Source organism: Gilliamella sp. Nev6-6 (assembly GCF_001690605.1).
GTDB classification, from domain to species: domain Bacteria; phylum Pseudomonadota; class Gammaproteobacteria; order Enterobacterales; family Orbaceae; genus Gilliamella; species Gilliamella apicola_C.
This window is the reverse complement of the sequence record NZ_LZHP01000016.1, coordinates 57,672-115,342: the sequence shown is the minus strand read 5'-3', so window position 1 is coordinate 115,342 and position 57,671 is coordinate 57,672. Positions and strand designations below refer to the sequence as shown.

General features: G+C 35.4%; 57 protein-coding genes and 1 riboswitch (1 of these 58 only partly in view). Of the genes, 35 read left to right on the top strand and 22 right to left on the bottom strand.

The window, feature by feature from the left end; translation table 11 throughout:
* Window positions 1-566: the 3' portion of an EamA family transporter gene (locus A9G42_RS02400; protein ID WP_065652524.1), read on the top strand. Its footprint begins 307 nt before the window's first position; 566 of the gene's 873 nt are visible here — the last part of the coding sequence; its start codon lies off the left edge, out of view; its stop codon occupies window positions 564-566.
* 101 nt (window positions 567-667) lie between these two features.
* On the opposite strand, the gene ffh is transcribed toward A9G42_RS02400, so the two are convergent.
* On the bottom strand, window positions 668-2,038 hold the full coding sequence (ffh, locus tag A9G42_RS02395) for a signal recognition particle protein (protein ID WP_065652523.1): 1,371 nt from the start codon (window positions 2,036-2,038) through the stop codon (window positions 668-670).
* Between the two features lie 191 nt (window positions 2,039-2,229).
* On the opposite strand from ffh, the gene A9G42_RS02390 reads away from it, so the two are divergent.
* The 6 genes from A9G42_RS02390 to galU all read left to right on the top strand — a co-directional run bounded on the left by A9G42_RS02390 (window position 2,230) and on the right by galU (window position 6,277).
* Entirely contained in the window at window positions 2,230-2,613 is a 384-nt protein-coding gene (locus tag A9G42_RS02390) for a RidA family protein (protein ID WP_065638997.1), read from the top strand.
* Window positions 2,614-2,887: 274 nt separating this feature from the next.
* Window positions 2,888-4,081, top strand: a complete 1,194-nt coding sequence (locus tag A9G42_RS02385; RefSeq protein WP_065652522.1) for an amino acid aminotransferase — start codon at window positions 2,888-2,890, stop codon at window positions 4,079-4,081.
* Between the two features lie 44 nt (window positions 4,082-4,125).
* Complete coding sequence (locus A9G42_RS13120; RefSeq protein ID WP_202984995.1) at window positions 4,126-4,257, top strand: entericidin A/B family lipoprotein; 132 nt, start codon at window positions 4,126-4,128, stop codon at window positions 4,255-4,257.
* A gap of 56 nt (window positions 4,258-4,313) precedes the next feature.
* Window positions 4,314-4,829 carry a hypothetical protein gene (locus tag A9G42_RS02380; RefSeq protein ID WP_065652521.1) on the top strand — a complete coding sequence of 172 codons (516 nt, stop codon included), beginning with the start codon at window positions 4,314-4,316 and terminating at the stop codon, window positions 4,827-4,829.
* Complete coding sequence (locus A9G42_RS02375) at window positions 4,826-5,344, top strand: DUF2569 domain-containing protein (protein ID WP_065583025.1); 519 nt, start codon at window positions 4,826-4,828, stop codon at window positions 5,342-5,344. Before A9G42_RS02380 ends, A9G42_RS02375 begins: the two co-directional genes overlap by 4 nt.
* Before the next feature lie 18 nt (window positions 5,345-5,362).
* Window positions 5,363-6,277 carry a UTP--glucose-1-phosphate uridylyltransferase GalU gene (galU, locus tag A9G42_RS02370; RefSeq protein ID WP_065652520.1) on the top strand — a complete coding sequence of 305 codons (915 nt, stop codon included), beginning with the start codon at window positions 5,363-5,365 and terminating at the stop codon, window positions 6,275-6,277.
* Between the two features lie 73 nt (window positions 6,278-6,350).
* On the opposite strand, the gene A9G42_RS02365 is transcribed toward galU, so the two are convergent.
* From A9G42_RS02365 to orn, 5 genes are all read right to left on the bottom strand, one after another.
* Window positions 6,351-7,772 carry a cation:dicarboxylate symporter family transporter gene (locus tag A9G42_RS02365; RefSeq protein ID WP_065567361.1) on the bottom strand — a complete coding sequence of 474 codons (1,422 nt, stop codon included), beginning with the start codon at window positions 7,770-7,772 and terminating at the stop codon, window positions 6,351-6,353.
* A gap of 83 nt (window positions 7,773-7,855) precedes the next feature.
* Window positions 7,856-9,187, bottom strand: coding sequence for a CoA-disulfide reductase (locus A9G42_RS02360; protein WP_065652519.1), 1,332 nt, complete (start codon window positions 9,185-9,187; stop codon window positions 7,856-7,858).
* Window positions 9,188-9,387: 200 nt separating this feature from the next.
* Entirely contained in the window at window positions 9,388-10,368 is a 981-nt protein-coding gene (hemH, locus tag A9G42_RS02355; RefSeq protein ID WP_065567363.1) for a ferrochelatase, read from the bottom strand.
* Window positions 10,369-10,377: 9 nt separating this feature from the next.
* Entirely contained in the window at window positions 10,378-11,649 is a 1,272-nt protein-coding gene (gene waaA, locus A9G42_RS02350; RefSeq protein ID WP_065652545.1) for a lipid IV(A) 3-deoxy-D-manno-octulosonic acid transferase, read from the bottom strand.
* Window positions 11,650-11,658: 9 nt separating this feature from the next.
* Complete coding sequence (orn, locus tag A9G42_RS02345; RefSeq protein ID WP_065567364.1) at window positions 11,659-12,222, bottom strand: oligoribonuclease; 564 nt, start codon at window positions 12,220-12,222, stop codon at window positions 11,659-11,661.
* Between the two features lie 79 nt (window positions 12,223-12,301).
* Here orn and rsgA point away from each other — a divergent pair, with 79 nt between their 5' ends.
* Complete coding sequence (rsgA, locus tag A9G42_RS02340; RefSeq protein WP_065652518.1) at window positions 12,302-13,330, top strand: small ribosomal subunit biogenesis GTPase RsgA; 1,029 nt, start codon at window positions 12,302-12,304, stop codon at window positions 13,328-13,330.
* 478 nt (window positions 13,331-13,808) lie between these two features.
* Here the strand turns inward: rsgA and A9G42_RS02335 are convergent, their stop codons facing one another.
* On the bottom strand, window positions 13,809-14,363 hold the full coding sequence (locus tag A9G42_RS02335) for an HdeD family acid-resistance protein (RefSeq protein WP_065583032.1): 555 nt from the start codon (window positions 14,361-14,363) through the stop codon (window positions 13,809-13,811).
* Between the two features lie 188 nt (window positions 14,364-14,551).
* Window positions 14,552-16,225 carry a C4-dicarboxylic acid transporter DauA gene (gene dauA / locus A9G42_RS02330; protein WP_065583033.1) on the bottom strand — a complete coding sequence of 558 codons (1,674 nt, stop codon included), beginning with the start codon at window positions 16,223-16,225 and terminating at the stop codon, window positions 14,552-14,554.
* Between the two features lie 476 nt (window positions 16,226-16,701).
* Between dauA and plsB the strand changes: the two genes are divergently transcribed.
* The 16 genes from plsB to A9G42_RS02250 all read left to right on the top strand — a co-directional run bounded on the left by plsB (window position 16,702) and on the right by A9G42_RS02250 (window position 32,859).
* Window positions 16,702-19,128 (top strand): glycerol-3-phosphate 1-O-acyltransferase PlsB, encoded by a 2,427-nt coding sequence (plsB, locus tag A9G42_RS02325; RefSeq protein ID WP_065652517.1) that lies wholly within the window; start codon window positions 16,702-16,704, stop codon window positions 19,126-19,128.
* Between the two features lie 77 nt (window positions 19,129-19,205).
* Window positions 19,206-19,535, top strand: coding sequence for a hypothetical protein (locus A9G42_RS02320; RefSeq protein WP_065652516.1), 330 nt, complete (start codon window positions 19,206-19,208; stop codon window positions 19,533-19,535).
* A gap of 33 nt (window positions 19,536-19,568) precedes the next feature.
* Window positions 19,569-19,847, top strand: a complete 279-nt coding sequence (locus A9G42_RS02315; protein WP_065579937.1) for a hypothetical protein — start codon at window positions 19,569-19,571, stop codon at window positions 19,845-19,847.
* Window positions 19,848-19,970: 123 nt separating this feature from the next.
* Window positions 19,971-20,291: a DUF7716 domain-containing protein gene (locus tag A9G42_RS02310; RefSeq protein WP_065567371.1), complete on the top strand. Its 321-nt coding sequence runs from the start codon at window positions 19,971-19,973 to the stop codon at window positions 20,289-20,291.
* An 84-nt stretch (window positions 20,292-20,375) separates the two neighbouring features.
* Window positions 20,376-20,777, top strand: coding sequence for a hypothetical protein (locus A9G42_RS02305; protein WP_065652515.1), 402 nt, complete (start codon window positions 20,376-20,378; stop codon window positions 20,775-20,777).
* Between the two features lie 235 nt (window positions 20,778-21,012).
* Window positions 21,013-21,285: a hypothetical protein gene (locus A9G42_RS02300; protein WP_065652514.1), complete on the top strand. Its 273-nt coding sequence runs from the start codon at window positions 21,013-21,015 to the stop codon at window positions 21,283-21,285.
* Between the two features lie 146 nt (window positions 21,286-21,431).
* Entirely contained in the window at window positions 21,432-21,731 is a 300-nt protein-coding gene (locus A9G42_RS02295; RefSeq protein WP_065652513.1) for a hypothetical protein, read from the top strand.
* Window positions 21,732-21,916: 185 nt separating this feature from the next.
* Window positions 21,917-22,465: a hypothetical protein gene (locus A9G42_RS02290; RefSeq protein ID WP_065567374.1), complete on the top strand. Its 549-nt coding sequence runs from the start codon at window positions 21,917-21,919 to the stop codon at window positions 22,463-22,465.
* Between the two features lie 410 nt (window positions 22,466-22,875).
* A complete protein-coding gene (fdnG, locus tag A9G42_RS02285) occupies window positions 22,876-25,944 on the top strand; it encodes a formate dehydrogenase-N subunit alpha (RefSeq protein WP_082211766.1) in 3,069 nt (1,022 codons plus the stop codon).
* 17 nt (window positions 25,945-25,961) lie between these two features.
* Entirely contained in the window at window positions 25,962-26,936 is a 975-nt protein-coding gene (gene fdxH / locus A9G42_RS02280) for a formate dehydrogenase subunit beta (RefSeq protein WP_081295828.1), read from the top strand.
* On the top strand, window positions 26,929-27,621 hold the full coding sequence (locus tag A9G42_RS02275) for a formate dehydrogenase subunit gamma (protein WP_065567375.1): 693 nt from the start codon (window positions 26,929-26,931) through the stop codon (window positions 27,619-27,621). The genes fdxH and A9G42_RS02275 overlap by 8 nt, the downstream gene beginning before the upstream one ends.
* A 111-nt stretch (window positions 27,622-27,732) precedes the next feature.
* Window positions 27,733-28,650 (top strand): formate dehydrogenase accessory protein FdhE, encoded by a 918-nt coding sequence (gene fdhE, locus A9G42_RS02270; RefSeq protein ID WP_065652512.1) that lies wholly within the window; start codon window positions 27,733-27,735, stop codon window positions 28,648-28,650.
* A gap of 183 nt (window positions 28,651-28,833) precedes the next feature.
* On the top strand, window positions 28,834-29,790 hold the full coding sequence (locus tag A9G42_RS02265; protein WP_065652511.1) for an ABC transporter substrate-binding protein: 957 nt from the start codon (window positions 28,834-28,836) through the stop codon (window positions 29,788-29,790).
* 292 nt (window positions 29,791-30,082) lie between these two features.
* Window positions 30,083-31,060 carry an ABC transporter substrate-binding protein gene (locus A9G42_RS02260; protein ID WP_065652510.1) on the top strand — a complete coding sequence of 326 codons (978 nt, stop codon included), beginning with the start codon at window positions 30,083-30,085 and terminating at the stop codon, window positions 31,058-31,060.
* A gap of 57 nt (window positions 31,061-31,117) precedes the next feature.
* Window positions 31,118-32,062 (top strand): ABC transporter permease, encoded by a 945-nt coding sequence (locus A9G42_RS02255; RefSeq protein WP_065652509.1) that lies wholly within the window; start codon window positions 31,118-31,120, stop codon window positions 32,060-32,062.
* A gap of 2 nt (window positions 32,063-32,064) precedes the next feature.
* Complete coding sequence (locus tag A9G42_RS02250; protein ID WP_065567380.1) at window positions 32,065-32,859, top strand: ABC transporter ATP-binding protein; 795 nt, start codon at window positions 32,065-32,067, stop codon at window positions 32,857-32,859.
* A gap of 882 nt (window positions 32,860-33,741) precedes the next feature.
* On the opposite strand, the gene A9G42_RS02245 is transcribed toward A9G42_RS02250, so the two are convergent.
* From A9G42_RS02245 to A9G42_RS02230, 5 genes are all read right to left on the bottom strand, one after another.
* Window positions 33,742-34,071 carry a hypothetical protein gene (locus A9G42_RS02245; protein WP_065652508.1) on the bottom strand — a complete coding sequence of 110 codons (330 nt, stop codon included), beginning with the start codon at window positions 34,069-34,071 and terminating at the stop codon, window positions 33,742-33,744.
* Entirely contained in the window at window positions 34,019-34,159 is a 141-nt protein-coding gene (locus A9G42_RS13540; protein WP_141674477.1) for a helix-turn-helix domain-containing protein, read from the bottom strand. Before A9G42_RS13540 ends, A9G42_RS02245 begins: the two co-directional genes overlap by 53 nt.
* Window positions 34,160-34,305: 146 nt before the next feature.
* The gene (locus A9G42_RS02240; protein ID WP_065567382.1) at window positions 34,306-34,659 is read right to left on the bottom strand and encodes a hypothetical protein; all 354 of its coding nucleotides are present in this window, start codon (window positions 34,657-34,659) and stop codon (window positions 34,306-34,308) included.
* A gap of 270 nt (window positions 34,660-34,929) precedes the next feature.
* A complete protein-coding gene (locus tag A9G42_RS02235) occupies window positions 34,930-36,165 on the bottom strand; it encodes a hypothetical protein (RefSeq protein WP_065652507.1) in 1,236 nt (411 codons plus the stop codon).
* A gap of 130 nt (window positions 36,166-36,295) precedes the next feature.
* Window positions 36,296-36,691, bottom strand: a complete 396-nt coding sequence (locus A9G42_RS02230) for a DUF2750 domain-containing protein (RefSeq protein WP_218057322.1) — start codon at window positions 36,689-36,691, stop codon at window positions 36,296-36,298.
* An 840-nt stretch (window positions 36,692-37,531) separates the two neighbouring features.
* Between A9G42_RS02230 and A9G42_RS02225 the strand changes: the two genes are divergently transcribed.
* The 3 genes from A9G42_RS02225 (at window position 37,532) to A9G42_RS02215 (ending at window position 39,678) form a co-directional block, all read left to right on the top strand.
* A complete protein-coding gene (locus A9G42_RS02225; protein WP_065583044.1) occupies window positions 37,532-38,017 on the top strand; it encodes a CPCC family cysteine-rich protein in 486 nt (161 codons plus the stop codon).
* Between the two features lie 652 nt (window positions 38,018-38,669).
* Window positions 38,670-39,077 carry a hypothetical protein gene (locus tag A9G42_RS02220; protein ID WP_065583045.1) on the top strand — a complete coding sequence of 136 codons (408 nt, stop codon included), beginning with the start codon at window positions 38,670-38,672 and terminating at the stop codon, window positions 39,075-39,077.
* Window positions 39,078-39,237: 160 nt separating this feature from the next.
* Window positions 39,238-39,678 carry a hypothetical protein gene (locus A9G42_RS02215; protein ID WP_065642000.1) on the top strand — a complete coding sequence of 147 codons (441 nt, stop codon included), beginning with the start codon at window positions 39,238-39,240 and terminating at the stop codon, window positions 39,676-39,678.
* Window positions 39,679-39,975: 297 nt separating this feature from the next.
* On the opposite strand, the gene A9G42_RS02210 is transcribed toward A9G42_RS02215, so the two are convergent.
* A complete protein-coding gene (locus A9G42_RS02210) occupies window positions 39,976-41,517 on the bottom strand; it encodes an AMP-binding protein (protein WP_065652506.1) in 1,542 nt (513 codons plus the stop codon).
* Window positions 41,514-42,353 carry an SDR family NAD(P)-dependent oxidoreductase gene (locus tag A9G42_RS02205; RefSeq protein WP_065567388.1) on the bottom strand — a complete coding sequence of 280 codons (840 nt, stop codon included), beginning with the start codon at window positions 42,351-42,353 and terminating at the stop codon, window positions 41,514-41,516. The genes A9G42_RS02210 and A9G42_RS02205 overlap by 4 nt, the downstream gene beginning before the upstream one ends.
* 236 nt (window positions 42,354-42,589) lie before the next feature.
* On the opposite strand from A9G42_RS02205, the gene A9G42_RS02200 reads away from it, so the two are divergent.
* The 3 genes from A9G42_RS02200 to A9G42_RS02190 all read left to right on the top strand — a co-directional run bounded on the left by A9G42_RS02200 (window position 42,590) and on the right by A9G42_RS02190 (window position 44,685).
* The gene (locus A9G42_RS02200) at window positions 42,590-42,775 is read left to right on the top strand and encodes a hypothetical protein (RefSeq protein ID WP_065583047.1); all 186 of its coding nucleotides are present in this window, start codon (window positions 42,590-42,592) and stop codon (window positions 42,773-42,775) included.
* 771 nt (window positions 42,776-43,546) lie between these two features.
* On the top strand, window positions 43,547-43,999 hold the full coding sequence (locus A9G42_RS02195) for a hypothetical protein (RefSeq protein WP_065583048.1): 453 nt from the start codon (window positions 43,547-43,549) through the stop codon (window positions 43,997-43,999).
* Between the two features lie 317 nt (window positions 44,000-44,316).
* A complete protein-coding gene (locus A9G42_RS02190; RefSeq protein WP_065652505.1) occupies window positions 44,317-44,685 on the top strand; it encodes an Imm8 family immunity protein in 369 nt (122 codons plus the stop codon).
* 137 nt (window positions 44,686-44,822) lie between these two features.
* Here A9G42_RS02190 and A9G42_RS02185 read toward each other — a convergent pair whose 3' ends face one another.
* The 3 genes from A9G42_RS02185 to A9G42_RS02175 form a co-directional block, all read right to left on the bottom strand.
* Window positions 44,823-45,272, bottom strand: coding sequence for a hypothetical protein (locus A9G42_RS02185; RefSeq protein ID WP_065652504.1), 450 nt, complete (start codon window positions 45,270-45,272; stop codon window positions 44,823-44,825).
* A 153-nt stretch (window positions 45,273-45,425) separates the two neighbouring features.
* Complete coding sequence (aroD, locus tag A9G42_RS02180; protein WP_065642004.1) at window positions 45,426-46,190, bottom strand: type I 3-dehydroquinate dehydratase; 765 nt, start codon at window positions 46,188-46,190, stop codon at window positions 45,426-45,428.
* Window positions 46,191-46,304: 114 nt separating this feature from the next.
* Window positions 46,305-47,177, bottom strand: coding sequence for a shikimate dehydrogenase (locus A9G42_RS02175; protein WP_065652503.1), 873 nt, complete (start codon window positions 47,175-47,177; stop codon window positions 46,305-46,307).
* A gap of 199 nt (window positions 47,178-47,376) precedes the next feature.
* On the opposite strand from A9G42_RS02175, the gene A9G42_RS02170 reads away from it, so the two are divergent.
* From A9G42_RS02170 to radA, 4 genes are all read left to right on the top strand, one after another.
* Window positions 47,377-48,711, top strand: a complete 1,335-nt coding sequence (locus A9G42_RS02170) for a Na+/H+ antiporter family protein (RefSeq protein WP_065567458.1) — start codon at window positions 47,377-47,379, stop codon at window positions 48,709-48,711.
* Window positions 48,712-48,748: 37 nt separating this feature from the next.
* On the top strand, window positions 48,749-50,038 hold the full coding sequence (rsmB, locus tag A9G42_RS02165; protein ID WP_065652502.1) for a 16S rRNA (cytosine(967)-C(5))-methyltransferase RsmB: 1,290 nt from the start codon (window positions 48,749-48,751) through the stop codon (window positions 50,036-50,038).
* Between the two features lie 256 nt (window positions 50,039-50,294).
* Entirely contained in the window at window positions 50,295-51,269 is a 975-nt protein-coding gene (serB, locus tag A9G42_RS02160) for a phosphoserine phosphatase (RefSeq protein WP_065642006.1), read from the top strand.
* Window positions 51,270-51,278: 9 nt separating this feature from the next.
* Complete coding sequence (gene radA, locus A9G42_RS02155; protein WP_065567398.1) at window positions 51,279-52,658, top strand: DNA repair protein RadA; 1,380 nt, start codon at window positions 51,279-51,281, stop codon at window positions 52,656-52,658.
* Window positions 52,659-52,776: 118 nt separating this feature from the next.
* On the opposite strand, the gene ppnN is transcribed toward radA, so the two are convergent.
* Window positions 52,777-54,153 (bottom strand): nucleotide 5'-monophosphate nucleosidase PpnN, encoded by a 1,377-nt coding sequence (gene ppnN, locus A9G42_RS02150; protein ID WP_065652501.1) that lies wholly within the window; start codon window positions 54,151-54,153, stop codon window positions 52,777-52,779.
* 380 nt (window positions 54,154-54,533) lie between these two features.
* Window positions 54,534-54,654: riboswitch (molybdenum cofactor riboswitch) on the top strand.
* Here ppnN and moaA point away from each other — a divergent pair.
* Complete coding sequence (gene moaA, locus A9G42_RS02145) at window positions 54,651-55,625, top strand: GTP 3',8-cyclase MoaA (RefSeq protein WP_065652500.1); 975 nt, start codon at window positions 54,651-54,653, stop codon at window positions 55,623-55,625. (Overlaps the previous riboswitch by 4 nt.)
* Here moaA and gluQRS read toward each other — a convergent pair.
* The 3 genes from gluQRS to folK all read right to left on the bottom strand — a co-directional run bounded on the left by gluQRS (window position 55,605) and on the right by folK (window position 57,615).
* Window positions 55,605-56,498 carry a tRNA glutamyl-Q(34) synthetase GluQRS gene (gluQRS, locus tag A9G42_RS02140; RefSeq protein ID WP_065652499.1) on the bottom strand — a complete coding sequence of 298 codons (894 nt, stop codon included), beginning with the start codon at window positions 56,496-56,498 and terminating at the stop codon, window positions 55,605-55,607. The genes moaA and gluQRS overlap by 21 nt on opposite strands.
* A gap of 40 nt (window positions 56,499-56,538) precedes the next feature.
* Window positions 56,539-56,994, bottom strand: a complete 456-nt coding sequence (gene dksA, locus A9G42_RS02135) for an RNA polymerase-binding protein DksA (protein WP_065583057.1) — start codon at window positions 56,992-56,994, stop codon at window positions 56,539-56,541.
* A 135-nt stretch (window positions 56,995-57,129) separates the two neighbouring features.
* Window positions 57,130-57,615: a 2-amino-4-hydroxy-6-hydroxymethyldihydropteridine diphosphokinase gene (gene folK, locus A9G42_RS02130; RefSeq protein ID WP_065579913.1), complete on the bottom strand. Its 486-nt coding sequence runs from the start codon at window positions 57,613-57,615 to the stop codon at window positions 57,130-57,132.
* Window positions 57,616-57,671: the final 56 nt, after the last annotated feature.

Here is a 57,671-nt window from a genome sequence, read left to right as displayed (position 1 = left end):
TTGTAGTGGCAATGTGCTCTTCTCGAAAAGTGCTTGATTTTATTTGGTTAGGTGTTGCCGTTGTCGGCCTTGCTATGCTTTTGCCTATTCATCAAGCATCAAACCATTTAGATCCCATTGGGATTTTATATGCGCTATTAGCAGGAAGTGGTTGGGCATGTTATATCTTATTTGGGCGTAAAGCTAGCGCCCTTCATGGTTCATCAAGTGTCGCAATTGGGTCGGTTATTGCTTCGTGCTTTTTATTTCCTATCGGTATCTGGCAAACTGGTAGCGCCATGTTTTCATTAGAACTTATTCCGATGGTTTTTGTCGTTTCATTATTAGCATCGGCAATTCCTTATGGGTTAGATATGATGGCCTTGCCTAAATTACCGGCTAAAACATTTAGCACATTAATGAGTTTATCGCCCGTTTTTGCAGCACTTTCTGGACTGATTGTGTTACATGAACAATTAACCTACTATCAGTGGTTAGCAATTGTTTTTATCATTATATCGTCGATGGGGACAGTACTTGCAATCAGTCAACCGACAAAGCTTAAATCGACTAGATCAAGCAATTAACGGTAATACCGTGCTGTTGCGAGCACGGTAATCTTTGCAGAAAACTTTTAGTTAAAGATAGGACAAGCTATTTTTTAGCTAAAAACAGTGTATATGGTGATTTAACGAGGTGGGAATCCCATGCCTCCTCCGCCCATTAATCCTTTCATTTGGCGCATCATTTTCATCATGCCTCCACCTTTCATTTTCTTCATCATTTTTTGCATATCTTCGAACTGTTTTAATAGTTTATTGACATCTTGAACTTGAGTTCCTGAACCATTTGCAATGCGACGTTTGCGCGATCCTTTAATAATTTCAGGGTTAGCGCGTTCTTTTAATGTCATTGAACCAATAATTGCTTCCATTTTTATGGTAATTTTATCATCCATTTGAGCTTTGATGTGATCTGGAAGTTGACCAACACCCGGTAATTTAGCCAGCATTGCTCCGATTCCGCCCATATTACGCATCTGTTTGAGTTGATCTTGAAAATCGTTAAAATCAAATTTGTCGCCTTTTTTTAGCTTTCTAGCAATTTTTTCAGCTTTTTCGCGATCGACATTACTTTGTAGTTCTTCAATTAAAGAGATGACATCTCCCATCCCCAAAATTCGTGAAGCAATACGGTCTGGGTAAAATGGCTCTAACGCATCAGTTTTTTCTCCCATCCCTAAAAATTTAATTGGTTTACCTGTGATATGGCGAATAGATAATGCTGCCCCACCACGAGCATCACCATCAACTTTGGTTAAAATCACACCAGTGAGTGGTAAAGCATCGTTGAATGCTTTAGCTGTGTTTGCTGCATCTTGCCCTGTCATAGCATCAACCACAAACAATGTTTCAATTGGATTAATTGCTTGATGTAGTGCTTTGATTTCATCCATCATGTCATTATCAATGTGCAAACGACCAGCGGTATCGACAATGAGCACATCAAAAAATTGCAATTTTGCATGGGAAATTGCTTTATTAACAATATTAACAGGCTTTTCAGTAATATCAGATGGGAAGAATTCGACATCAATCGCTTTAGCCAGTGTTTCTAACTGTTTAATTGCAGCTGGTCGATAAACGTCCGCAGACACAACTAGCACTTTCTTTTTTTGTTTTTCTTTTAGGAATTTAGCTAGTTTAGCGACACTGGTTGTTTTACCTGCACCTTGTAATCCTGCCATTAACATGACAGCGGGAGGCTGGGTTGCCAAATTAAGTGAACTATTGACTTCCCCCATTGCGCTTGTCAGCTCGGCTTGAACTATTTTAATGAATTCTTGACCAGGTGTAAGACTTTTGCTGACATCTAAGCCAACAGCTTTTTCTTTAACTTGATTAATAAAGTCACGAACCACAGGCAGTGCAACATCAGCTTCAAGTAATGCCATACGCACATCGCGTAGTGCATCTTTGATATTGTCTTCAGATAATCGCCCACGGCCACTGATATTGCGGAATGTCTGTGATAAACGGTCGGTTAAATTCTCAAACATATTAACTCTCGTAATAAATAAAAAATTACGATTATCATATCAGAAAATTACCATAAGTCCCACGATCATAATTTTGCGTTGACTTGACACCAAATTGTGTTCCTGTTGAAATGAGGGAAGAGAAAAAGATCACATTGATTATTTTAATAATTAAAAAAGCAAATAATAGATTAAAAAGGAGAAAATCGAATATGGCAAAAGTAATTAGCACTGACAAAGCACCTGCGGCTATTGGCCCTTATGTTCAAGCTGTCGATTTAGGTAATATGTTATTTGCCTCAGGGCAAATCCCACTGGATGCCGCCACAGGTGAAATGCCAAGTTGTGTGAAAGAACAAACCAAACAAAGTTTAGCCAATGTAAAAGCAATTGTCACTGCGGCAGGTTATCAAGTCAATAATATCGTAAAAACAACTATTTTTTTAGCTGATATGAATGATTTTGCTGCGGTAAATGCGGTATACGAAGCATTTTTTACTGAAAATAATGCGTCTTTTCCAGCTCGCTCTTGCGTGCAAGTTGCTCGAATTCCTAAAGATGCTAAAGTCGAAATTGAAGTTATTGCTGCTAAATAAATTTGCTTACCTGATTAGCACCAAAAGGTGCTAATTTTTGTCAAAAAGTTTCAGGAAACCATACGTTTTAGTATAAAAAAGCGGGTTAAAACACGTTATATTTTTAGTTATCTCATCTATTACTTTTTACTATCAAAAATACAGTCATTTTCTAACCAAAAATCAAATTAATTATTTATTGTTAAACTGCTATTTAATGATTGATTGCCAATAAAGTTGGTGCAATAATCTACAAATATTTATTGTTGTTTTTTGTGCCAATTGGATTGTGAACATGTTTGAAAAAGTAGAATCGTATGCAGGGGATCCCATTTTATCGTTAGTCGCTGAGTTTATGAATGATAGCCGAGATAATAAAACGAATTTAAGTATTGGTTATTATTATGATGAAAACAGCGTCGTTCCCCAATTGCAATGTATAAAAACTGCTCGTGATGATATTTATCATCTCAATCAAGGTGCACAGCTGTATTTGCCGATGAGTGGTTTACCCGCTTATTGCCAAGCAATTCAATCATTATTATTTGGTGACGACCATGTGGCTTATCAAAACAAACGTATTGCAACGATACAAACATTAGGTGGATCTGGTGCACTTAAGGTGGGGGCAGATTTTTTATATCGTTATTTTCCAAATTCACAAGTATGGGTCAGCGATCCAACATGGGAAAATCATACCGCTATTTTTAGCGGTGCAGGGTTTAAGGTAAACAAATATCCCTATTTTGATGAGCAAACTTGTGGCGTAAAATTTGAAGCAATGCTTGAAACATTAAATCAACTACCAGCTAAAAGCATTGTGTTACTTCATCCTTGCTGCCATAACCCGACCGGTGCTGATTTAACACATACGCAGTGGGATAAAGTGATTGAGGTGTTAAAGGCCAGTGATCTTATTCCATTTATGGATATTGCTTATCAAGGTTTTGGCGAAAGTATTGATGATGATGCTTATGCGATTCGAAAAATGGCAGAGACAGGCTTGTGTGGATTTGTTAGTAACTCATTTTCGAAAACATTTTCACTCTATGGTGAACGTGTCGGCGGATTATCTGTTTTATGTGATAACAGTCAAGCCGCTGGTCGCGTATTAGGGCAGTTACAAGCTACTGTTCGCCAAAATTATTCAAGTCCATCAGCTTATGGTGCGCAGTTAGTTAGTTATGTATTAAATCATCCAGAGCTTAAAGCGCAATGGTTTAAAGAAGTCGAATCAATGAGAAATCGCATTGTAACCATGCGATCAACTCTGGTTGAATTATTAAAAAAAGCTGTACCTGATCGTAATTTTGATTATTTGGTTAAACAGCGAGGCATGTTCAGTTATACCGGTTTTAATAAAGAGCAAGTTACACAATTGAAAGATAATTTTGCTGTTTATTTGGTGGGCAGCGGAAGGATGTGTGTAGCGGGTTTAAATCACCATAATATCGATCGTGTGGCAGAAGCATTTGCTACATTAAAATAAACATGTTACTAAAAGGAGTATATTTTATGTTCCATAAAGTGTTAATGTTAATATTAGGTATAGTAATGGCAACTTTAGTTGTTGGATGTAACACCGTTAAAGGTGTTGGTCAAGATGTTGAATCGGGCGGAAAGGCTATTTCACATACCGCCGAAAAAGTAAGTGATAAAATGTAACTAAGGTTATATATGTCTAGCAATATTTTCGCTTTTTAACTATTTTTAGAGTAAAAATGTTACGTAATTTGTTTATAGTTACATTGTTTTTACTTATTGGGTGCGGTTCGTTAAACTATCGAACTGCACCTTTAACGCTGGAAAATTGCCAGTATTCAAACCTATCAGGTCTTGAATTTTTATTAAATAAACTCCCCTCAAATACACAAAATTATCAACGTGTTTATATTGCCCAAAGCCGAGAAAGCAAACATTTACCAAGTCATTATGCCGGAATAAAAGGTAAATTAACTGATCAAATTTTGGTACGAGATTATCCCAAAGAAACATTTTGGCGAACTCCAAATTTGTTCGAAAGGGCTTCTTTATATGATGATGGATACGATGACCTTTATATCAGTAAAGCTCAAAAAGAAGCGCGTGACCGTAAAGCCAAATTCGTAGTAAGACAAGCTGTATTGCAGAATTGCCAAATCGTTTATATCGCTATTGATTCTTTAGCCAAAGATAGGGATAATCCTTCACTCATTGAATCTAATGATTTATCAATCATTAAAAAGGCGCAAAAATGATCAAGGGAAAAGAACTTAAAGGATTAGGCGGTTGGCTAATTTTAGTTGGTATTGAATTATTTTTTTATTTTATTTTTATTGGATATGTTATTTTTTCTAGACTAAATGTGATTAATTTTATCGACGTGTGGACACAATTATTGGATCCCTACACGGAAATGCAAACAGTTCATTTGGGGCTGTTTATTTTAGGTGACATCGGTCTAAATTGTTTATTTTTGCTTTTAAACGCTTATATTATATTTTTATATTTTACTAAAAGTTATAAATTTCCTAACTTTTTTATTATATTTAGTAGCAGTTTTATTGTTTTTAAGCTAATTCAAAGATGTTGGTATTTTTTTATCGTGTTACCATTTGAATTTAAATTCGAGTTTTCTCTTATAAAAGATATTGTTATAGCAATCATTTATACCTGTATTTGGATTGCTTATATGTTAAAGTCAGTGCGAGTCAAAAATACATTTGTTAATGATCGCCGTAGTGACGATACCTATAGCTCCACTGTTAGTTAATTGTATTAAGGAAATAAAATGACATTAAATTTAGACAGTTCAACCAATAAAAAAGTCAAAAAAGCCGTTATCCCTGTTGCAGGTTTGGGTACACGCATGTTACCTGCAACAAAAGCAATTCCCAAAGAGATGCTTCCGGTTGTTGACAAACCACTGATTCAATATGTGGTTAAAGAGTGTATTGCAGCTGGCATAACTGAGATTATTTTTGTAACCCACTCATCAAAAAACTCAATTGAAAACCATTTCGATACCAGTTTTGAATTAGAAGCCATGTTAGAGGCTCGTGTTAAACGTCAGTTATTGCAAGAAGTACAAGGTATTTTACCTAAACATGTCACAATAACCAGTGTTCGCCAAGGTTTGGCTAAAGGGCTGGGTCATGCAGTGTTATGTGCTTATCCTTTGGTGGGCGATGAACCATTTGCTGTCGTTTTACCTGATGTGATTATTGATGAGTATGAAAGTGATTTAACCAGCGATAATTTAGCCGCAATGATTAATAATTATCATGAAACCAAACATAGCCAAATCATGGTTGAGCCAGTGCCCAAGGAATTAGTCTCTTCTTATGGTATTGTTGATTGCCGTGGTGAAGTATTATCTGCAGGCAATGTTGCACAAATGTATAGTGTTGTTGAAAAACCTTCTATTGAAGATGCACCATCAAACCAATCTGTGGTCGGGCGTTATGTTCTATCTGAAAAGATCTGGCCGTTACTTGCTAAAACACCATTAGGTGCTGGTGGTGAAATTCAATTGACCGATGCAATTGCCATGCTACTTGAAGAAGATAGTGTTGATGCTTATTGCATAAAAGGTCGTAGCCACGACTGTGGTAACAAACTCGGTTATGTGCAAACCTTTGTTCAATACGCAATGCGCCACAAAAGTTTAGGTAAAGATGTTAAAGCGTGGTTAAAAACCATTTAATTTTCTTAGGATAGACTCGAAACCGAAAAGGGTACTGTTTGCGCCCTTTCGGTTATATAGTTTACTTTTTGTATTAGCTTTCTGATGGCTCATTTTCAAAAGTGACATTAGGATCGTTATACACGGTCATATTCATAAGTCCTACTTCTCGATCAGTTACAACAGCCGCTGTCATTGCACCAGATACATTGGCTAAAGTTCGTGCCATATCGATAATTGGATCGATAGCTAACACCATACCAATTAAAGGGAAGTATTCAGCCATACCCATGCCAGATAAGACTACAGTTGCGGCAACCGTTGCTGTACCGGGAATGCCAGCGATGCCGATTGAACCAATAACCACCACAATGACAAGCATAATATAAAACTGGATATTAGTCTCAATACCAACCATGTGCGCTACCATCACGGCAAGTAAAGCAGGGAAGAAGCCTGCACACCCATTCATTCCCATGGTGCTACCAAGCGAGCCGACTAAATTGGCAGTGCCAGTATTTACCCCCATTCGAACGGTTAACGTTGAGATAGTCATAGGTAATGTGCCGACTGATGAGCGACTAGTAAAGGCTAATAGCCATGTTCCTAACGCTTTTTTAATAAACATCGTTGGCGAAATACCATGGATCAAGACAATAGTAATATGCATAATTAGCATAATCGCTGTTGCAATATAGACCGCAACAACAAAGTTTGAAACCTGAATAATTGCTGGTATTCCATTAGAAATAATGGTGCGAGCCAGTAAAGCAATGACCGCGTAAGGCATGTATTTAATAACAGTCATCGCAATTGACATGACGATTTTGTAAAGTGCTTCGATAAATGTTTTAAATAACGCAATGGGTTGTGGGTTTTTCTTTTCCATTCTATTAGCGGCAAGCCCCATTAAGGCAGAAAAAATGACTAAGCCCACAATGTTTTCGTTTACCATTGATGCAATAATATTGCTAGGTATTAGATTGATAAAGGTATCAATAATATTGGTGTATTGTTTTGCGTGAGCTTGATGTACAGAGTTTGAGCTCATTGTACCTAAGGCAAATAGATTCGCTAACAAAATACCGACTATACAGGCAATAGCTGTTGTAAACAGCAACCAAAAAATCCCTCTAAATGCGATTTGCGGTAGATTTTTTTTACCAGAAAAATCGATGATGACTTTAACAATAGAAACAAAAATGAGTGGTATCACTAACATTCGGATAAAGGCAATAAAAGCACGACCAAAAAGCCCATACCATGTTGCGGTTTCCTGCATCCAGATTGTTGATATATCTGGGAATCCTGCTACAGCTTGGATCCCTAAGCCAAGCACTGCACCAAGTATTAGACCAACTAACATGCGAATTGAAAAATTAACTTTTTTATCTTGTAGCGGTTTCATCACCGCAAAAAAACAAATAAGTAATAGTCCAATACTAATGAGCGTTTGATAATGGGTAATTACTAAGAACTTTTCAAAAAAAGCTCCCTGAAAAATGGCACCTGGCATAATTAGCCTCTCTTTTGATAATTCAATTATATGGTTAAAAATCGACCTTTAATAATATTGCTTATATAGATAAGCAAGTATTTTTATTTTGCTATAGATCCGGCAATATTTAAAATATCCCATGGTCTTGAAAATGGTGGCGCATACAAAAAATCCATCATGGCAAACTCATCAATTTTTAAATTTGCCCATATTGCAGTTGCTAACGTATTTACTCTTAATGCCGCACCACTTCCACCAACTATTTGCCCTCCTAAAATCTCGCGAGTATCGGCATGGTAAATCAGTTTTGCTGTTACACTTGTTTGCCCAGCAACATAGTTGCTATGGTTTTTATCTTTAACCATTACAGTTTTATAAGGAATTTTGGCTTTTTTTGCTTCGCTTTCGGTTAAACCAGCTCGCCCTGCCTCAATATCAAAAACCTTTAGGGCTGATGTGCCAATAGTACCGGGGTATTCATTATGTCCTCCGCCTAAATTTTCGCCTACGATTTTACCAAGCTTGTTTGCGCCTGTAGCAAGCGGAATATACACCATTGATTGGCTAATTCTATGGTGAAGTGCGGCACAATCTCCAGCGGCGTAGATGTCAGTAATATTGGTTTGCCCAAAGCGATTGGTTATGACTGCGCCGTTTTCAAGTGTGTTGATCCCCATGTTTTTATAGATAGCACTATTGGGTTTTACACCTGTTGCAATGATAACAACATCTGCTGGGTATTGCGATTTATCGGTAACCACATGAGTGACTGTATGAGCCCCTTCAAAGCCTAACACGCGTTCTTGTAAGTGTAGGTCACAATGTTGTTTGATGTTTTCTTCTATCAGTTCAGTAATTTGCTCATCAAAAGCATCAACAAGAATTCTATCATCTAGCTGAATAAGTTTAACTTTTTTTTGTAGGGCAACGAGTGATTCGGCTATTTCAAGCCCAATATACCCAGCACCAACAACAATAACATTTTGGGTATTTGGATTGGTTAACGCTTGTTTGATTGCTAGCCCATCATGTAGATCGCGTAAGGTGAAGATATTTTTTAGTTGATTATTTTTAAAAGGCGGAATAATGGGGCTAGCACCAACCGCGAGTAGTAGCTTATCGTAGTTATCATCAAAGCAATTGCCTGTATTGAGATCTTTAATGGTTAATTTTTTTTGATTAACATCAAGTGCAATAACTTCATGTTGTGTCTTGATTTCAATGCCATCTTTTTGGAATTGTGCTGGTGTTCTGGATATCATTTCATTGGCATCAGTAAAGTGGTTACCAATGAAATAAGGTAACCCACAAGCACCAAACGATACAATATCCGATTTTTCATAAATACGGATGGTGGCCTCAGGGTTTGTTCTTTTGGCTTTTGCCGCAGCACTTGCGCCTGCGGCTTGAGCGCCAATGATGATTATTTTCACTTAATTTTCTCCTTAGTGCTCAAAAACAGAATTATTCAATACTAGCTTATCATACGTTATCAATCATACGGGTGATAGATAACTGCTTGGTTTTAATATTTGTTAGTTTAAAATTTGAATTATTTGAAAGATATCTGCTTTTTTATTTTATTAATCGTATTATGTTGTAAAAACGTTTCAAGTTACTGTGTTTTTGAATATCAGTTTTTAAGTTTAACTGGTTGAATATAATTTATTAAATCTATAATTAAATTAATCTGTAAATGAGTGTCATTTAATGCAGGAATATAATAAAAGTTTTTGCCACCTGCATTTAAAAAAACTTCTCGATTTTCTTCGTCAATTTCGTAAATGGTCTCAATACAGTCTACCGAAAATCCTGGGCAGATGACTTGCACATTTTTAACGCCTCTTTGAGCTAAAATTTGTAGTGTGCTACTGGTGCTTGGTGTAACCCATTTACCTTTGCCAAATTTGGATTGATAAGCCATTTGAATGGGGATATTTATACCATTTTCTCGACATTTTTTGACTAATAACTGCGTGGTCATTTCGCAACGTTGTATATAATCATCATTGCGGTTATGGATATAACGCTCAGGAATGCCATGATAAGAAAGCACAAGCACGTCAGGTTCTCCTTGGTGGTGAAAAGCCTGTTTAATTTGTAGATAAAGTGCATTGATATAGCTTCGATGATCGGCATAATCTCGAATATAGTCAATATGATCAATGATATTGAGCGAAGTTATAATTTGCTTGATTTTATCAAGTACTGCGAGTGTAGTGGTTGTTGAATATTGTGGAAAGAGAGGTAATACTGTAATTTTTGTGCATGATCGCAGGTTATTTAACGCAGATTGCAAATTGGGATCGCCATAAGTCATGGCTAATTCACATTGAATATTAGGTAAATGGTGTTGTAATTTATCACATAATAATCGGCTATAATGCAATAAAGGCGAGGCGTTATTTATCCAGATTTTTTGGTAATGATTAATAATATAAGGCACTCGTTTAGGTATTACGCGGTACTTTAAAATTGGATACCAAAGCAGTTTTGGCAAATCAACTACATGCCGATCAAGCAAAAACTCGGTTAGATACTGCTTTATTGCATCTGGCGTTGCCGCATTTGGTGTGCCTAGATTAACTAGCAATAATCCTTGTTTTTTGTCCATAAGCGAGCCTTATTTGACACAAAGATAAGGGTTGATAACATCAAGAAGCCTACCTAGTGCGCCTTGATTTTGTTTTAATACTTGATAAGCATTTTCGCCAATCTGTTTACGATTGGTGTTATTTTCTAAAAGATCATTAATTGCTGAATAAAGGGAAGCTGGGGAGCTATCACAAATGATCATCCCTTTAGCTGTAATAAGCTGTTCACAAATAACTTTAAAATTGAAAAAATGTTCGCCACTAATGATAGGAATATGGTGGAGAGCTGGCTCTAATGGGTTATGCCCACCATGTTTCACTAAACTACCGCCAACGAAAGCGATATCGGCAAGACCGTAAAGCGTGGCTAACTCGCCCATTGTGTCGCCTAAAATGACTTGCGTTTGTTTAGTAGGAACTTGCTTACTACTACGGTTTATATAAGTTAACCCGTGATCATTAATTAATTTTTCAACTGCTTTAAAACGCTCTGGATGGCGAGGAACAATAATTAATAGTAAATCAGGATGTTTGGTTAACAAAAGTTCAAAGGCAGCTAGGATGATTTCATCTTCACCATGATGTGTGCTTGCAGCGATAAAGACAGGTTGGTTTAATTGCCATTGTTGCTTTAGCTTTGTGGTTGTTTGCCGCTGTTGATCCGTTAAATTAATGTCAAATTTGATACTACCTGTTATCGCTAAATGATCGTTTGGCAACCCCAATGCGACAAACCGTTCGCCATCTTGTTTATTTTGAGCTGCCACTATACTGATTTTTGACAATAATTTACCAATAGCCGATCCTAGTTTGTGATATCTGTTAGCAGAGCGTTGCGATAATCTAGCATTGGCAATAACCAATGGAATATTTCGTTTATGGCACTGGCAAATAAAATTAGGCCAAAGCTCCGTTTCCATAATGATAACTAACTTAGGCTGGGTCGTTTTTAAAAAACGATTTATCGCGCAAGGTAAATCATAAGGTAAATATACATGATTGACACTATCGCCGAGCAATGCTTTAACTCGCTCAGATCCTGTTGGCGTCATGGTAGTAACAGTAATAGGTAAATTAGGGTATTGCTGTTGTAGCGCTTTAATGAGTGGAATCGCAGCAATCGTTTCACCGACCGATACGGCATGCACTAAAATACTATTAGCTTTCACTTTATTTTTACAAAAACCATAGCGCTCACGCCACCGCTTTCGATAAGCCGGAGCTTTACGACTGCGCCAAAGTAACCTTAGCCACACTAAGGGCTGAATCAAATATAATAAAACGGTATATAAAATTTGCATATCAATCAATTATCTTGATAGATCAAAAAAGTGCTGACGATAATAAGCCAGCTCGGCAATTGAATCACGAATATCATCAAGCGCTTGGTGTGAGCTCTGTTTGCTAATTCCTTTTAATATTTCAGGCTTCCAACGTTTGGCTAATTCTTTGATGGTACTGACATCTAAATAGCGATAATGAAAATAGCTTTCTAAATTAGGCATGTAGTTGAATAAAAAACGGCGATCTTGACCAATGGTATTACCGCAAATAGGTGAGCAGTTTTCAGGTACCCACTGTTTTAAAAATTCGATAGTCTGCTGTTCGGCTTGCTGTTCAGTGATAGTGCTTTTTCGAACACGTTCAATTAATCCTGATTTACCGTGGGTGTTTTGGTTCCACTCATCCATCAATGCTAATTGCTCATCAGATTGATGAACCGCAATTACAGGTCCTTCAGCAAGAATAGTTAAGTTAGAATCAGTCACAATAGTTGCAATTTCAATAATACGATCGGTTATTGGATTAAGCCCCGTCATTTCAAGATCGATCCAAATAAGATGACTACTGTTAATTTGTGGTTGGTTGTTCATAATTTTTGATAGAAATTTTCTTTTTGATACGCAGTAGTGTAGCATAACTGACAATCTGTTTTAGCAAAAAATGAGTACTATGGCAAAAAATCGACTTTCCAATAATCAAAAAAGACGTGTGGCGGCAAAACATCAACAACGATTAGCCATAAGGCAAGATGAAAACCTAGCAAGTTTTTCATCACCTCGTGATGGTGTGGTGGTAAGCCGTTATGGTAAATCGGCTGATGTTGAAGATAGTGGTGGGCTTATTTATCGGTGTAGTATTCGACGTACGTTACCTTCGTTAGTGACTGGTGATAAAGTGGTGTGGCGTGAAAGTTTAGAGCCAAACACCAACGGTATTATTGAAGCCGTTCACCCTAGGCATTCTGAACTTGTTCGACCTGATTTTTATGATGGGGTAAAACCTGTTGCAGCTAATGTTGATCAAATCGTGATTATTTCCGCTGTTTTGCCAGAGTTATCACTTAATATTATCGATCGCTATTTAGTCGCTTGTGAAAGTACTGATATACAACCCATTATTGTTTTAAACAAAATTGATTTACTCAATGATCAGCAACGTGCTGAGGTTGAAAAAAAATTGGCGATTTATACTCATATTGGTTATCAAGTGTTGTATGTTTCATGCCAGCATCAACAAGGTATTGCAGTATTACAAGATATCTTGCAAGGTAAGGTTTCAATTTTAGTTGGTCAATCTGGTGTGGGTAAATCAAGCATTATAAATTTGCTATTACCTCATCAATCACAATTGGCGATGACTGGCGGTATTTCAGAAATATCTGGTCTTGGGCAACATACAACAACCTCGTCAAGGCTCTATCATTTACCCAATGGTGGCGATATTATTGATTCACCAGGAATACGTGAATTTGGCTTATGGCATCTAGAGCCTGAACAAGTGATAAGTGGCTTTAAAGAATTTGATAACTATCTTGGCGGTTGTCAGTTTCGTGATTGTAATCACTTTGATACGCCAGGTTGTTTGCTACAAAAAGCCGTGCAAGATGGTAATATTGCACCATCCAGGCTTGCCAACTATCATCGAATTTTACAAACAATGCAAGAAGTAAAAGCGAAAACCAACAAAAACTATAAATAATTAGCTATTTTTTACAATAGCAACGCTTTTGCTGGCATTAAGATATGCAAAAAAACTAAATATAATTTAAAAAATCAGTTGGTTATAAATGAGTGAGTTACTAGGTTGTAACAGTGTAGACTAGCTAGACTAAAAAACTCCAATAAAATCAATGGCTTTTCTGAATGATTTTTAAAAGTAGTATGCATACAATTTGTATATCCGTAATTTGTATACCTACTGAAAATGATTGTTGTAGCTATTTTGTATGGGAATGCGCCAATACCTAAAGTAAATTGCCGGCTTAAAATATGAAAAGGTTGTCATAAAAGACTGTTTTTGCATGTAATGCTCTAAATATTTAACTATTTTAAATAAAAATTAATGCCTTAACCTAAAATTAAAAAACTGAAAACCTAAACGACATTAAACATTGATCTGCTCACAATCAGTGGCCACCGCTAATGGCAAATAGCTTGATTGTGAGCAGTGAACGAACCTATTTACTATTGATGGCCTTTAAAGCAAAACCAATAGCGACATATGCCCAACCTTGAAAAATAAGATCAATACCTAAAAACATACCTAAAACGTAAAGACTGTCGTATGGCCAACCAGTGATAATCATAAATCCTAAAATGAGGGTGATAATACCGGATGTGAGTATCCACCCCCAACGAGGTAAATCACGGTTATTCATAGCAGCAAATATTTGCGTAAAACCACTCATAATTAACAAAAAGGAAACCACTAAGGTTAAAGCGGACGAAACGGTAACAGGTTGGAAAAATGACATTAAACCAATAAAAATATATAGTACCCCCATTACAGCCCATAGTGCAGATTGACCGAAACTTTTAACCTGAAATGAATGTAGTGCTTGGATAATACCCGCGATCAAAATTAATGAACCAATAACATAGACCGAAAAAACAGTTGCAATGAACTGATAACCTAATGCGAAGCCTCCTAATATAATTAAAATAACACCCACTAAAATAAACCAGTTTGATTTTTGTTTAAGACCGTATAAATTATTTTGGTTAGATATCATATTACTTTCCTATTTTATAAGTTAAATTTGGGTTTGAAATTAAAATCACTTTTAAGACAGGTGGTTTTGTCACAAGTGATTAATCAGTGAAAAGAAAGGCTGTGATACAATTCATTGCACAGTAATTGTTTTATCAAAACAATTACTGTGCATATAAATTAGACAATATAATAAAACTAAATTTACAATTAATCTTTATCTTTCAGTGCTTCGTCTAATGTTGAATAGAACATGAGTTTGTTAGAAATAGGAACAATTTTAGCTCTAGCTAATGTTTTTAATGGCTGAAATTGTAACTCACAGATTGATAAATCAACATTTTCAGGTAACTCATCAATAAAATGTATTAAAGCATTAAGCCCACCAGCATCAAGTATGGGTACCGCATCCCATTGTAGTATTATGTGTTGATATCCATTAATTTTTTGATAAATTTCTAAAAAGGTACGCTCAGCAGCAGCAAAAAACAGCGGTCCATTAATACGAAGTACTAAGGTTTTGTCATTACTGCGATTAAGTTCAACTAAACGCGTCATTCGGGCTATTCTGCGCATAAATAGAATTGATGCAAGCACGATTCCCAATGTAATAGCTATCACCATATCAAATAGTACTGTTAGTGACATACAAAGCAACATAATTAAAATATCGTCTTTAGGTGCACATTTGATAATATAAATAACGCGTTGAACCGCACTCATATTCCATGCCACGATAAGTAATAGCGCAGACATAGCCGAAAGCGGAATAAATGATAATGCTGGCGCAAAACAGATAAGCGCCAGTAAAACAACCAAGGCATGTAACACCGCAGCAATAGGTGAAGTTGCCCCCGCTTTGACATTAGCTGCCGACCGTGCGATAGCAGCAGTTGCTGAAATTCCACCAAAAAACGGCGCAATAATATTACCTAACCCTTGGCCAATGAGTTCACTATTTGAATGATGTTTGGTATGCGTCATTTCATCTAATACTACTGCACACAATAACGATTCTATAGCGCACAACATGGCCATGGTAAGCGAAATCGGTAATAAAGCGCTGAGTGTTAACCAATCCCATTTAAAATCAGTATGTTGCCAAGGTAAAGCAAATTCTGGTAGTACAGAGGGTATACCATGCCCTAGGGTATTATCGGCTAATGTATAGGTAAAACGTGAACCAATTGTTTCAATTTGATAGCCAAATTGATTAAAAATAAACATGACTATAATACCGGCAACGAGTGCAGGTAAGTGGCCAGATATTCTTAATTTAAGCCTTGGCCACATAATTAATACTATTAGTGTTACAGCTCCGACTAAGGTGTCTGCTATATTGATGGTAGGTAGTGCTTTAGTTAGCTCAATCACTTTACTAATATAACTTTCTGGCATATGTTCGAGCTGCAAGCCAAAAAAATCTTTAATTTGCATAGTTGCTATCGTAATAGCAATACCTGATGTGAAGCCTAATACAACAGGTAATGGTATATATTCGATTAATCTACCTAAGCGAATTATTCCCATTAATATAAGAAATATGCCAGATAGTAGTGTTGCAATGAGTAATCCTGATAATCCATATTGTAATGATACGGGGTACAAAATAACGACAAATGCGGCAGTAGGGCCAGAAACACTAAAGCGAGAACCACCCGTTAATGCAATAATAAAGCCTGCTATAATTGCGGTATATAGCCCATGCTGTGGTGGCACGCCACTTGCAATTGCTAATGCCATTGCTAAGGGGATAGCAATAATACCAACCGTAATTCCAGCAATCAAATCCTTGATAAAACGGGTTGTATTATAAGGGGTCGTTATACATGCTGATATAAATGCAATGCTAATTTTGGTGCGAGAAAGACTATATAATTTCATCGTGTTTAATAGACTTATGGGGAATTGTTTGGGATGCTTAATAAGATAATCTTTTTTACAAAAAATAAAAGAGTGTTACAAAAATAATCATCTTTTTTATAAATTAGATAGGCTATACTCAGTAACTTGAGAAAAAAATCAAAGATAAAAAATTACTTATAAAATCAGCATTGGAAATAAAAGCCTGTTACATTCGTGGCGTTGATAGCATTAAACCGATATAATATGACTATCATGTTACTATATCGTTATCATCTTATCTTTTAGTGGATTTTAAATCATATAGTCTAAAGGTTGTGCAAATTTGCTAACGATTAAACGATAACAGTATATACTTAATTCATTGCTTATCTCAATGCCCAAAAAGAGTACTATGTCTGTTTACAAGCAAAATACTTGCTTGTGGTGGGTTGATGGGTAAACAATTAAGGTCAGTTAAGTATATCAATAACACAAAGGTATGAGGTTTATTTTTTATGTTTTCTTGGTGGGCTAAAGCTTATTTTTTTCTTATCCAAATCTTGGTGAAACTTTTTGTGAAAAGTAAACCTGTTCCTACCGATCCAATAATAGAACTAGACCTTGATACCGATAAACCAATTTTATATGTCTTACCTTATAACTCTCAAATTGATTTGATGGTGTTGCGATCGCTTTGTTTGCGATATAATTTACCTGATCCATTAGCAGGCTTAGATATCAATGGTAAAAACATTCCCGCTTACATCTATATTGATAAAGGTCCTGGTATTTTTGCATCCAACCAACAAAAAAATAAAGCAATTGAAATTTTAAGAGATTATATTTCAGCACATCAACAAAATCATGATCTTGATGTCCAAATGTTACCTGTTTCGGTTATGTTTGGTCGCAAGCCTGATATCGAAGGGAAGAAAAAACTATCATTACAGGTACTTGGCGCAACTAGCAAATTTTTAAAAATCATCACGTCAGGCAGAGATTGTTATACTCGATTTTCTCGTACAGTTTCATTTAAAGATATTCATGTTGATAAACAGCAAGATCTTCCTATTTTAGCGCATAAACTAGCACGCGTTGCACGCATCCATTTCGCCAAACAACGTATGGCATCAATCGGACCTAAGCTTCCTGTTCGTCAAGCGATGCTAAATAACTTACTAAAAAAGCAAGTAATTAGCGAAGCAATACAAGAAGAAGCAAAAAGTAAAAATATTGACCTTGATAAAGCAAAGAAAAACGCATTAGCGATTTTAAATGAAATTGCCGCTAATTTTTCTTATCGTATGCTACGAATAACCGATTTTGTGCTGACCTGGGCGTGGAATAGGCTTTATCAAGGTCTTAAAGTCACTAATGCCGATCCTGTTCGAGAGCTTGCCCAAAATGGGCATGAAATTGTCTATGCTCCTTGCCACCGCAGCCATATGGATTACCTATTACTCTCTTATGTGCTTTATCGACAAGGATTAGTTCCTCCTCATATTGCTGCTGGCATTAATTTGAACTTTTGGCCAGCAGGACCTATTTTTAGGCGATTGGGCGCATTTTTTATTCGCCGTTCATTCCGAGGTAACAAACTTTATACATCTGTTTTTCGAGAATATTTAGCGGAACTTTTTATCCGTGGTTATGCTGTTGAATATTTTGTTGAAGGTGGGCGATCTCGTACAGGTAGATTACTCGATCCTAAAACAGGTATGTTAATGATGACAATTCAAACATTATTACGTGGTGATGCAAGACCGATTACCGTTGTTCCTGTTTATATTGGTTATGAGCATGTGTTAGAAGTCGCTACCTATGCCAATGAGCTACGAGGAGCAAAGAAAGAAAAAGAAAGCTTGTGGCGTACTCTAAAAGCATTTTTAAAATTAAAAAAATTGGGATTTGGCTATGTGAATTTTGGTCAACCAATACCGTTAAATCAATTTTTGAACCAACAAGTTCCAGAATGGCGAGATGCAATCGAGCCGACTGGTGCTCAACGCCCGCAATGGTTAACACCAACAACCAATTTACTTGCCAAACAAATTATGGAGCACATCAACTCTTCAGCTGCAATCAATGCAATGAACTTATGCTGTTCAATATTATTAGCGGCAGATCAACGTGCATTAACGAAAGTTAGATTAATTGAACTGATTGATTATTTGTTAAAATTATTAAAAAATATTCCTTATTCAGAGTTGATAACCATTCCAGAACAAACGCCAGAAGAATTGTTTGAGCATGCCAAAGAAATGGGAAAATTTGTTATTACCACAGACGAAGCTGGCGAAATTGTTGGTTTAACTAACGAACAAGCGGTTTTAATGACTTATTATCGTAATAATATTCAGCATTTACTGATTATTCCAGCTATTGTGGCCAGAATTTTACTCAAACATAACCGGATTTCATCGGATGAAGTTTTAGAACAAGTAAAACGACTTTTTCCGTTAATCAAATCAGAGCTATTTGTTTATCACAATGATGAACAACTCACTGAATATGTAGATAAAATTATTAAAATCTATGCCGAATTAAACCTAATTTGTTATTCGCCAGATAAATTAACACTAAACTACTTAAAAATGTCGGAATTACAATTAATTGCTTCATCATCTAAAGATACATTGCAACGTTATGCTATTGCATTTTCTTTATTGCAAAAAGATCCAACAATTAGCCGTGCAACACTAGAAAAAGAGGCTCGACTCATTGCCGAACGATTATCCATTTTACATGGTATTAATGCCCCTGAATTCTTTGATAAAGGCGTATTTTCCACATTAGTTGCATCACTAAGAGAGCAAGGTTATTTAGATGATAAAAATGGCTCAAACTTAGCTAAAATTGAAACGATGAACAAAACACTTAAGCCTTTAATTACAACTAGAGTAATGCAAACTATCGATGATATAAACCCATTAATCAAATAATTCAAAAATACGCTAATTCGGAGATAACTTTAATGAAGTGCAATATTATTTGTTCATTGTAAGCTAAAGGCTATAACATGGTAGTTAACATCATTCTTCAAGAAACAATCAATGAGCAAGATTTTATCTTGTTGGCTAACAAATGGCAGCAAAATGCATCAGTTATCATTGAATCATTATTAGAAAATAATGAAGCTAAAAACCGTATTTTTAATCTTGCTCTAAACTATATTCCAAATTCATTTGCCGAAGCTGTCATTGATATTTTTCTTGAAGATAGTACTTTTATTATTCGTGATGATGATCTGCTAAAATGTGCAAAGCAAGGCTCTATGGGTTTAAAAAAAAGCATTTGTTATCGTAAAAATGTGCCTCAATATATTATTGATTTATGTAATTTAGATTAATCAACACGTTATCTAGGCTAGGAAATATAAAAGATGTTAGATTTTTCCTATTTATCGGATCAAGATGGCAGTAAATCATCTCTGGTTTTAAACGATAAAAAAGTCCAATTGCTTGATCACGCTTTTACTTATTTAAGACAAAAAACTGGCATTATGATTGATCCTTATGGTCAAACAAGAATCTACCCAGACCATCAAAAAATATTAATCAATTTGTTACATCAGCATAATGACAGCGAGATCCAAAAACTCGTTTTGCTATTTAAGCAAGCATCCAGTGAAGATGAAATAATTCTTGCCGATGGTGATTAAATGGATAAATTATTTATTTAGCCATAATGACACTTACCTCAAGTTGCATTAAACTAATGTATATTTATTACAAACGCTTATTACAAATGCAACGATCTCATGCAAGTTATTTAAGAGGAATTTATGGATTTTATCGCTATACGTGATGTGCTTTCTAACATAAAGGATATGCCAAATCATTTTTTTTATCTTCCTGCTGATCACTCCTCTTGGACACTTGATACACAAGGTCGGTTTTTGGATGATGATGCGTTAAATAATTTTGATTCAGGTCTTTCCCAAAAAGCAATAGAAGAAGACTGGATCCCAACGCTAGAAAAAGCCGATATTGAAGATATTATTGAAGTTGCTAACAATGAATTAGGTAATCCAACATTAGAAGATTTATTTAACTCTTTTATTTTCTATATTGAAAATGACGCTTTTTTACAATATGCTGATTAAACATAAATGGCTTATGTTTTTTACACAATATGCTTGTTTAACACAAATAGTACTAGCACATAAATTATGTTATAGCATTTAAGCATGGTGATGTCTTCTAATAAAAAAGTGATCGAATTGATATCACATTTATCAACTCAATTTAATCAATTAGGCATTTTATTACAAACCAATATTGCTGATCAATTTACAGTACATAATATGGCTAGCTATGTACATATTGATATCTTAAAACACCGAATTTATCTTCGCTTCAAATTATCAATTAACGGCATTGAGCTATTTGATAACGATATCATCAATATTCAAATCACAGAGGGTATAATACATGCCACTTGCACCGTTTATTCAAATTATGGTATCGATAATGTAATGAAATACCAAAACGATCTAGATGATTTTGAGCTGGCAATCTTCGACAAAATTTTCATAGAATTATTGTCATGTATTACATCACATATTAGCTTGCTGACCCAAAGCAACTAAATAGCTTAACCAACGAAAATGATTTAAGTAACTTAACAACTTTCACTAAAGGCTGACTGATATAAATGGACATTACCCAATAATGAAGACTAAAAAAATTTTATTAAAGTATATGATTAGCTACTATTATTTGATAATTTAAAACTGCATAATTTGGGATTAAACTTTAGAGTATCATCTATAAGTAAACTATAAGTGAAGGTAGATAAACAATAAATAGAAAAGCCAATAGAAAATGAGCCATATACAAAACATCACTCAATTGGAAAACGCCATAATCCATCAAGCCCAAGCAGAAGATGAACAATCATTTTTGTATCAATTGCATGAACTAAGTTTTTTTGATAAATCAACATTTAATCAACTATTAAATAATTGCCAAGCCTTAGCAAAAGCCTATCAACAGTTAGGAAAAACGAATAATTATAACGAGGTAGTAAAAGGCATTTTACTGATTTTTGAATATACACTATTTTCATTTTATTGCCATCATGCTGAACATGATTAATTTCATATCAGCAATTATGGCGATGAACTAACCGCCAATGATATATCTGACTATTATGATAAAATCAGATTAATCACACAACAAATCATCTTATAAACGCATAAAATAATCACTTACATGACCAGCTCAATAAGGTATTTAAACTAATGGGATTAGATTTTATTATCCACTTTGATAATCAACGGCAGGTACAATTTGCTATGAACGAAGATCTACATAGTAAAATATTTAGCAAATCAACAAATTGGCGTAGCTTTAAACAATTAAAAAAAATCAGTGATTATTACAAAACTGATGCCGTTTTTAATAGCAACGAGCTAACAACATTAATAGCAGATTTGATGCAAATCACCCAACAAATCGATGATTTTCAAGATGAATTACAACAGCTCATCACTAAACTGCGTCAGAAAAATGCCAAACTATTACGTGTTACTAGCGATTAGTCATACTTAGATTATTATCCACTCATCTCTACAGCACTATCAACAAATTTTATCATGAATGACATAAATTGAGGCAAACTGTACAATATACAATTTATCTGGCTGGTTTTGATAATTATGTCGATAAGCAATCAAACTGATAGCAAAAATGAGACAGCAATGTGCAAACTTCAGGATGGTAATCAATGATTGATTTTACTGCTGATATTATTAGTTATAAATCAATGGCTAATATTCAAATTGGTGATAACATTCTTTCTTATCTCGATGAAATGTATCAATATTTTGATGTTAACTACCAAGAACACGAGCTTCATTTTTCAATGGGTGAGATGACTAGACAGAGTTTCTATTCATTAAATGATGATACATTGACGCTAACAACCACATTTGATGGCGATATCATTGGCATAGGATGCAACCAAAACTACCTAGGTAAATACCAAAATCAATATAAAAATGAATTATATGCTGGTATTACCATGGAAGAGCTATGCTCTTTGAGCAAATTTCAGAAGATTGTATATGGCACACTGATTGTTGATAACGATTATGGCTTATATTTTACGTTACCCTCGCCTTATGACGAAATTGCCGACACGCTAAAAGACATCCCCTATGATTTAAAGCTAAATGAAATTTACGTAGCGGATAATTCCAGCTGGCAGCTTAAGCCACAAAAAAAGAAAAAGCCTAAAAAGCGCAAAATTGCCAAACCTTATTCTTATTTTTAATATTAATAAGCAATAATCTAATATGCATTACTAATTAGATGCTGTGACTTAACTATGTCCACTTAAAACACTGCTAAAGTGCCTATTATCAGATAAGAATGCACGAAAGAAAGAGCTTGCTAAACCATTTAGTTAATATTTTTAACTTGTCATAATCAAATCGAAAACTTGTTAAATTAAGGTGTATATTTTACCTACAACTTCTTTATATCAATATGATTTCCTTTTCATCTTTTCGGCAATTAAAACGAACATGATCTTATTTTTTGACATATGTCAAACTTTGGTAATTCATACTAGCATTTTCCTTTATTTCTGCATAAGAAACGATTATTATTGATATAAATAGGAAAGTTTATAGCTTTAAAAATATAATAAATAATGTAATGTCAGTTTTCTAAGGAGTCCATATGCTATTTAACCGTAGACAGTTCTTTAAGATCTGTGCTGGTGGTATGGCAGGAACAACCGTCGCCACATTAGGACTCGCTCCAAATGTGGCGCTCGCACAAACTCGCCAATTTAAATTACTCAAATCAAAAGAAACCCGTAATAACTGTACCTATTGTTCTGTTGGATGCGGAATGTTACTTTATAGTCGTGGAGATGGTGCAAAAAATGCTGAATCATCTATTTTTCACGTAGAGGGCGATCCCGATCATCCGGTAAGCCGAGGATCACTTTGTCCGAAAGGGGCAGGTGTACTTGATTTTATAAAAAGCGAACAACGTGTTAAATACCCAGAATATCGAGCTTCAGGCTCAGATAAATGGCAACGCATTAGTTGGGATGAAGCGATTGACCGCATCGCTCGTTTAATGAAAGAAGACCGAGATAAAAACTTTATTGAAAAAAATGAGAATGGCACCACAGTAAATCGCTGGACAACCACAGGCTGGCTTGTTACATCAGCGGCTAGTAACGAAACGGGTTGGTTAGCATTTAAAGTTGCTCGCGCTTTAGGTATGTTAAGCCTTGAAACCCAAGCTAGGGTTTGTCATGGTCCTTCTGTATCAAGTTTAGCTGCCACCTTTGGTCGTGGCGCTATGACCAACAACTGGAATGATATCAAAAATGCTAACGTTGTTATGGTGATGGGAGGAAATGCTGCAGAAGCTCATCCTGTTGGTTTTAAATGGGCAATAGAGGCAAAAATTAATAATGGTGCAGAATTAATTGCAATTGATCCGCGTTTTCATCGAACCGCTTCGGTTGCAGATCATTATGTCCCCATTCGTGCGGGCTCTGACATTGCATTTTTGCTCGGTATTATTAATTATCTTATTACTAATAATGAAGTTAATTTCGACTATTTAGTCACACACAGTAATGCTAGCTTAATTGTGTGTGATGATTTTAATTTTGACGCAAATAGCGGTTTATTTAGTGGCTATGATGCAACTAACCGCCAATATGATCAAAGCAGTTGGGCATATCAAAAAGATGAAAATGGTTATGCCCTTCGGGATAAAACACTAAGCCACCCTCGTTGCGTTTGGAATCTATTAAAACAGCATGTTAGCCGTTATACCCCTGAAATGGTAAATAAGGTCACTGGTAGCCCAATTGAAGGGTTTTTACATGTTTGCCGTTCACTCGCTAGCACAAAAACCCATGATAGAGCCGCAACCTTTTTATATGCATTAGGTTGGACGCAGCATACTTATGGTACACAAATCATCCGCACAGCGGCGATGATCCAACTGATCTTAGGCAATATAGGTGTCATGGGGGGGGGAATTAATGCGCTACGCGGGCATTCAAATATTCAAGGATTAACCGATGTCGGCTTGTTATCCAATCGTTTACCAGCCTATCTTGATTTGCCAAAAGATTCTCAAGTTTCACTTACTCAGTATTTGGAAGAAAAAACACCAAAACCACTTGGTCCAAGTGAAGTCAATTTTTGGGGAAATTACCCAAAATTCTTTGTCAGTTTTATGAAGTCGATGTATGGTGATAAAGCGACTATAGATAATGATTGGGGATTTGATTGGTTACCCAAATGGGATAAAACCTATGATATCTTAAGATTCAGTAAAATGATGCGTGATGGTCAGGCTAATGGCTTTATCTGCCAAGGTTTTAATCCTCTTGCTGCGCTACCAGATAAAAATAGCATCCGTGACGGCTTATCTAATTTAAAATTTTTAGTTAGCATTGACCCAATGCCAACAGAAACGGCTGAGTTTTGGAAAAACCATGGTGAATCCAATGATGTTGACTCTAGCAAAATTCAAACAGAAGTCTTTAGATTGCCGTCAAACTGTTTTGCTGAGGAAAACGGAACAATAGTGAACTCTTCTCGCTGGCTACAGTGGCATTGGGCAGCAGCTCGCCCACCTTATGAATCTTTATATGATCCTGAAATTATTGCTCGTATCTTTTTAAGAATTAAAGAACTATATGCTCAAGAAGGGGGAGCCTATCACGATCCAATTGATAACTTAGTTTGGGACTATGAAGATCCTCAAGGGCCAGCGGCTGAAGAATTAGCCAAAGATTACAATGGGCGTGCGCTGGCTGATATCACTGATGCCAATGGCAATGTGATTCTTAAAAAAGGACAGCTACTCAGTGGCTTTTCACAATTAAAAGCAGATGGTACAACATCATCAGGCATTTGGATATTCTGTGGCTCTTGGACTGAGCAAGGCAACCAAATGGCACGACGCGATCCAAGTGATCCATCAGGTAAAGGTATTCATGCAGGTTGGGCTTGGTCATGGCCGATGAATCGACGCGTACTTTATAATCGCGCTTCAGCAGATGAAAACGGTAAGCCGTGGGATCCTAAACGAGTTTTAGTAAAATGGAATGGCTCAAGCTGGGTTGGTAATGATGTGCCTGATTTTACTGCAACATTATCACCAAATGCAGGGGCAGGCGCTTTTATTATGAATAACGATGGTTTAGGTGGATTGTTTTGCTTAAACCGATTAGTCGATGGCCCATTCCCAGAACATTATGAACCGTTTGAAACACCTATTACTAATAACCCATTACATCCAAATCAAGTAAGTAGCCCTGTAGCACGTGCATTTAAAGAAGATTTGGAACGCTTAGGAAAGGCTAGCCAATTCCCTTACGTGGGCACGACGTACAGCATTACTGAGCATTTTCATTTTTGGACGCAACATGCAAGGCTGGCTTCAATTACTCAGCCCGAGCAATTTGTTGAACTAAGTGAAAATCTTGCAAATAAAAAAGGCATAAAGGTAGGTGATACCGTAAAAGTGACGTCATACCGAGGTTATATCAAAGCGAAAGCCGTTGTCACTAAACGACTCCCGACATTAACTGTTGATGGTAAACAAATCGAAACCATTGGAATTCCAATTGTTTGGGGATTCACTGGTCAGACAAAGAAAGGATTTTTGGTTAATGAATTAACACCACATTTAGGTGATGCGAATTCACAAACACCAGAATATAAATCATTTTTAGTCAATATCGAAAAAGTCACCACAGCGGCATAAGGGAGGAAAACTATATTATGTCATTACAAACTCAAGATATTATTCGCCGCTCTGCAACCAATACATTAACTCCAGCGCCACGGGCTCGCGATTATCAACAAGAAGTAGCTAAATTAATTGATGTGACAACGTGCATTGGCTGTAAAGCTTGCCAAGTAGCTTGTAGCGAATGGAACGATCTTCGAGCTGAAGTTGGTAATACCGTTGGTGTTTATGACAATCCTGCAGATTTAGAACCCAAAGCATGGACTGTCATGCGATATTCAGAAGTTGAAGTTAACGGCAAATTTGAATGGCTTATTCGCAAAGATGGCTGTATGCACTGTTCTGATCCTGGGTGCTTAAAAGCTTGCCCATCAGAAGGTGCTATTATTCAATATGCTAATGGTATTGTGGATTTTCAATCTGAACATTGTATAGGTTGTGGTTATTGTGTCGCAGGTTGCCCATTTAATATTCCCCGAATTAGTAAAGAAGATAATCATTCATATAAATGTACTTTATGCGTAGACCGTGTGGCAGTTGGGCAAGAACCTGCTTGTGTAAAAACATGCCCAACTGGCGCCATTCATTTTGGTACAAAACAAGATATGATTCGCCATGCAGAGAATCGAATTATAGACTTGAAAAAACGGGGATTTGCACAGGCTGGGCTTTATGATCCACAAGGCGTAGGCGGAACTCACGTTATGTATGTTTTACACCATGCAGATCAACCTGAACTTTATCATGGCTTACCTAAAGATCCGCAAATTAGCGAAGTGGTTAAATTCTGGAAAGGTATTTGGAAACCGCTATCGGCGGCAGCATTTATTGCAACATTTGGCGGCTTACTATTCCATTATATGGGAGTGGGCGCAATTGAGGTAGATGAACAAGACATTGAACAAGAAAAAGAAGCCGATAACCAAGCTCGAAAACGCCTAGGTTTACCCATTTTTCGGCGTAAACATAGTTCCCCATTGTCACAACAGGAGAATCATCATGAATAAGCAAAACATGATATTAAGAACCCCTCTTCTTGTTCGCTTCTGTCATTGGTGCATGGTTTGCCTTTTCATTTTAACGGCACTATCGGGGCTATCCTTGTTTTTCCCATCCATTAAATTATTTGGGTTGGTGCTCGGCACTCCACAGTTAGTCAGAGCATTACATCCCATTATTGGTTGTATTGTCTTTGTACTGCTGATGTTTATGTTTTTAAAACTTGCTCATCATAATATTCCAAATAAACAAGATCTGTTATGGATAAAAAACTTTAAAAAAGTGATTATGGGTAAAGAAGAAGGTATTCCCATTGGTAAATATAATGTCGGTCAGAAATTTTTATTCTGGTGCATTATGAGCTTAATTTTGGTCTTGTTTGTAACTGGAATGATCATGTGGCGACGATACTTTTCTGATTATTTTCCAATACCAGTTGTGCGTATTGCGATATTCTTTCACTCGCTTGCTGCTATTGGCTTAATTTTACTTGCTATTGGTCATGCTTATATGGCAATTTGGGTTAAAGGATCTATTAAAGGAATGATAACAGGCTATGTATCACGAGCTTGGGCTCGCAAAAATCATTCGGCTTGGTATGAAGAAGAAATGGATAAAATTTATCAAAATGAACTCAATACAAAAGCAAAGTCTGAAGTAGAATCAGCGGATGTTAAACATAAACCAGCATGATAACACTCTCTATCTCTAATTGTATTTACCGCTGATAGTTACTATCAGCGGTATTATTTTAAAAGCAAAAAACCAATGACAATCGAAAATCACAATCAATGAGCATTTATAATGAATATAAAAATCATTCCTCAAGATCAACTTGAACAACAAGCAAGTAGCTCCGTTATTCGGCAAATTCCATTACTTTTATATCCATCACCTAAAACACTTTATACGCATCGAGTCGAGCGTTTGAAAAGCCTTGCAAACAATAGCCCAATTAGCGATTATTTAAACTTTTGTGCAAAAATTGTTGAACAACAAGCCGATTTAATCAAGCAAAAACCTATAGATATTGATGTAGCATGTTTATTAAATAGTGAGCGTCCCCCGCTAAGCCTAGATAATTTACCACTTACAAATACGTGGCAAGATTACTTAGCATCATTGTTGGACTCATGTGCCAACACAACAGAGCAAATTACTTTAGTCATCGAGCAACTAAAAAAAAATAGCTCTCAAGCGTTGCAAAATAAAGCAATACATTTACTTACAGGTGAATTTGATCAAGTTAATGGCGATGAAACAATTTTTATTTGGTCAGCTTTATCGGTTTACTACTGCCAACTGGCCAGTCAAATCAAAGGCAAAGCCATCGCAGAAAATATAGACAAACTTTGGTTGTGCCCAGTTTGCAAAAGCATGCCCTCAGCCAGTGTTATTCAATTAGGTAGCCACAGTGGTTTACGCTATTTACATTGTAGTTTATGTGAAAGTGAATGGTACGTACCTAGAATTAAGTGCACCTGTTGCGATAATATGAAGGATATACAATATCTGTCACTAGAACAGGAACTTGCAGCAACTAAAACGGAGTGTTGTGACACTTGCCATAGTTATTTAAAAATATTTGATCAAGATAAAGATCCCCATATTGAAGTCATCGCTGATGATATTGCCTCATTGATTTTAGATATAAAAACAGAAGAAGAAGGTTTTGCTAAAAGTGGCGTTAATCCGTTTATATTTGCTCAAAAGCAAGATTAATACACAAAAAACTAAAAATTAAGATTTCTTAATGAATATAAAAATAGCGGCAAAACGGCTGGGTGAATGGTTTATTGTTACAATATTATCGTTGATAAGCTCATTTATTAATAAAATACAACTTCACTTTTTAGCTTGATAAAGTTAAACTGGCACCATTGTACTAGTTTGTGAGTTCTTATTATGAAACGCTTTTTGTTATCGCTGATAATTCTTTTAGTTACGCCTTTTTTTAGTTTTGCAGATACAATAAAAAATGTCGCTATTACCGCGATTGTAGAACATCCATCTTTAGACCAAATCCGTGATGGTGTTAAAGATGAATTAACAGACAATGGCTATAAGTTAAACGAAAATTTAACGGTTCAATACAAAAGCGCACAAGGCAGCAGCGCAACTGCTGCACAAATTGCCAGACAATTTGTCGCAGCAAAACCTGATGTTATTGTCGCAATTGCAACACCGAGTGCTCAAGCAACTGCGGCTGCCACCAGACAGATCCCGGTGGTCTTTGCCGGTATTACAGATCCAATTGCAGCCAAGTTAATTAAAGATTGGCAACCTACAGGTACAAACATCACTGGCGTTTCAGATTATCAAGAAATAGGGCCACAAATCGACTTTATAAAAAAAATCGTACCCAATGTTAAATCTGTAGGATACATTTATAGCCCAAGTGAAATTAACTCAACTGTGGTATTAAAAAACCTACAAGCACTTTTATCGCAACAAAATATCAAATTAGTTGCGGTACCTGCTCAGCGAACCGCTGATATCTCAACTGCCGTCAATACATTAAAAGGAAAAGTTGATTTAATCTACACAACAACCGATAACAATGTTGTTTCAGCTTATGAGTCATTAGTAAAATTTGCTAATGAAAATAAAATCCCGCTGTTAGCCTCTTTCCCTGATGCAATTGAACGAGGCGCTGTTGCCGCATATGGCATGAGTTACTATGATGTGGGACGCCAATCAGGCAAACTTGTTGTTCGAATCTTACAGGGTGAAAAAGCAGGTAACATTGCTCCAGAAATAGGACAATCATTACGTCTTGCCATCAATATTGGTGCTGCTAAAAAACAAGGTGTAACATTGTCTCCTGAAGTTATCCAATCCGCTTACAAAGTCATAGACTAATAATTAATTCCAATCTATTGTAACCAACAAAACTTTGCTCATTTCGGTGGGCAAAGAGCTAGGTTATACATAATTAATTTAAGGTCAATAATATTACCGACAGCCTTGGGCTAATAAAATAACAAAATTTTATCCACACAACAAAGTGTACTTTAGTTTCATCAATCAACATTTAATGTAAAAAAATGTTTACATTTACAGCTATTTTTTAACTCTAGAAAATTATCTAAATTTGCTTTATAGTAGCTTGGAATTTATCTTAGTTGTAAAAAAAATATTACAGGAGTGCCATATGCGTAATTCTATTATAAAATTTTTTATGCTACTTAGCTTATCATTGGCAGTATTTAACTCTTCAGCAGATCCTAAATCTGAGCAAAAATTTGTGGCTATTACCGCAATTGTTGAACATCCAGCATTAGATAATGTTCGTCGAGGTGTTGAGGATGAACTAAAAGATAGCGGTTATATTGCTGGCGAAAATTTAAAATTACACTTTGCAAGTGCACAAGGTAGTAGCGCTAATGCAGCGCAAATCGCTAAACAATTTGTAGCTAACAAACCTGATGTTATTGTTGGCATTGCGACACCAAGTTCACAAGCATTAGTTGCGACAACCAAACAAATTCCAATTGTTTTCACTGCCGTTACCGATCCTGTAGCAGCAAAATTAATTCCTAGTTGGAATGCATCAAAAACCAACGTAACTGGGGTGTCTGATGCGTTATCATTAGATGCTCAAATTGATATGATGCTAAAAATTAAACCTGATGCTAAAAATATTGGTTATGTTTATAGCCCAAGTGAAATAAATTCAACAATTATACTAAAACAATTACAAGTTGAGTTAGAAAAACGAGGTATGAAAATAATAGCTGCCCCAGCTCAACGCACTTCGGATATATCAACTGCCGCAAGAAGTTTAAAAGGTGAAGTTGATATGTTTTATACCACGACGGATAACAATGTGGTTTCTGCCTATGAAGCGCTAGTAAAAATAGCAAACGAAAGCAAAATACCTCTTTTAGCATCAAACCCAGAATCGGCAGAACGTGGGGCGATTGCTGCTTTGGGAATGAGTTATTATGATCTTGGCCGTCAGGCAGGTAAAATTGTTATCCGTATACTGAATGGTGAAAAACCCGGTGATATCCCATCACAAGTGGGCAATGTTACTCAACTGACGATAAATAAAAAGGCGGCTGAACGCCAAGGTGTTACGTTATCTGATGATATATTGAAATCAGCGGCAAAAATTGTCGAAAAATAATGTTGCTCTTTTATAACTATGCCACCATTTTGGTGGTTAACTTGAATGGATTTTTTCATGTCTTTTGAATTTTTATTAGGCTCAATTGGAATTGGGCTTATTTATGCCTTAGTGAGTTTAGGTGTATTTATCTCATTTCGTTTACTCGACTTCCCTGATCTGACGGCTGATGCCAGCTTCCCTCTTGGTGGCGCAATTTGTGGATTATGCATTTATATCGGTATCGATCCTTGGATTGCGACGTTATTCGGTATGCTTGCTGGTTGCCTTGCTGGCGCAATGACAGGCATACTGTATGTTAAGCTCAATATTCTACAATTACTTTCGAGCATTATTGTAATGATAGGGTTTTATTCTATTAATTTAAGAATATTAGGTCTTGCACCTTATATTATGGATGAAACACCAAGAATGGCGGGTTCACCTAACCTTTCTTTACTGGATGCCAAAACCATATTTTCACCATTTATTGCTGATGATTACAGTAATCAATATATTATACAACCGCTTTTGGTGCTGGGATTTGTCATTGTGTGTTGGGCATTACTCAATTTATTTTTGAAGACCCAGATAGGATTAGCATTAAGAGCGACGGGAACCAATCAACGAATGGCAAAATCTCAAGGCATACCAACTGGAGGAATAACAATCCTAGGTATGGCAATATCAAATGGCTTAATTGCACTTGGTGGTTCGTTATTTATACAAACTCAAGGTGGCGCAGATATTACCATTGGTGTTGGAACAATTGTCATCGGGCTTGCTTCAATTATCCTGGGTGAAAGCATCTTTCCAACAAAACGTATCTGGCTTGTTATGCTTTCAGTTATTTTAGGCTCTATTTTGTATCGCTTATTTATTGCTTTTGCATTAAGCAATGAATTCCTACAAACAATCGGCGTTGGAACAGAGGATCTAAATCTGATTACCGCAATATTGGTTGTGCTAGCTCTTGTGGTACCAAAACAACTGAAAAAACACGCTAAAAGAAGAGGGAAATAAGCATGATTAAAGTTGAACAATTACAATTAACTTTTAATCAAGGTACACCAATTGAAAATTATGTGCTACGAGGATTAAACCTAAAAATTAGTGAAGGCGAATTTGTTACCATAATTGGTAGTAATGGTGCAGGAAAAAGCTCGTTGCTCAATGTAATTAGCGGAGATCTATTTGCTGACTCAGGTAGTGTTGTTATCAATGAACAAAATGTAAGCCACTGGCCAGCATGGAAGCGGGCTAGCATGGTGGCACGAGTATTCCAAGATCCTATGGTTGGAACTTGTGAAAACTTAACCATCGAAGAAAATCTGGCTATTGCTTACAATCGAGGACATCGTTTTACTCTCGCTTCAGCACTTAATAACAATATCAGATCAATATTTAAAGAAAAACTGGCGACTTTAAATTTAGGGCTTGAAAATCGATTATCGGATATGATGGGCTTACTTTCTGGTGGTCAAAGACAAGCTATTAGTTTGTTAATGTCAACATTAAAACCCTCTAAAATATTATTGCTTGATGAACATACCGCAGCACTTGATCCTAAAACAGCACAGTTTGTTTTAGATCTGACTGATAAAATTGTTTCAAAAAACCATTTAACGACGATGATGGTAACCCACTCAATGAAACAAGCATTGGAATATGGAAATCGAACAGTCATGTTGCATCAAGGTCAAGTTGTACTTGATGTATCAGGTGAACAACGCGCAAAATTAACCGTAACCGATTTATTAGATATGTTTGAAAAAACACGCGGTGAAAAAGTGACTGACGATGCATTGCTTTTAGGTTAATAATAAATAAAAAAGTAATATTTCAAGCAGAAATATTGCTTTTTTGTTAATTAGGTTTGTTAGTTCTGACGTAACCTGCCTGTGTTAGCTCAAACCTAATCTGACAGCTACCAGTTTTTATTTTGTGTCTGTCAGATTAAAAAGTTTATGGATAAATTCGACCGACACCTTGTAAATTGCCAACATAAAACGTATTTTGTGAATCAAGTTATCCTTGCCAAAGTATTAGACAAAACTCACTGCTATAAAAGTGTTATTTAGGTCATACGACTTTTCATATTGCTTAGGCGATACCCAGTTATTAACTCAGTGTCGGCAAACCTACTTATAATCGGTTTTGATATAGGCGAATAGGCTTTATTGGCTTCTTCCTTGTTTTGTTATCATCATGAATCATGGGTGTTAACGGATGGAAAAACTTTCAGCAATGGCATTATTTCAACAATTGCCCGTTTGCTTCAGACTTTGGCTAAGTCCATACTGTAACACTAATCTGTAACACTAATCGCTTAAAATTAGCGTTGCAATATTGGTTTTTTGGTCCACTAGGTCGTCGCTTTCCTTTGAGAAATGGACGACAAAATAAGGTATTTTGGAGCGTGGTACAAACTAAATACTGATCAATATACTTAATGTATTAATCAGTAAACCATAAGATACAGCTTGCAATAAAAGGATTAATGTTATTATTTTTTTAAATAAAAAATTTAATAAAATCAATGGTTTTTCTGACTGATTTTTATTGTGCTAGAACTTGATTTGAATGGGCATACCGTATCGGTTATCTCAATACCGTTTAAGATGACCTAATCATATGAATAGGTTTGTTATGTATTTTTCAATGCAAATAATCTAACAACTCGTTTAATAATTTTCATTGGTTTATCCTTTTTTATCATCAATTTCTTTGACTTCTTTATTTAAACCCGAAGAACACAAATAAAGCTCTTGTGCATACCAGATACACTTACTTTCAACTGACGACAGACCGGCAGTGCCAGATACGATGACAACGGTTGCTTCATATATTGGTACTTCACCGGTTTGGGTGGTTGATGAAGTACACATGCGCTTTTTTAGCATTTCATTGGCTATTTTTAGTGCTTTGTTTTCTGTTTTTAGCGCGATAATTTTTGGTGGCTCATTAGTTAGCTCACGGTTACTGGTTAGGATTAAGTTGCTTAACCCATTTATCCAGCGTTGATTTACCAATACCTAAATGATTAACGATTTCAGCTAATGAAAGACGGGCATTAGATAAAGCATAATTCACCGTCTGCTGTTTGAACTTTGCACTCAATTTTTTGTGCCATAATGTGTTCGCTTATGATTGTTCGTTATAGCATATTCGTTATATTATAAAGGTGACATTTGCCGATTTTAGGGCGAGGATCAACATCATGTATTGGTATGCTAATTTGTTAGGTGCTAAAGATAAAGTTCACTTTAAATCTGTGGAGTAACTTCGACAGGAGACCAAACTGAACATTTCCACTGTATAAAATGATTAGTTAGAATTTGTTTGATATAACTTTCAAATTCAGAATTAAAATATTCATCAGATATTATTGTTATTTCAAGCGTATAATGCTCATCACACAATAATTCACTAAGCATATCAATTTTGTCTATAACGGCTATGCTAAAATTGGCCAATTCAGCTCTGGCAATATAACGACCTTTTTCATCTTTACAGGATAATTTACATTGAAATGCTGATGCTATCTTAGCCTGTATTTCTTGGAATGATTCATTATTATCAACTAATACAAAAGTTAACCACCTTGTATTTATATTCATAGAACTATCAACCTTACCAGCCAATTTAATATCACAGTATCAACTTCAACTATGATCTTATAAAAATATTCCATTCTTGCCACATCACAAGATCCATTGTTTGTATGTTAGCAAGCTTTTTTAATATTACCAATGTGTTGTTTAATATCAAAATGGATCTATCTTAACAGACCACCTTGGCGTAAAATTAGGCATCTTAATTGCCTACTTATCATATTAAGATGTGATATTACTTCAGCTAGATAGATTTGTGCTTTTAATCCATCTTACTTATCTCGGCGACGGCTTGTTAAGCTTTTGGGCTAGCTCCTCTACACATTCCTGAGCTATTTTTTTGTATTTTATCGTATTTTCTATAGAAAAATTTTCATCAATCATTTTATAAAAGCCATCAACTGTGCCAAAAAAGCCATTTGCTTGAATAGCAAATCCCCCATTAGCCCAACAAGCAAAAATGGTTGTTAAGTTGCCTTGGTTGCTTTTGCGATAAACTATATTCTGTACTTTATCTACATCTAAATATATACCACAAGCAACGGATAAATTTTCAGGTAATAATTTGATTTTGGTTGACTCTATATTCAAGCGACCACCAATAAATAAATTTTTAGGCAATACTTGAATGTCTGTATTAGCAACACTTAAATATCCTCCTACCGATAAATTTTCTGGTAATGTTTTTATTCTGGTATTTCTTAAATTTAGATAACCGTTAACAGAAATTTTTTGAGGTAATTGTTTGATATGGGTATTTCTTAGATCAAGATCTCCCCCAACAGTTAAGTTTTCGCCTAATAATTGAATATTGGTATTTGCTAAGTCTAAATCACCGCCAACCGATAAATTTTCAGACAATCTATTAATTTGGCTATTTATTAAATATATGTCACCACCAACCGATAAGTTTTTGGGTAATGTTTCGATATCTGTATTTGCTAGATTTAAATTGCCACCAACCGATAAGTTATCCGGTAATGTCTGAATCATTGAATAGGTAAGATCTAAATTGCCGCCAACTGATAAGTTATCTGGTAATGCTTTAATCATTGAATAGGTAAGATCTAAATTACCACTAATTGATAAGTTTTCAGGTAATGATTGAATATCTGTGTGAGCTAAATTCAAATCACCACCAATAGCCAGATTTTCAGGTAGCGCTTTGATGTCTGTAAATTCTAAATACAAATTACCACCCACAGATAAATTATCCGGTAAGACTTTAATTTTAGTGATCGATAAATTTAAATCCCCACTAATTGTAAAATCATTCGGTAAGGCTTGGATTTCGGAGTCTGTTAAATTCAAACTACCATGAATAGCCATATTTTTTGGTAGTATTTGTATTTTTGTTTTACTTAAATTTAAATCACCATGGATAAGTAAATTGTCTGGCAAGACACTAATTTCTTTGTTTCTTAAACGCAAATTATCATTAATGATAACTTTATTATCTTGAACAACGTGTTTTACCCCTTTTTTAGTTAGTAATTCGAGAAATTTTTCCATAGGTTATTTCACCAATAATAAGCACTCTTCTAATTTGATATCACAAGTTATATACAATGAATTACTCAGTTAGAAATTGTCTTTGCTTTTGTCCGATTACAAGTTTGGATTACTTCATTCGGGGTTAGTTTTAAATATAATTACTACATTCGTTTTCTAAATCAATTAATAAGCTCTCAGCATTAACAATAGGAGTGCTTGATAGCGTAGGAATGGAGAAAATACCAACTTGAGTTCCTTTGGCTGATAAATCAGGCAATAATTTATTCATTATATAATCAAGCGATAATGCCTTGGGTTTATAATTCTTCCAGCCACCTAAAGCACAATTTGCAGCATATTCACGAGCAGGCCATAATATAAGAACTTCATTATTGTTATCATTTCTACCGGTTAAGGCAAACCCGTCATCGTCTAAGACCCAAGCTACTTCGTTATCAACAATTTTTTTTATGGAATAAATGTATCTTTCTTGGCTCCCTTTATTTGACATAACTTCAACTTCTTTGGCCGATAAGACTATCATAAGTGAATACTCCTTATATTTTTGCTTACGTCTAAATAAATTGTTGTAATCATAATCATCGTGTCGATGCTAAAACTAAGCTCGTTTTTTGCAGTTTAGCATACTAATTAAGATTCAGATCACTCAGCAACTCAATCCATTCTAGCAAGATAAATCTTCTATAGCAGGATTATATTACCTAAAAATATTGTAATGCTATCCCGTTTATCTGTCTAAATATTGTCTATGATGCCGAATTTTTTACTCAATTGACGTTGTAACTATCTCTCAAATGGTAGCTATCCCCCTAAAATAGTACAGCAAAAAAGTAGAAAATTGGAATGGCAACACATTTCAAACAAAAATTAAGGCGATAATTACAATAACGTTTAACGACGTATTTTGATACGAGCAATAAAAATTTCATCAGCCGAACAATGTAAAAGCGTGATACCCAAATGTTCTCTTTTTGCAAATCAAAACCAATTCGCCTTGTACCATAACAATGATAGCTTCGGTTAAATAGCGTCACTACTTTATCTGCATAAAGTCTTACTGATTTTTGTTTATTCAATTTACATTGGTAATAAGCATAATATCTTGATAATACGAAATATTGACATCGTTTTGTCGGGCTATAATGATGTCGGTTTGCGTTTAGGATAGTCATTTTCACCCCATTATCAGTGCGGCTTGCTTTAAAATATCGTTTTCTATGCGGCGCTTTTTTAAGCGCTTTGCGTAAACCCTTAAAAAAGTTGTATGATTTAGTGTAACCGCTCCGAATTGGACTTATTATAAAGACGGTTGGAGAAGCAAAAAACCATTCCAAGAGGCAATTGATTTAGCGCGAGAAAAATAATGTGTATAGAATTCTTTCATAGTGAAGTCATTAACTTTTTAAATTACCACTCTTTATTTACTTTAAAATTAGACGATAGAACAAATTTTTTATATGAAAATGGAATACTTGATGAGCAATCTATGGCTCTTTCTAAGAAACAGATTTACAACAATGATATTTTAGATAGTTATCAATTATCATCGTTAATTAGAAATAAATACTTAGAAAACAAAATAAAAGACATTACCGGTAATGATATAAAAATAATTGATCATCCAGATAGTGAAATTACTGGTGTTGCTTGTATCTCATGTCGATACCTTGTTTTCAAGGATTATGAAGATTCGATTTTTGAAATATGTCCAGTTTGTGATTGGCAAACAGACCAATTAAATGAAGATGGATATAGTAAATTAAATCAAAGTTATTTAACCTCTTATATAAGCACTTCTTTATACAAAGAAAAAGTACTGCAATATCAGGATGTCTATATAAGAAAATAGCATAAATTCTAAAATAAATGCGCCAGTCTGCACCACGAAGTATTATGCCCCTAAGGATGGTTGAGCATCGAATTCAAAGACTACTGTAACCGCTGCTGGCAACACAAACACTCCCCTGCGAGGTTAGCATCCCATCCTACTCACATCCTGACAGAGCGCATCTACCAGTACGACAACCTCGGCGGGTTAGTTAGCATAAAAACACAGCAGACATGATCCTCGCAAAAAATGGCAAATGAAATTGTAAAAAAGTGTCACATGTTATCTACTACTGGATCTGTTTTAGTTAGCCTAAAGCGTAGGGCTATTCTTGAAAGTGTAGAGTATTTATGATCCTATTTTTGATGTAATGGGTCGATACGAAATTAAATATTATTAAAAAATAAAACGATAGAATCTGGCTCAATAATTAGATATGTGTAGGATCGTGATTTATAGCATCAGGTTTACTGGTGAATTTCACAATGAAATGTCGCAACAAACCTAACTGCATCCAAAGCAAACAAAGTGCCAACTACAGCTAGCGTTACCGCTATTTCTACGACCACCTTATCGAAAAACATCAGCTAGACAGTGCAGGCGACCTCTTGCAACGTTAAAAACAGAAAAATTGTTTTGAACAAAAATATCATTCCATCCAAAGTATTTTTATATGATATATGAATTAAAAATATTTGATTATCATAATAGCTATTGTTTCGAAGCTGAATCAGATCAGATTGCAAATTATGATTTTTGTTTTAGTGGTGGATCGGATTTTATTTCAGTTAAGCTTGCAAATCTGCTGTTAGGTTATAAAGGTTTTTTAAAAGATGTTAAATGCCTTGATGCCAATGCCATTATCAATGGTCAGAGCAATTCAGACTATAACGTCTTAAATATTCTTCATTCATTATCATATATAGGTATGCATAAGCCTGATAGTGAACCAATATTAAATTATTTGCCTAATAGATCAAAGAAGTTTCATAGAATTGTCTTTAAAAAAATATCAAAGAAAACTTTTATATGGCAAGATGTCAGGAAGCTCAAAAACATGTCGTTATTTCAGATAAGCTAAGGCAATTCTTTGTTGAAAATAATGTCAAAAGAATATATTTATAACGACTTTTGTTAGCATATGCCCTAGTCATTATTAGTTTTATGTATAATTGTAACTATCGCTAAAATAGTGCAGAAACAAGTAGCAAATTCTTCATGATAAAAATAAAAAGGGTTGTATGAAGTTATTATGTAATCATTGTAAAAAACAATTTATAACATCAGAAGAGCAAGACCATTTTATCTCGGTTTCTCGCCAAAAGAATATGAAATTCATTATGATAAAATGCCATTATTGCTCAATGAGTTATGACATTAATTCGATGCTATTAAATAAGCAGGAGGATAAACAAACTGCTGTTGTAAATGGATTAAAGTGCCCTAAAGAAACATGTGCAGGTATTGTTTCTTATATTGAAGATGTCCCCCCATTTTTTGGTTGTGGTCAATGTGGTAATGTGTGGTTTAAAAAAGAAGACTTATATAACGACATTAAAAACATAATTGCTAAATACCCTTATAGAAAACAAGCATATAATATTGTGAATGATAAATACTTGCCTGCTTTAGATAGCGAAATTCCCTCATGCTATGATGATCAAGTAAACTTGGAACAATAAATCAATTTTAGACAGATAATAATGGTTAGTTTAGCTACCTAGTGACTGGGGAAACCAATATTGCAGTGCGGATTTTAATCGGTTAGTGTTAAAGCATTGATTTAACCAAAGCATGCTCTATTACAGATCCCAAAGCTCCTAATAAGAAAAATCATCTCCTTGTTTATAATTTTAATTTAGGTAATTTTAAACTAAATGAAGTTGGAACTATTTTCACCCACGAGATATTATCAATGTTTAGTTATCATCCTAATTTAATAATGATTATTTGTATAATAAACTAAACCATCATTACTTCTAATAAAATGTTCCAATATCTTCATTGTATAATAGAGTATGTAATTGCCTCTTATCAACCTTACCGATAGCCGTTATAGGCATTTCATTTAGCTCAATGACTTTTTTCGGCATTTGATAACGAGCCACTTTACTACGCAGCCAAGTAAACAATGCTTCGTTAGATAAAACTTGGTTTTTTCCTAATATAATAAAAGCAACAAATCGTTGTCCAAATTCATCATCGTTGATGGGTATGACTGTGGCTTCTTCAATTGCTGGATGCTCTAGTAACTGTTGTTCAAGATCATAAGGATATGCATTTTCTCCTGCTGATACAATCATGTCATCTTTTCGACCTTGTAAATAAAAATATCCATGTTGATCTTTATACGCTAAATCACCTGTTGAGATCCATTTGTTAGCTTGTATCGACCATGCGCACTTAATCCATAATTCGCCTATTCCTTTAACTATTTCCTGCCCATCTTGCATTAATTTTATATGTAATCCGTTAATTGGGCGGCCAATACAACTGGGTTGTTTTTCTAAATCTTCAGGTGTGGCAATTGTACATATACCGGCCTCAGATGTACCATATAAATTAAATAGCATTGGCCCCAATTTATTTTGTGTTTCTTGAACAAGCGTTTCTGCTAAAGATGAACCACCACTAATAATACATTTCAAACTTAGTAACTTGGTGTGATCATACTTAAGTAAACGACCTAGCATTAACGGAACTAAAGTAATAACCTCTATTTTATGTTTATCTAATAACTGACTAGCTTCTTGTGTTGTAAATTTTTTATGTAAAAAAATAGTAGAGCCGAGCAGTACAGCTATGCAAAATGTAGCAATACCAAACCCATGGTAAATTGGTGTTGCGATATAAATGCTTGAATACTGATTAAGTTTTAATTTTGTAAATAAAGCAGTAAAAGGAATGATAAATCCTTTAGCTTTTGTGCTGCGCCCCGCTATTTTAAAATTGCCTGTTGTGCCACTGGTTAATACAATGATTTTGGGAAAATGACACACTTTTCTTTTTTGTGTTGTTTTCATTAAACGACCATTTATTAATCGTTGAATAGAAGGAAAATTGTCGTGATAAGTTAATAGGTTATTTTCTTTCTGTAAAAATTTAATCTCTGGATCATGAATAATTAAGTCAAATGAATACGCTTCGTCTAGTTTTTTAAATTGTGTCGCAGACATCTGTGCATTTAATAAATAGATATCTGCGCCCAATACAGATAAAGCAAAGAGAGTGTGTGCTAAATAAATGTGGTTATAAGCCATCACTGCAATCTTCTGTTTAGCTTTAACACCATAAAAAGTAGCTAGTTGATCAGCTAAATGTTGTGATTGTTTATATAGGGTACAAAAATTAATATTATCTTTTTCATCTTGAAACGCAATTTTTTGTGGGTAAAACCGTTTGCTTATATAAAGCAACGTCATTAAATTGATGCCGACAACTTTTATTGCACAAATTAAATACCAAATTCCTCTAAAGGTTAATAAGTTACATTGATAGAGTATTTTTAAAGTCTTAATCATTTTTTATTCCGTAAATAATACTGTGTTATTTTTAACCATAATGGATATAATAAAACGGAAGTTAGTTGCGCCCATATACTCCACCAAGGCTTATAATATGTCTTACGGTTAATCAATAAGTTATTAATACGCATTGCAGCCTGTTCAGCGCGCATTGCTGGCGCTTGTTGATATGCTTTAGTTGGTGCTATCATTCTAGTCTTAACCAACGGCAAATAGGTGCTGGAAACGGTGATCTTGTTGATAGCAAGCTCACTACTGGCACAATTCAGCCATTGATCAAAAGCGGCTTTAGAAGCTTGATAAGCTGCCCAGTAGGGGGTTGGCGCTAATAATACATTAATTGCTGATACGTTAATAATTTGCCCTTTATTTTTTTGTAATTCAGGAATTAATGCTAAGCAAAGTTTCACTGGAGCAAAATAATTTAATTGCATTGTTCTTTGAAAATCATGGTATCTGTCTAATGATTGCATAATTGGACGACAGATAGATTTACCAGCATTATTAATAAAAATATCAATTGTAAATTGAGATAATATTTTTATAAACTCGTTAAGCTGTTGCTCATCGGATAAATTGACAGAAAAAACGTGCACCGTTGCTTTTTGACTGGTTATCTGTTGCTTTATCGTTTCTAGTTTTTCTGTTGTGCGCGCGACTAAAATGAGTCTACAATCAATGTCTGCTATCTGATAACAAAGCGCTTCACCGATACCAAAAGTAGCACCAGTAATCAACACGGTTTTATGATGTAATCGCTGGGTAAGGAGTGCTTTATTTACTTTTATAGGAGGAAATAGAATAAATTCCAAACATCGCTTTATCGCGTTCATTGTTTTTTTATTTTTCTCTTTAAACAATAAATACCGTGTAGAATAACATAGAATTTATTATTTATTACTCATAAATAGGCGACAGTCAAAACTGTAATTACCAGATTAGGTAGCAGTTTAAACTTAATCTAACAGACGCTAACGACTTATCAGAATTCATTTTAACAAAATGAGATCCTCGCCAAAAAATGAACCTATGTCACCTTTATGATATAACTAACAATCATAGGAGGACATTGTGGCCAAAAAATTTAGCGCACAAACTGGTGAAGTACCAATATATAAAGCAACATTTGTTACCATACCCATTATTGCTAGTCTGCCGTCACTTAGAAGTTAGCGTATCAGATTACTATACTTGGCTAAAACCTGAGCCTAAATCAACGGGGTTATTTGAGAATATCAAAGCACTTTATTGTTAACATAAATCCTGCTCAAGCACACCCAGCTTAGTACATGATATCAGGGACAAGGGCTAGGATATATCATAAAGAAAGATTAGCTGAGTATGATAAAAATCAGTCAGAAAAGGCATTGATTTTATTTGATTTTTTATTTTGTAACGCGATGAAAAATAATGGCATTACTCCTTTTGCTACAAGTCTATCATTATGATGTGCGGACTAATACATTAAGTATATTGATAAATATTTAGTTTGTCATTCACCCAAAATTCCTTATTTTGTCGTCAATTTCCTAAAGGAATATTATACCTAGTAGCCAATGAAACCAAATATTACAGTGCGGATTTTAAGCGATTAGTGTTACAGCATGGAATTAACTAAAGCATTATTCACCACCTATTATTTAAACGCTATACCAAATTTTTTGGCGAGGATCTGATTGGCTCACAGAAAAATTTAAGTGGCTATCGGCTTTGGTTAGGTTAAATGGTATAGAATCCTGAATAATTTTTACAAATAGATTCTAAAGTAAATATCCAAATCATAAATAATTTATGACAAAACATAATGTTTGCGTGAATTGATTTAAATAAAGTGTGCTTTTTTATAAAACAATTTTTGAAAAAAATATTGAATCTAGCACCATAACAGTATGAATATTCTTAATATGGATTATTATAATATTGAGTAAAAATTCGAGCATGTAGATATATATCAAATGCTTTGCCATACGGTAATGATGGCCAATGTCAAAACAATTGCAACGGTTTATCCTAAAGGATATTGTTAATGATTAATTTAATTATCTCCCCTGATTCTATTCGCGTATCAAAAAGTAAAATATCAACGCAAATATTCTCAAAAATATATTTTCAGATCGGGAACATTTTCTTTCCTGATGAACAATGGGATGATTTTACCGTAGTTATATTAAATTGGTGGTTAAAAGAAGCTTGTAAAATTCAGCAAAATAACATAACTCATTTTTACTTTATGGATGGACCTTTTTATTTTGAAGTTTTTTGTATTAATAAAATTTGTAAAATCAAATTTATAGATAATCGGTTTGATAAAAAAGAAGTCGTATATAGTGGTGAAATAGAATACACATCTTTACTGAATTTATTAAAGAAAAATGCAAATTTATTAATTCGAAGCTTACCTATGGATGCCGAAAAACTAAAAGATGTCATAGAATTAAAACAAAATTTAAAATTAATACAAACTCGATTCTGTAAATAAGTTTGTATTTTTGTCTATTTTTATATTTATCTTTGGTATCAACATATGCTTTTCTACTTTACGAAAATAATGTTATTGATTACGAAGATGAGATGTATCTAACATTGCAATTCAATAGATCGTCAATAATTCATTGTGTCTTGATTTTTATCATTGGTTTAATGGAATACCTAAGTAGCTAAATATTAAGGTTAATACGATCGATAGCTTTACCATATTGGTAAAAAAAATAAGATTTAAGCAATGATAATTGAGGCGTTCTCGATATTATAATTACAGTGAGCGCCTTATAATGTTTATTTTGATGCGGGCTATAAATGAAAATTAAACAACAAAAATTTGAAGTGAAATATTACTGGTCTCCAGATATCGGTGATCCTTGGCTGTGGCAGCCAGAAGATAATGCAGTTTTTTATTTATTAGAGATGAATATCGGTATTACTGGCGAGAATAATTCTGATATTTACTCAATCATTGTCGCAACTCCAGAAGGAGTACTCAATTTAAATAAGGACAGAATTCAACAGCCAAAACGATATAAAATTTTATTATTAAATCAATATGATTGGGATAAAGTTAGACAATCCATAGATGAAAAGCGGGCTTGTATAAAACCAGCTGATGGTATCCCCGCTTTTGATAAGTTAGTGAGTGATTTTTATTGGGAATATGACGGTATGCCATAATCACCGCATTTTGTAATTGTGCATTTGCTGGTTAAAAGTGACGATTAATTTTATTACCAAATTGTGTAATCAATTAGCTGTAATAAAGTTGCTTATTGTACATAACCTGTTTGGGATAGGTATACGTCTACAACTAGCTAGCAAGAAAATGCCAGCCTATTGTCAATAATGCTTTTATTATTGATTAATTCAAAGGATAGCAAAATTCCTTCATAATTAATGCCAAGGACAATTAATTGTTCATCGACTTTATAGTAGTAATGCATATGATCTTCATAAAGATGATCTTTAAGAATATAATTATGATTAAAGGTATCGGTTAAAATAAACGGGGATCCTAATTTAAACTCAAAGCCCAAGAAATTCAAAATTTGATTGGCTTTATCAAGTAAGAATATATTATTTATCACTTCATCAATTAATAAAACTTCAATATTATCGGCAATATAAAAAAACATAATTTGATAACCACAAATATCTGCTGTTCCTAGAATATCGGCATAGGCAAAATCTTTAATGGTATTATGTTGATCTGAATTAAAAAAATAATTGATATCAAGCGAGCTAAATTTATTTTTATTATACATATCCCAAACCTAAATTTTGTACAACCACATAACAATTTGGGGGAGTAAAATTCGCTATGTGGTTGTAAATGAAGATTTTGATAATGAAGCGCAAACACTTCATCACCGCTCTACATTGGCACGCCAATTCATTATTAACGGATTGATGTTAAATTAGCTATGGCTTTGGTACAAGGTATCTAAAATAGAGCGTAATTGTTTGGCGTCTAATTGACCCGGTGCCGAAGCATGTTTGGCAGCGCCAAAGGTCATTGCTGAGCCAAATGTCGCACCTGCAATACGGCTCACCACACCCAGCCCAGCCATAGACATGGTAATAATGGGGGTGGTTGCATGTTGTTGGTTCATTTCGGTGGTTGCTGCAAGTAATGTTAATACATCATCTGTTGTTTGTGGCATGACGGCAATTTTAGGAATGTCAGCACCCAGTTCCTGCATTTTCCTTAATCGGTAGATAATATCACTTTTGGATGGTGTTTTTTCAAAATCATGGTTTGATGCGACAACAAATACCTGATTTTTGTGTGCAACGGCAATAATATCTTTTACATCATCATCACCAATAAATAGCTCAACATCAATAAGATCAATAAGCCCACTACACGCCATTTCTTTATTCAACTGAATATAAGATGCGAGTGGCCAAGGTTTAACCCCCCCTTCATTTGCGGTTCTAAACGTAAATAAAATCGGTTTATTGGGCAGTAAATCGGCTATGCTTTTAGCTGCTTGTTTTACGGCATTGATATTGTCAACTTGAGTAAAGTGATCAACACGCCACTCTAAAACGTCAAAATCAATAGATTGTAAAAACTTAACTTCATCAATTAATTCTGCTTGAGTCTTACCCACAATAGGTACAATAATTTTAGGTGCACCCAAACCGATCTCAAGTTCTTTTATGGTAATTGTTTTCATTTCATATTCCATTAGCTAGCAATTGCATTAATAGACGGTGATTTTATAACGCTTAACAATATTTATCACTGATTATCCATCATGAATAAAATCGTTAAAAACTTAGATTATTCATTAATCATTAAAACCCATTTGTTCTTTCACATATTCAATCGGTGCATCTTCACCCGTCCAAATTTTTATTTGAGCAGCACCTTGCCATAGCATCATGCCAATACCGTTTAATGTTCGGCAACCTTGTTGATCCGCCATTTCTAATAGCTTGGTTTTTCGTGGGCTGTAAATGCAGTCGGTAACAATAAGATCAGGTCTTAACATCGTGGCATCAGTAATTAAGCTTTGCCCCTCTAACGGCTTCATCCCAACACCTGTTGCATTACAAAGCACAACACTATCTGCAATCTCTTTGCGTAATTGATCTTTATCGGCGAGATCGATAACACGCACATAGCATTGACTCGTTTGATTCAATTTTTTCGCAATGGCTTCTATCTTTGTATAGCATTCATCTTTTTGATTAAAGATGGTGATTGCTTTTACTCCATCAAGTGCTGCTTGCACAACTATGGCGGTTGCTGCACCGCCTGCTCCGAGAATGGTTATTTTTTTGCCTATCACATCAATATTGGCTTCTTTAAGCATACGCATGTAACCCATTCCGTCTGTGTTATAGCCAGTTAACACACCATTATCATTGGAAATAGTATTACACGCGCCACTTAGTTCAACGGCCGGTGTTAACTTATCAAGGTACTGGCAGACAAGCTGCTTATTGGGCATTGATACCGCACTGCCACGCAAACCTAATGCTCTAAGTCCTTTAATTGCATCAGCAAGTTTTTCTTGATCAACTTCAAATGCTAAATAAACATAAGGAACATTCAATTTTGAATAAATCGTATTTTGCATTTGCGGGGATAAACTATGGCGAATAGGGTAGGCCATTAAACCAATTAATAAAAAATGTCCGTCGATATTATTTCTCATTAACAACGCTCCACAATAACGTGACTTTAATATATTGACTTTAATATAAAAGCTTTTATGCTTAAAATGACTTCAGTAACACAAATTTGGTTTTGTCTATTGCAAAACAGTGAGTATACACTATCAATTGCACTTTCAATACCTATCGCCTACAATAATAAGCTTTGCTTCTTAACTAAGAATCTATCTTATGAATACAATGCTTGATTTGTTCTCGTCAATAAATGCAGTTGTGGTTGCGGTAATTTGTATGTTAATTTTATCGCTTTGCCGTGTCCATGTTGTTATTAGCTTAATCATTGGGGCATTTGTTGGCGGTTTATTTAGCCATTTATCGTTAAAAGAAACCATTGATGCCTTTAACACAGGCATCAGCAATGGGGCAAATATTGCACTTTCTTATGCCATGCTAGGTGCATTTGCTGTGGCGATATCAAAATCTGGTTTACCAGAATTATTGGCAGATAAAGCGATTAAACAGCTGACATCAAGTGATGCTAAAAAACGTATCAAATGGATTTTGATTGTTATTATTGGACTAGTAAGTATTTCTTCTCAAAATGTAATTCCGATTCATATCGCCTTTATACCTCTTTTAATTCCGCCCCTATTATATGTGATGTCACGGCTACAGCTTGATAGAAGAATGATTGCGTGTATTATGACATTCGGATTAATTACTCCTTATATGTTTTTACCGGTGGGATTTGGCAATATCTTCTTGCACCAAATCTTATTAAAAAATATTACCGCATCTGGCATGGATGTAAGCCATGTTAATGTAATGCATGCCATGGCTATTCCTGCGTTAGGTATGTTTGTTGGCTTATTATGGGCTATCTTTGTTAGTTATCGTAAACCAAGAGAATATAAAATTATTCGTAGCGAAGCGAATCAAGGTGCTGTAAAAGAGGTGAATAAGCATTCACTTATTGTTTCATTATTGGCAATTGCGTTATCTTTTTCCGTTCAACTTTATACTGGCTCAATGATTTTAGGTGCCTTAATTGGTTTTATTTGCTTTATTGTATCGGGATCGATTAAATGGGGCGAAGCGGATGGTGTTTTTACTGACGGCATCAAAATGATGGCAATGATCGGCTTTGTGATGATTTCAGCGCAAGGATTTGCCGAAGTATTAAAACAAACGCATGAAATTGAACCGCTTGTTATTAATAGTGCAGCTTTATTTGCAGGAAATAAAGTGATTGCAGCCTTTGTAATGATGCTAATTGGCTTGGTTATTACATTAGGGATTGGCTCTTCATTTTCAACCGTCCCAATCATTGCAGCTGTTTATGTGCCACTTTGTGTACAACTTGGTTTTTCACCGATTGCCACGGTATGTTTAATTGGTGCATCGGGTGCGATTGGTGATGCAGGATCACCACCATCAGATACTATTTTAGCGACATCGTCTGGATTAAATAGTGATGGGCAACATGACCATATTCGAGATAGTGTTATCCCAACATTTACCCATTTTAATATTCCGTTATTTATTGCTGGTTGGATTGGATCTTTAATTTTATAAACTAATCACAATAGATAAATTAAGGTTGTCATGATTTATGAATAAAAAATTACACCAAAATATACGAGCTGTTTGTGCTCAAGCTATTTTTAATGTATTAGAAGAAGGGCAATCATTAAGTGCCACACTGACTGCTTTGCATCACAAAATAGCGGATAAAGATCGAGCACTAGTGCAAGAAATGTGTTTTGGTGTGATGCGAGTATTACCCGAGCTCAATTTTTATATCCATACCTTAATGAGTAAGGTTTTGACAGGTAAAAATAGGGTTTTGCACTATTTATTGTTAGTGGGTATTTACCAGATCCTTTATACACGTATTCCCGAACATGCCGCTGTTGGTGAAACAGTTGATGCAGTAAATACTTTGCAAAAAGCGCCATTAAAAGGATTAGTTAATGGCGTGTTACGTGAGTTTTTGCGTCAGCAAGCATCATTACAACAAAAATTTATGCAAGATGATAAGCAACAAAATAGCCGAACATTACACCCAAGTTGGTTATTGACTCGTATAAAGCAAGCTTACCCACAGCAGTGGCAAACAATTATTGATGCGAATAACCAAAAACCGCCAATGTGGTTGCGGGTTAACCAAAACCAATATTCAATTCAAGAATATCAAAAACTGTTAGCAAAACAGCACATTGAGTCAGAACCACATGATCAATTACCTTGTGCATTGCGGTTATTATCGCCCGTCAATGTTGCTAAATTACCCCATTTTGATGACGGTGCAGTGACAGTACAAGACTTGTCTGCTCAGTATGCTGCTTATTTATTAGCACCACAAAATGGAGAGCAAATTCTGGATCTTTGTGCGGCACCTGGTGGTAAAACCACGCATATTTTAGAGGTAGCGCCAAAGGCACAAGTGTTAGCTGTGGATGTGGATGCAAACCGAGCCAAACGTATTGATGAAAATTTAACTCGTTTGAAACAGCATGCTGACGTCAAAGTTGGCGATGGCTTAACGCCAGAGCTGTGGTGTGAGGGGCGTTCGTTTGACCGTATTTTACTTGATGCGCCTTGCTCTGCAACAGGTGTTATTCGTCGTCATCCAGATATAAAATGGTTACGCCGGGACAGTGATATAGTGCAATTAACGGAATTACAACATGCTATTTTAAGTAAGATTTGGTCTTATTTAAAAACTGGTGGCATTTTGGTTTATGCCACTTGTTCAATTCTACCAGATGAAAATAAATTACAAATTGAGCGTTTTTTAAAAGAAAATGCCAACGCTAATTTGCAAGGTGAATGTAAGCAATTTTTACCTAGTGACAATGGTGGTGATGGTTTCTTTTATGCGATTTTAAAGAAAGTATAATTTACTTACATCTCATTGATTAAAATCTTATTGAGTAAACGCTTTTTATTTTTAGCGTTGAGTTTTTAGCGTTTAGTTGCGACGTAGGTAAATACAGCCCATAAAATGTTAACTTTGGCTTTCGTTTGTAAAAAAGTTTCTGATAATATGTGTTTGAGTATAAAAAAGATAAAGCAATGGCACAATCCTAACTTGGACAATTTTTAACAGTTATGGTAAATTTTGAGCCCGTTTTATGTTAGGAAGACTTTCTGATATGGCTTACACCCTCACCTATAATGATTTACCTGAAAATATCCAACGCTGGCAAGGCTTACCACTTTCATTAAATGGCTGCGAAGTGGTGCCTTTAGATTATAATGCAGGTAAAACAGGTTGGATTATTTATGGCAAAAAGCTAAATAAAACAGTATTGTCAAAATTCCAAAATCAACTTGCTATGCCAATGGTAATTGTTTCATCTTGGAAAATAAAAACTTATCAGATTGTTCGTATTGCTGGTGTTATGCCTAAAAAAGCCAAGGCTATTTCATTAACATTAGGCATCGATGTATCGCCAATTGACAATTTACCAACACTCCATTCACCAGGATTATTGGTTATGGATATGGATTCAACGGCAATCAAAATTGAATGCATAGATGAGCTGGCTAAATTATATGGTGTAGGTCAGCAAGTTGCGGCTGTGACTGAACAAGCAATGCATGGTGAGCTTGATTTTGCAACCAGTTTACGAAATCGGGTGGCAACGTTGAAAGGAGCACATCAAGATCTTTTACAACAAGTAAAAGATAACTTACCGCTTACTCCTGGATTGACCTATTTAGTCAAAGAATTGCATAAAAAAAATTGGCATGTTGCTATTGCATCAGGAGGATTTACCTATTTTGCTGATCATTTAAAGCAGAAACTAAAATTAGCGGATGTTTATGCTAACGAATTAGAAGTCAAACATAATAAATTAACAGGCAAAGTAATTGGTCAAATTGTCGATGCAAAGTATAAAGCGCGAACTTTACAACAATTAGCGGCATCGCTCGATATACCTATTGAGCAAACGGTGGCTATTGGTGATGGCGCCAATGATTTAATGATGCTACGTATTGCGGGTTTAGGCGTTGCCTATCATGGAAAACCTAAAGTGGTTGAAAAGGCTAAAATTAGCATTAATTATGCAGATTTAACTGGATTATGGTGTATTTTATCAACCAGTTTATTAAGTGAAGGTTAGGAGATTAAATTGGCAAAAACCGTTAAACGTGCTTATGTTTGTAATGATTGTGGAGCAGATTATCCTCGTTGGCAAGGCCAGTGCAGTGCTTGTCATGCTTGGAATACCATTACTGAAGTTAGACTAGCAAGTACTTCAACGCGCAATGATCGATTAACGGGTTACGCAGGTAGCGGTGTTGGTCAAACAAAAATTCAAAAATTATCCGAAATCAGTTTAGAAGCGCTACCAAGATTTTCAACCGGTTTTTCCGAATTTGATCGTGTGCTTGGTGGGGGCGTTGTACCGGGTAGTGCGATTTTAATTGGTGGTAATCCCGGGGCAGGTAAAAGTACCTTATTACTACAAACCATGAGTAAGCTTTCATCACAAATGAATACGCTTTATGTGACGGGTGAAGAATCACTTCAGCAAGTGGCCATGCGTGCACACCGTTTAGGTCTACCTGCTGATAATCTTAATATGTTATCAGAAACCAGTATAGAACAAATCTGCTTATTGGCTGAGCAGTCACAACCTAAATTAATGGTGATTGACTCTATACAAGTGATGCATCTTGCTGATATTCAATCCTCACCGGGGAGTGTTGCGCAGGTTCGAGAAACCGCCGCTTATTTAACGCGCTTTGCAAAAACAAAAGGTATTGCCATTATAATGGTTGGGCATGTGACGAAAGATGGCTCGCTAGCAGGGCCTAAAGTGCTTGAGCACTGCATTGACTGTTCCGTTTTATTAGATGGTGATGCTGATTCTCGTTTTAGAACATTGCGTAGCCATAAAAATCGGTTTGGGGCGGTAAATGAGTTAGGTGTGTTTGCGATGACCGAGCAAGGGCTTAAAGAAGTCAGCAATCCATCCGCCATCTTTTTAAGTCGTGGTGAGGAAATGCTACCCGGCAGTTCGGTTATGGTATTGTGGGAAGGCACTCGCCCATTGCTGGTTGAAATCCAAGCATTGGTTGATCACTCGATGTATGGCAACCCAAGGCGAGTGACAGTAGGCCTTGATCAAAATAGGCTGGCATTATTGCTTGCAGTGTTACACAGGCATGGCGGATTACAAATGGCTGATCAAGATATTTTTGTGAATGTTGTTGGTGGCGTTAAAGTCACTGAAACTAGCGCTGATTTGGCATTGATTGCCGCATTAGTATCAAGCTTTCGTAACCGCCCATTGCCACAAGATGTCGTTATTTTTGGCGAGATTGGTCTTGGTGGTGAAATTCGTCCCGTACCAAGTGGGCAAGAACGTATTTCTGAAGCGGCTAAGCATGGCTTTAAAAAAGCGATTGTACCTATTGCGAATATGCCTAAGAAGAAGCCCGAAAATATGCAGATTTTTGCCGTGAAAAAAGTGTCTGAAGCGCTAGATATTTTAGGTGATTTTTAAAAGCGATATAAATGATTAATAAAACATTAACTATCAATCGATTAAATCACTCCGCCGATAATCGTATCGGCGGCAAGATAACATTTACACGCGATTAAATTACTCGCTAATATTTTTGTTAATAACAAATTTCATAACAAGGTTGGTAGGCGCTTTCTCCTGGTAATTTCATTCGATCTTGTTTAATAAAACTACGTAATAAATTATCGAGTTGCTTCATGATTTCGGGATCGCCTTGCAATTTGTATCGGCCATGCTTAGCAATTTCCTTCATACCGAATTCTTTTACATTACCCGCTACAATTCCCGAAAATGCTCGGCGTAAATCGGCTGCTAATAATTCAACAGGTTGATTTCGATGAAGATTTAATGAAGCCATATTGGCATGGGTTGGCTCAAAAGGGTGTTGTAGTGGTTCATCAATTTTTAGTAGCCAGTTGAATCCATAAGCATCACCTGTTTTTAAACGAGAAGATTTAACATGCTTAACACCCTCTTTCATAATACGAGCCACTTGTTCAGGTGAGTCGATCACGATTTGGTATAATTTCGTTGCCTCATCACCTAATGTACTACGAATAAAATTATCAATAGCAGTAAAATACTCCTCACACTCTTTAGGCCCCGTTAATATCAGCGGTAATGTTTGATGTTTATTGGCTGGATTTAATAAAATACCAAGAATATAAAGTAACTCTTCGGCTGTTCCTGGGCCTCCAGGAAATATGATAATACCATGTGCCATACGTACAAAAGCTTCAAGGCGTTTTTCGATATCAGGCATAATAATCAGTTCATTTACTAATGCATTAGGTGGCTCGGCTGCAATAATTGAAGGTTCAGTCATGCCAATAAAGCGACTTTCTTTATAACGTTGCTGAGCATGACCAACCGCTGCGCCTTTCATCGGGGCTTCCATCACACCTGGCCCACAACCAGTACAAATGTTCAGCTCGCGCAAACCCAGTTGCATACCGACTTGTCGTGCATAATAGTATTCATTTTCGTTAATTGAATGCCCACCCCAACAGACAACCAGATTAGGCTCTTCACCCACATGTAGCGCATTTGCATTGCGCAAAATTGAGAAAACAAGGTTTGTGATATAAAACGAATGCTCTCTTTCAAATTTGATATTAGAGATAAGTTCTTTAATGGCACTGATTTGACTATTTAAAAAAAGAATATCGCGCAGCACGGCAAAAAGGTTTGCTTGGATTGAACGAATAATTCGCCCATCAACAAAGGCACTTTCTGGTGCGTTAACTAATTCTAATTTAACGCCACGCTCTTTACTAATGACATTAATTTCAAAAGACTTAAATCTATCTAGCAAATCTTTAGTATTATCGGTTTTACTACCTGCATTGAGTGTTGCTAGCGAACAGTTTCTATATAATTGATAAAGCTCACTATTGGCAGATTTTTTTAGAATATCGACTTCAGCTTGAGCAAGCAAATCCATTGATCCTAAAGGGCTAATATGGGTTATCATCACAACCTCCATTTGATGGTATTATCGATAAGGTGGCTATTATATACTCAAACTGATTGAATAAGTAAAGGGGATAAATTGGATAAAATCAAATAACCGCATTATTTTGCTAGACATTGTTTTAACTATAGGATTTCTGTATTTTTATTCTTTTCGGTTGGTAATAATACGAAAATTGGGTATCGTTCTTTCCTAGAAAGGTGATTATAATGGATAGCAATCGCCTTTCTACTTTCTTCACTTTACCAAGTTTAAAATTTAATCTAAAAAAGTTAAAATAAAAAATTAAATAAAATCAATAACTTTTCTGGCTGATTTTTAAGTGGAAATAGGTTAATAAAAATCAACTTGTTCATAGTCAAAAAATAATGCCTATGTTAGACTGAACCAAACTCTGAAGCTCTTTTACCTAAGTGATTTTTCATAAGGTGAATTAGCCGCGGTATAGCGCAGAAATGGCTATGCTTCCCGATTTGGATAAGGTGTTTAATGTATATATGCAATTAGTTGATTATTATCAGCGTCGATTTCAATATCTGCGTTTGTCGATTACTGAGCTGTGTAATTTCCAGTGTCAATATTGTTTACCTTATGGTTATCAACCCAAGAAAGGGCATAATTTTTTGTCACTCAGTGAAATTGATCATGTTGTGGCAACATTTACTGAACTTGGGGTAAGAAAAATTCGCTTAACGGGTGGCGAGCCGACTTTACGTCGTGATTTTGTGGATATTTTGTCGCTCATTTCTTCTTACTCTAGTGTTAAAGAGCTGGCCATTACCACTAATGGTTCACGTTTATTAAAAAATATTCATCACTGGCATCAAGCAGGTTTAAATGCAATTAATATTAGTATTGATAGCTTTTCTCCGCATTTATTTAAATTAATTACGGGTCAAGATAAACTTAAAGAATTAATGCAATGTGTCGAAAAATCGTTAGAAGTAGGTATTAAAAAAGTCAAAATTAATACGGTGTTAATGAAAAACATGAACGATAATTTAGATGATTATTTGTCATGGATTAAAGATAAATCCGTAGAATTACGCTTTATTGAACTTATGGAAACAGGTGAAAGTAGCGATATATTTAATCGTTATCACTTGTCTGCTCATGTTATTGAGGCACAGTTAATTGCACAGGGTTGGCAGTTGCAACTCAAAAATCCACTATCAGGCCCAGCTAAAGTTTATGCTCATAGCGATTATCAAGGTAAAATTGGGCTAATTATGCCATATTCAAAAGATTTTTGTAAAAGTTGTAATCGGTTGCGTGTGTCATCAATTGGTAAATTGCATTATTGCTTATTTGGTGAGGCCGCGGTTGATTTGCGTGATTTACTTCAAAGCTCAGCGCAAAAACAACAACTTATAACACGCATCTTTGCTTCGTTAAAAATAAAACCAGAAAAGCATTTATTACATGTGCATAATGTCGGTATGACTGGTAATTTATCCTATATTGGTGGGTAACTGGGTATTTTGTTTGGGTACTTTCGCAATTTGCCAATGTTGTATTGCCCATTGCAATAGCTGTTGTTGGCTGGCATCTTGCCAGTCTTTTGGTAGACATTGCCCTAAAAATTGCAGAGCGTGCGCCGTTAATGATTTGCTATTATTTAGCTCAATGGGCTTTGCATGGTTTTGTTTAGAAAGCTTATTGCCGTTGTTATCTAGTGCTAGTGGTAAATGGCAATAGCTTGGCAGAGAAAAGCCAAAAAGCTTATAGAGTGAAATTTGTTTAGCGGTAACCGGTAAAAGATCGGCTCCGCGCACAATTTCGGTAATTCCTTGTTTATGATCATCTAACACTACCACTAAGTTATATGCAAATAGACCATCTTTACGGTGAATAATGAAATCTTCTTGTGCACTAGCTGTTTCTACTGTTTGCAAGCCACGAATTTTATCTGTAAATTCAGAAATAGGGTGGTTTTGTTTTAGGCGAATAGCCAACTGAGATTGGTTAATCTTCAAATGCCTATGGCGACAATAACCGTCATAATGCCCGTTAGGCAATTTTTGTACCCGTTGCCTTGTACAATCACAATAATAGGCCTGATGATGACTCAATAGCGATTGTAATACTGCTTGATAACGTTCGTGGCAAGCCGATTGATATAATACGTTATCATCCCAAAATAAATGAAATGTTTCTAAAGTCTTTAAAATGAGAGATGATGCGCCTTTAACTTCTCGTGGTGGGTCGATATCTTCAATACGAACTAGCCATTTGCCATGGCAAGATTTAGCCTGTAAATAGCTACCAAGCGCTGTCACCAATGAACCAAAATGTAATGGTCCTGATGGTGACGGGGCAAAACGACCAATATAACGCGTAGGCATATCGGGTTGAATGGTGGTGTGATAGTTAGGAACGTAGCAATTACTTGCCCATTTGTTTTTCGCGAAGTTCTGCAAGTGTTTTACAATCGATACATAAATCAGCTGTTGGTCTTGCTTCTAGGCGGCGAATCCCGATTTCCACACCACATGATTCACAATAACCGAAATCATCTATTTCGATTTTCTTTAATGTTTTTTCAATTTTTTTGATGAGCCTTCTTTCTCTGTCACGTGCACGTAGTTCAAGACTGAACTCTTCTTCTTGCGTTGCTCGGTCAGCAGGATCTGGAAAGTTCGCCGCTTCGTCTTGCATGTGCGAAACGGTTTTACCCATTTCATCTTTTAGTTGTGCAAGCCAAGCTTCTAAAATAAGCTTAAAATGTTTCAATTGCTTAGGATTCATGTACTCCTCACCTTTTGCCTCTTTATAAGGCTCAAGCCCAGCAACTGAAAGCAGGCTAAGTGAAGATGTGTTTGCTTTTTGTTCTTTTTTCACAGCAATCCCCTTAAGTGCAGATTATTTAAAAGCGCTAAACTATAGCAATAATTCAGCCTTTGGCAAATTTTTTTTATCATTTTTTTGCTTAAAACTAAATAAAATAATACAACTATATGTTATTAATTAAGATAATTACTTATCCCATTTCGTTAGTTCATTTTTAGGGCATCTAGTTACTAAGTCATATAATTTATCGTTATCGGGTAGAATCAGTTCTGGGCTGATGTCAAATAGTGGATAGAGTACAAATTCTCTATTTTTCATATGGTAATGAGGGATAGTTAGCCTTTCACTGTTAATGACTAAATCATCATAAAGCAAAATATCTAAATCTAAGGTTCTTGCGCCCCAGCGGTTGTCTTTACGCACACGGCCTTGCGCTTTTTCAATTGTTTGTAGCTCGTCAAGTAGTTCAATAGGGGATAAATTCGTTGTCAGTTTTATTACTGCATTCAGATAGTCATTCTGATTTTGTGGTCCAAGAGGTTTGCTTCGATAAAAAGGTGAAATATCCGCTACTTTTGTGTTTGGCAACTGTTTTAATGCAACAATTGCACGATTGGCTTGTGCTAATGGATCTTCAAGGTTGCTGCCTAAAGCAATATAACAAGTTGACATAGTTGCGCTAATTTTCGATTTCAATTGAATGAGGCTATTTTAGCATATAATGTAAT

Excerpts from the sequence above, each read along its gene's own strand:
- ffh (WP_065652523.1), bottom strand. The coding sequence starts at position 2,038 with ATGTTTGAGAATTTAACCGACCGTTTATCACAGACATTCCGCAATATC.
- A9G42_RS02390 (WP_065638997.1), top strand. The coding sequence starts at position 2,230 with ATGGCAAAAGTAATTAGCACTGACAAAGCACCTGCGGCTATTGGCCCT.
- A9G42_RS02385 (WP_065652522.1), top strand. The coding sequence starts at position 2,888 with ATGTTTGAAAAAGTAGAATCGTATGCAGGGGATCCCATTTTATCGTTA.
- A9G42_RS13120 (WP_202984995.1), top strand. The coding sequence starts at position 4,126 with ATGTTAATATTAGGTATAGTAATGGCAACTTTAGTTGTTGGATGTAAC.
- A9G42_RS02380 (WP_065652521.1), top strand. The coding sequence starts at position 4,314 with ATGTTACGTAATTTGTTTATAGTTACATTGTTTTTACTTATTGGGTGC.
- A9G42_RS02375 (WP_065583025.1), top strand. The coding sequence starts at position 4,826 with ATGATCAAGGGAAAAGAACTTAAAGGATTAGGCGGTTGGCTAATTTTA.
- galU (WP_065652520.1), top strand. The coding sequence starts at position 5,363 with ATGACATTAAATTTAGACAGTTCAACCAATAAAAAAGTCAAAAAAGCC.
- A9G42_RS02365 (WP_065567361.1), bottom strand. The coding sequence starts at position 7,772 with ATGCCAGGTGCCATTTTTCAGGGAGCTTTTTTTGAAAAGTTCTTAGTA.
- hemH (WP_065567363.1), bottom strand. The coding sequence starts at position 10,368 with ATGGACAAAAAACAAGGATTATTGCTAGTTAATCTAGGCACACCAAAT.
- waaA (WP_065652545.1), bottom strand. The coding sequence starts at position 11,649 with ATGCAAATTTTATATACCGTTTTATTATATTTGATTCAGCCCTTAGTG.
- orn (WP_065567364.1), bottom strand. The coding sequence starts at position 12,222 with ATGAACAACCAACCACAAATTAACAGTAGTCATCTTATTTGGATCGAT.
- rsgA (WP_065652518.1), top strand. The coding sequence starts at position 12,302 with ATGGCAAAAAATCGACTTTCCAATAATCAAAAAAGACGTGTGGCGGCA.
- A9G42_RS02335 (WP_065583032.1), bottom strand. The coding sequence starts at position 14,363 with ATGATATCTAACCAAAATAATTTATACGGTCTTAAACAAAAATCAAAC.
- dauA (WP_065583033.1), bottom strand. The coding sequence starts at position 16,225 with ATGAAATTATATAGTCTTTCTCGCACCAAAATTAGCATTGCATTTATA.
- plsB (WP_065652517.1), top strand. The coding sequence starts at position 16,702 with ATGTTTTCTTGGTGGGCTAAAGCTTATTTTTTTCTTATCCAAATCTTG.
- A9G42_RS02320 (WP_065652516.1), top strand. The coding sequence starts at position 19,206 with ATGGTAGTTAACATCATTCTTCAAGAAACAATCAATGAGCAAGATTTT.
- A9G42_RS02315 (WP_065579937.1), top strand. The coding sequence starts at position 19,569 with ATGTTAGATTTTTCCTATTTATCGGATCAAGATGGCAGTAAATCATCT.
- A9G42_RS02310 (WP_065567371.1), top strand. The coding sequence starts at position 19,971 with ATGGATTTTATCGCTATACGTGATGTGCTTTCTAACATAAAGGATATG.
- A9G42_RS02305 (WP_065652515.1), top strand. The coding sequence starts at position 20,376 with ATGGTGATGTCTTCTAATAAAAAAGTGATCGAATTGATATCACATTTA.
- A9G42_RS02300 (WP_065652514.1), top strand. The coding sequence starts at position 21,013 with ATGAGCCATATACAAAACATCACTCAATTGGAAAACGCCATAATCCAT.
- A9G42_RS02295 (WP_065652513.1), top strand. The coding sequence starts at position 21,432 with ATGGGATTAGATTTTATTATCCACTTTGATAATCAACGGCAGGTACAA.
- A9G42_RS02290 (WP_065567374.1), top strand. The coding sequence starts at position 21,917 with ATGATTGATTTTACTGCTGATATTATTAGTTATAAATCAATGGCTAAT.
- fdnG (WP_082211766.1), top strand. The coding sequence starts at position 22,876 with ATGCTATTTAACCGTAGACAGTTCTTTAAGATCTGTGCTGGTGGTATG.
- fdxH (WP_081295828.1), top strand. The coding sequence starts at position 25,962 with ATGTCATTACAAACTCAAGATATTATTCGCCGCTCTGCAACCAATACA.
- A9G42_RS02275 (WP_065567375.1), top strand. The coding sequence starts at position 26,929 with ATGAATAAGCAAAACATGATATTAAGAACCCCTCTTCTTGTTCGCTTC.
- fdhE (WP_065652512.1), top strand. The coding sequence starts at position 27,733 with ATGAATATAAAAATCATTCCTCAAGATCAACTTGAACAACAAGCAAGT.
- A9G42_RS02265 (WP_065652511.1), top strand. The coding sequence starts at position 28,834 with ATGAAACGCTTTTTGTTATCGCTGATAATTCTTTTAGTTACGCCTTTT.
- A9G42_RS02260 (WP_065652510.1), top strand. The coding sequence starts at position 30,083 with ATGCGTAATTCTATTATAAAATTTTTTATGCTACTTAGCTTATCATTG.
- A9G42_RS02255 (WP_065652509.1), top strand. The coding sequence starts at position 31,118 with ATGTCTTTTGAATTTTTATTAGGCTCAATTGGAATTGGGCTTATTTAT.
- A9G42_RS02250 (WP_065567380.1), top strand. The coding sequence starts at position 32,065 with ATGATTAAAGTTGAACAATTACAATTAACTTTTAATCAAGGTACACCA.
- A9G42_RS02240 (WP_065567382.1), bottom strand. The coding sequence starts at position 34,659 with ATGAATATAAATACAAGGTGGTTAACTTTTGTATTAGTTGATAATAAT.
- A9G42_RS02235 (WP_065652507.1), bottom strand. The coding sequence starts at position 36,165 with ATGGAAAAATTTCTCGAATTACTAACTAAAAAAGGGGTAAAACACGTT.
- A9G42_RS02230 (WP_218057322.1), bottom strand. The coding sequence starts at position 36,691 with ATGATAGTCTTATCGGCCAAAGAAGTTGAAGTTATGTCAAATAAAGGG.
- A9G42_RS02225 (WP_065583044.1), top strand. The coding sequence starts at position 37,532 with ATGTGTATAGAATTCTTTCATAGTGAAGTCATTAACTTTTTAAATTAC.
- A9G42_RS02220 (WP_065583045.1), top strand. The coding sequence starts at position 38,670 with ATGATATATGAATTAAAAATATTTGATTATCATAATAGCTATTGTTTC.
- A9G42_RS02215 (WP_065642000.1), top strand. The coding sequence starts at position 39,238 with ATGAAGTTATTATGTAATCATTGTAAAAAACAATTTATAACATCAGAA.
- A9G42_RS02210 (WP_065652506.1), bottom strand. The coding sequence starts at position 41,517 with ATGATTAAGACTTTAAAAATACTCTATCAATGTAACTTATTAACCTTT.
- A9G42_RS02205 (WP_065567388.1), bottom strand. The coding sequence starts at position 42,353 with ATGAACGCGATAAAGCGATGTTTGGAATTTATTCTATTTCCTCCTATA.
- A9G42_RS02195 (WP_065583048.1), top strand. The coding sequence starts at position 43,547 with ATGATTAATTTAATTATCTCCCCTGATTCTATTCGCGTATCAAAAAGT.
- A9G42_RS02190 (WP_065652505.1), top strand. The coding sequence starts at position 44,317 with ATGAAAATTAAACAACAAAAATTTGAAGTGAAATATTACTGGTCTCCA.
- A9G42_RS02185 (WP_065652504.1), bottom strand. The coding sequence starts at position 45,272 with ATGTATAATAAAAATAAATTTAGCTCGCTTGATATCAATTATTTTTTT.
- aroD (WP_065642004.1), bottom strand. The coding sequence starts at position 46,190 with ATGAAAACAATTACCATAAAAGAACTTGAGATCGGTTTGGGTGCACCT.
- A9G42_RS02175 (WP_065652503.1), bottom strand. The coding sequence starts at position 47,177 with ATGAGAAATAATATCGACGGACATTTTTTATTAATTGGTTTAATGGCC.
- A9G42_RS02170 (WP_065567458.1), top strand. The coding sequence starts at position 47,377 with ATGCTTGATTTGTTCTCGTCAATAAATGCAGTTGTGGTTGCGGTAATT.
- rsmB (WP_065652502.1), top strand. The coding sequence starts at position 48,749 with ATGAATAAAAAATTACACCAAAATATACGAGCTGTTTGTGCTCAAGCT.
- serB (WP_065642006.1), top strand. The coding sequence starts at position 50,295 with ATGGCTTACACCCTCACCTATAATGATTTACCTGAAAATATCCAACGC.
- ppnN (WP_065652501.1), bottom strand. The coding sequence starts at position 54,153 with ATGATAACCCATATTAGCCCTTTAGGATCAATGGATTTGCTTGCTCAA.
- moaA (WP_065652500.1), top strand. The coding sequence starts at position 54,651 with ATGCAATTAGTTGATTATTATCAGCGTCGATTTCAATATCTGCGTTTG.
- gluQRS (WP_065652499.1), bottom strand. The coding sequence starts at position 56,498 with ATGCCTACGCGTTATATTGGTCGTTTTGCCCCGTCACCATCAGGACCA.
- folK (WP_065579913.1), bottom strand. The coding sequence starts at position 57,615 with ATGTCAACTTGTTATATTGCTTTAGGCAGCAACCTTGAAGATCCATTA.